The organism is Actinomycetospora succinea, from assembly GCF_004363095.1.
In the GTDB taxonomy this organism is placed as follows: domain Bacteria; phylum Actinomycetota; class Actinomycetes; order Mycobacteriales; family Pseudonocardiaceae; genus Actinomycetospora; species Actinomycetospora succinea.
This window is the reverse complement of the sequence record NZ_SNYO01000010.1, coordinates 169,912-226,520: the sequence shown is the minus strand read 5'-3', so window position 1 is coordinate 226,520 and position 56,609 is coordinate 169,912. Positions and strand designations below refer to the sequence as shown.

The following is a 56,609-nucleotide window of genomic DNA, read 5'->3' as shown; positions in this document are numbered from 1 at the left end:
CGGGGCGCTGCGCTCGTTCGCGGGTGACGAGCTCCCGCGCCTGCGCGCCGTGATGCCGATCAACATGCGCCCGCTCGACCGCCCGATCTCCGACGAGCTCGGCAACGAGGTGGGCCTCGTGCTCCCGCCGCTGCCCACCGACGAGGCCGACCCCGGGCGGCGGGTCGAGCGCGTGCACGCGGCGATGGAGACGATCAAGCGCACGAACCAGGGGCTCGCGACCTTCGCCGGCATCGCCGGGTCGGGCCACGGCCGCCCGGCCTGGACCCGCGCACTCGTGGCCCGCTACGCGACGACGTCCTCGGTGATCATCTCGAACGTGCCGGGGCCCGTCGCGCCGCTGCGGATCGCCGGCACCCGCGTCCGCGACGCCCTGTTCTGGGTGCCCTGCTCGGGCCACCTCGCGCTCGGCGTCTCGATCCTGAGCTACGCCGGGCGCGTGCGCCTCGGGGTGCGCGCGGACACCGGCATCCTCGGCGGCGAGGACGGCGTCGACCGCTTCGTCGCGGCGCTCGACGAGCAGCTCGCCGCCATGTGAGCGAAATTCCCGGCTATAGCCGGGAATTTCGCTCACGTACCTACATCGAGCGGCGGTACTGCCCGCCGACCTCGAAGAACGCGTCGGTGAGCTGGCCGAGGGTGCACACGCGGGCCGCGACCATGAGCTCGTCGAAGACGTTCTCGCCCGACGTCGCCGCGTCCTGCAGCCGGCGCAGGGCCTCGGGCGCCGTGTTGGCGTGGCGCGACTGGAAGTCGGCGACGCGCTCGAGCTGGCCCTTCTTCTCCTCCTCGGTGCCGCGCGCGAGCTCGAGCTCGTGCCCCTCCTGCTCGGCGTCCTCGGGCGGCAGGAAGGTGTTGACGCCGACGAGGGGCAGCGAGCCGTCGTGCTTGCGCGACTCGTAGAGCATCGACTCGTCCTGGATCTTGCCGCGCTGGTAACCGGTCTCCATCGCCCCGAGGACGCCGCCGCGCTCGGCGATCGAGTCGAACTCCTTGAGCACGGCCTCCTCGACGAGGTCGGTGAGCTCGTCGATGACGAAGGAGCCCTGCAGCGGGTTCTCGTTCATCGAGAGGCCCCACTCGCGGTTGATGATCAGCTGGATCGCCAGCGCGCGGCGCACCGACTCCTGCGACGGCGTGGTCACGGCCTCGTCGTAGGCGTTGGTGTGCAGGGAGTTCGCGTTGTCGTAGAGCGCGCAGAGCGCCTGGAGCGTCGTGCGGATGTCGTTGAAGTTCATCTCCTGCGCGTGCAGGGAACGGCCCGACGTCTGCACGTGGTACTTCAGCTTCTGGCTGCGCTCGTTCGCGCCGTAGCGCTCGCGCATCGCGACCGACCAGATCCGGCGGGCCACGCGGCCGATCACGGAGTACTCGGCGTCCATGCCGTTGGAGAAGAAGAACGACAGGTTGGGCGCGAAGTCGTCGATGTCCATCCCGCGCGCGAGGTAGGACTCGACGTAGGTGAACCCGTTGGCCAGCGTGAACGCGAGCTGGCTGATGGGGTTCGCCCCGGCCTCGGCGATGTGGTAGCCGGAGATCGACACCGAGTAGAAGTTGCGGACCTTGTGGCGGATGAACCACTCCTGGATGTCCGCCATCATCCGCAGCGAGAACTCGGTGGAGAAGATGCAGGTGTTCTGGCCCTGGTCCTCCTTGAGGATGTCGGCCTGCACCGTGCCGCGGACGTTCTGGTACGCGTGCTCGGCGAGCTCGGCGCGCTCGGACTCGCTCGGCTCGCGTCCCTTCTCCTCGGTGAACGCGTCCACCTGCTGGTCGACGGCGGTGTTGAGGAAGTAGGCGAGGATCGCCGGCGCCGGGCCGTTGATGGTCATCGACACCGACGTCGTCGGCGAGCTCAGGTCGAAGCCCGAGTACAGGACCTTCATGTCGTCGAGCGACGCGATCGACACCCCGGAGGTGCCGACCTTGCCGTAGACGTCGGGCGGGGTCGCCGGGTCGTGGCCGTAGAGGGTCACCGAGTCGAACGCGGTCGAGAGGCGCTTGGCCGGCGAGTCCTCGGAGAGGTAGTGGAACCGTCGGTTGGTGCGGAACGCGTCGCCCTCGCCGGCGAACATGCGCGCCGGGTCCTCGCCCTCGCGCTTGAACGAGAACACCCCGGCCGTGAACGGGAAGTGCCCGGGCAGGTTCTCCTTGCGCAGGAAGCGCAGGACCTCCTCGTCGGCGGTGAACGGCGGCAGCGAGACCCGGTTGACCTTGTTCCCCGAGAGCGTCTCGCGGGTGAGCTGGGTGCGCAGCTCCTTGTCGCGCACGTGGACGACCATCTCGTCGCCCGCGTAGTCCTCGACGGTCTGCGGCCAGGCGTCGAGCAGCGCCGCGGCCTCGCCGGGCAGGTCGCGCTCGGCCTCGGCGAGCACGGCGGGCAGCTCGCCGGCCTCGCGATCGCCGAGGGCCTCGCTGGCGGTGCGCAGGGCCGCGCGACGGCGGGCCGCAGTCACCATCGAGGACGTCTCGTCGTGGTAGCCGCGCACGGTGCCGGCGATGTCGGCGAGGTAGCGGGCGCGTTCCGGCGGGATCGAGGCGGCGAAGTCGGTGGAGACCTTGGAGTCCGGGATCGTGAGCCGGCCCTCGCCGATCGTCAGCCCGTGCTCGCCGAGCATCGTGCGCAGGTAGCCGTAGAGCGCGGTGACGCCGTCGTCGTGGAACGTCGCGGCGCTGGTGCCGAAGACCGGCATGTCCTCCCACGACGAGGAGAACGCGTCGCGGTTGCGGACGAGCTGGCGGGACACGTCGCGGCGGGCGTCGTCGGCGCCGCGGCGCTCGAACTTGTTGATCGCGACGGCGTCGGCGAAGTCCAGCATGTCGATCTTCTCGAGCTGCGACGCGGCGCCGAACTCGGGCGTCATGACGTAGAGCGAGGAGTCGACGAAGTCGACGATCCCAGCGTCACCCTGGCCGATGCCCGGGGTCTCGACGATCACCAGGTCGGCGCCCGACGCGCGCAGCAGCAGGATCGCGTCGCCGAGGTTCTCGGGCAGCGTGCCCCCGCCGCCGCGCGAGGCCATCGAGCGGAAGTAGACCTGCGCCCCGCCGAGCGAGTTCATGCGGATGCGGTCGCCGAGCAGCGCCCCGCCGCCCTTGCGCCGCGTCGGGTCGACGGCGAGGACCGCGATCCGGAGCTTGTCCTCCTGGTCGAGGCGGAAGCGGCGCACGAGCTCGTCGGTGAGCGACGACTTGCCCGAGCCGCCGGTGCCCGTGATGCCGAGGACCGGCACGTTCTTGCCCTCGACGGTCGTGCGGGCGCGCTCGCGGACCTCGTCGGGCAGCCCGCCCGCCTCGGCGACCGAGAGCGCGCGGGCGAGCGTCGCGGGCTCGCCGGTGAAGACCCCGTCCCAGCTCGACGGCGGCTCGGCGCCGAGGTCGACGTCGCAGGCCCTGATCATCGTGTTGATCATCCCGGGCAGGCCCATGCGCTGGCCGTCGGTCGGGGAGAAGATGTGCGCGACGCCGTGGGCGTGCAGCTGGTCGATCTCGTCCTGGACGATGACGCCGCCACCGCCGCCGTAGACCTTGACGTGCCCGGCACCGCGCTCGCGGAGCAGGTCGACGAGGTACGAGAAGTACTCGACGTGCCCGCCCTGGTAGGAGCTGATCGCGACGCCCTGGGCGTCCTCCTGGATCGCGGCCGTGACCACCTCGTCCACGGACCGGTTGTGGCCCAGGTGGACGACCTCCGCCCCCTGGCGCTGGAGGATCCGCCGCATGATGTTGATCGCCGCGTCGTGCCCGTCGAAGAGGCTCGCCGCGGTGACGAAGCGGATCGGGTGGGTCGGGACGTACAGCTCGTCCGTCATGCTTCCTCGCAGTCCAGGTCGGTGCTCGGCAAATAGTAGGACGTCAAAGCTTTTCGGGCCAGCGACGCACATCACTCACCGAGCGAAGTCGTCATTGAGCTGAACGAGTGAACGGGAGGCGGTTCAGCTCCGCTCTTGATTACTGTGCGTCGAGACCATCGCCGCTCGTCCCCCCGGAGCACCTCATGAGCACCGTCGTCCCGCCGTCCCCTTTCGCTGCCGGTGACGGCGAGCAGTCGTCGCAGCCGACCGCGGTCGTCAGTCAGGTGCCGGCGTCGGCCCAGCCCACCGCGTACGCGCCGACGTTCGATCCGACCGCGTACGGGGGCGCACCACCGGCGTCCGGGCAGCCGGGGTACGGACAGCCCAGCTACGACCAGCCGTGGGGCGCGTACCCCACCCCGCCCGGTCAGCCCCCGACCGGCGCGTACCCGGGCGCCGGCTACGGCCCGCCCCCGCCGGCGCCCCGCAAGCGAGGCTGGATCGGCTGGCTGGTCGGCGGCGTCGCGCTCGTCCTCGTCGCGGGCATCGTCGGGACCGTGCTGCTGCTCTCCGGCGGCAGCACGCTGATCGGGGTGTCGGCGAACAGCGCCGCGATCCCCGACGCCGACCCGGCCGGCGTCACCGACACGATCGCGCTCGACGGCTCCGGGCAGGTGCAGAACGTCCACGTCGAGGCGTCGATCGCCCACCCCTTCACCTGCGACCTGACGGTCACGCTGATCTCGCCGCAGGGCACCCCGGTGACGCTCGCGGACCCGCAGGACTGCAGCCGCGCGAACCCGGGCCTGCAGCTGAACCTCGACAGCACCACCCCGGGCAGCCCGCTCGCCCCGCTCGTCGGGCAACAGGCCGGCGGCGAGTGGCGCCTGCAGGTCGTCGACGGCGTCGGCATCGACCAGGGGCAGCTCACCGGGTGGGGCCTGACGGTCCAGACGGACTAGGCGCGCTGGGCCGGTCGCGCGCCGGCGCGAAGAACGAACGGCGCTTTCGCTGCTTCCGAGGCAGCGAGAGCGCCGTTCGTTCGTCCGGGGGGCTCCGGGCAGAGGCCGCGCGGGCGGGTTCACACCACCGGACCCGGACGATCACCGATCGGGTCGGCGCGTCTCGGCGATTCTCACGAAGGAACGGTTTCGGCGAGGTCGGTGTGCGCCGAATGCGTGAGCAAGGAATGGTCCGAATGCCGGGGTTCTCGCCCGACGGCGCCGGGTATCAGGCTGACCCCGCCCCGAGGGGCCCTTCGTACCCAGGAGTCAGCAAGTGATCATTCTCGGCGTCATTCTCATCATCATCGGTGCCGTCACCGGCATCTCGATCCTCTACACGATCGGCGCCATCCTCGCGGTCGTCGGCCTCATCCTGACGATCCTGGGCGCCGTCGGCCGTGGCGTGGGTGGCCGCAAGACCTACTTCTAGGCCCACCGCGCTCGCAGGAGCACGAGAACGGCCCACGGCCCGTCCCCGGCGAGGGGGACGGGCCGTTCTGTCTTTCCCTGCTCCGTCATCCCGGCTCCGGTGACCCGCGGAACGGGAACTCGCCGGCCGCGTCCCACGGGCCGCCCCGGTAGCGCCAGAGCGCGAGGCCGACCACCGTCGCGGGGTAGGGGGAGTGCGTGGCGACGAGCTCCGCGAGCGTCGCCTTCGCGGTCTCGGGGTCCACCTTGTTCTGCACCGTGACGTGGTGGTGCGGCCGTCGCGCGTCCTGGCGGGTCAGGTCGTCGGCGAAGCGCCGGGCGATCGCCGCGTGCACGGTGTCGAGCCCGGGCGCCTCGATCCGGTAGGCCACGCCCCGTCCGAGCGCGAACGGCGCCCGGACCCGGCCGGGGATCGGCGCGCGCGCCGCGAGCTCGTCCAAGGCGGCGGTGACCTCGTCCGCGCGGTGGCCCGGCAGCGCGTGGAACAACGTCAGGTGCGCCCCGACGACGAGCCGCTTCGACGGGAAGAGCCGGCGGCGCTGTGCGTCGAGCTCCGCCCGGGCCTCCTCGTCGAGCAGCGCGGTGACGATGAGGGGATCGGTGTCGGTCACACCCCAGCCTCCCAGCCGGTCGGGTCGTCCCAGGCCTGCAGCGTGCGCCGGCTGGTGAAGCGCCGCTCCTCGCCGGTGCGCGGGTCGGGGAACGCGAGCTCGCGGGCCAGGAGCTGCAGGGGCGCGCGGAAGTCGTCGAGCGGGACGTCGCGCACCTCGGGGTAGAACGGGTCGCCGAGCAGCGGCAGGCCCAGCGAGCTCATGTGCACGCGCAGCTGGTGGGTGCGTCCGGTGCGCGGGGTGAGCCGGTAGCGGGCTCGGGCGGGAGGGTCGGCGCCGTCGCGCACCTCGACCAGCTCCACCAGCGTCTCCGCGTTCGGCTCGCCGGGCACCTCCTGCGCGGTCACCACGCCGCGCTCCTTGACGATCCGGCTGCGGACCACCCGCGGCAGCGCCAGTGCCGGGTCGTACGGGGCGATCGCCTCGTAGGCCTTCGCGACGCGCCGGTCGCGGAACAGGTTCTGGTAGGTCCCGCGCCGCGCGGGCTCGACGACGAAGAGGACGAGGCCCGCGGTCACCCGGTCCAGCCGGTGCGCCGGGCTCAGCATCGGCAGCCCGAGCTGGTGGCGCAGCCGGACCAGCGCGGTCTCGCGGACGTGGCGCCCGCGGGGGATCGTCGCGAGGAAGTGCGGCTTGTCGACGACGACGATCTCCTCGTCGCGGTGCACGACGTCGAGGTCGAACGGCACCGGCGCCTCGTCGGGCAGGTCGCGGTGGAACCAGATCACCGACCGGGGCACGAACGGCGCGTCCGGCCCGAGCGGCCCGTCGTGGTCGACGATCCGGCCCTCGGCGAGCATCGCGTCCACGCGCGCGGACGGGACGGGCAGCCGGTCGACGAGGTGGTCGCGCAGCGTCGCCCACGGACCGTCGTCGGGCATCCGCACCCGCGCCGGGTCGAGCCCGTCGCGTGGCGGGAGCGGCGGGCTGCGACGGGGCACGGCCCGAGACTACGGGCGGTCGTCAGATGAACAGGCCGGCGAGGGTCCGGGCGCTGCGGTCGAGCTCCGATTCCTTGTCGTCGCGGTAGCCCTCCCGCTCCCGCTGAGGCCAGAGCTCCGCAGCCTCGCGCCAGGCGACGTCGCGCGTCCGCCGGACGAGCATGTCGCCGCCGAGGTTGAAGGCACGGTCCACCCAGCCGCCGTCCTCCAGGATCGTCGGCCAGAGGGTCCAGGGTGCGTCGTGGTCCTCGCAGAGCTGGTCCATGTTGTCGCGGAAGATCTTGTTGATCGCCTGGTAGTCCGCGCGCTGCTCCCGCTCGGCGGACAGCGGGTCGTCGGGGTGCTGCTCCCACACGTCGAGCAGCGCGAAGGCGAGGTCGAAGTTGACGTGGGCGTTGACCCCGGTCGCCGCGAAGCGCCATTCGCCGCGATCCTTCCGGCGGCGCTCGAAGAGGATCTCCCAGCAGCGGGGCGTGGCCCGGCCCAACAGCCAGGAGTCCAGCGCGCGCAGGTAGCGGAGGGCGAACTGCACGTCCAGCTCGACGATGAAGTCCTTGCAGAAGAAGAGCCCGCCGGCCTCGAACTTCTCCAGCACGTCCACCGTGATCGTGTGATAAAGGTCGGTGAAGCAGGCGATGCCGTCCCGGTCGCCGTCGCCCGGCAGCTGGTCGGCGACCTCTCGGATGTCGTGCAGGACCGCGACGACCTCCTCGATCTTCCGTGGCCGCTGCGCCGCAAGTGGCTTCAGCAGTTCCTTGTTCTCCTCCAGCGGATCAGGCACGGGAACCTCGTTCGGGGCCGGTGGGACGGGCACGGACGCGTTGGAGCAGGGCGGCCGCTTGTGTCCGTGAGCGGGTGCCGGTCTTGGCGAGGACCCGCGACACGTGGACGGCGACGGTGCGCTCGCTGATGTAGAGGCGGTGGGCGATCTCGCGGTTCGACAGCCCGTCGGCGAGGACGGCGAGGACCTCGTGCTCGCGGGAGGTCAGCGCGGCGAGCTCGGGGGCCCGGCGGGCGGCGGCGGTGGTCTCGCCGGCGCCCCGGGTCGCGACCTGCGCGTCGCCCGCGTGCGCGACGTCGAGCCGGGCGCGGCGGGCGAGCCCGGCGATCTCGTCGAGGAACGGCCCCGCGCCCATGGCGGTCGCGGTCTCCGCCGCCGAGCGCAGCGCGCGGGCGGCCTCGCCGCGCCGGGTGCCCGTCGCGAGCAGCGCCTCGGCGCGGCGGAGCATCGCGTACGCCGCCGGGTAGGGGTTGAGCTGCGCGCCCCACATCTCGGCGACCCGTGCCCAGGCGTCGGGGTCGGAGGCGCCGGCGGCGCGGCCCGCCTCCGCGCGGCACATCGTCACGTACGCGAGCACCGTGCGCCGCAGCGCCGGCACCGTGTGCGGCACCCGCCGCTCGAGGTGGACGACGTGGCGCGCGAGGCGGTCCAGCGCGGTGCGGTCGGTCGCCATCCCGCGCGCGGCCGCCTCGGCCTCGGCGCGCAGCCCGTGCCAGACCAGCGGGGCGACGAGGAAGACGTCGTCGGGGGTGTGCTCCGCGACGTCGAGACCCCGCGCGACCAGCGTGCGAGCGAGGTCCGGGCGCCCCCGCCACATCTCGACGCCGGAGCGCAGGGTCAGCAGCGGGACCCGGTAGCGCGAGGCGACGGTGCCGCGCCGGGGCGGCGCGGTCGCCTCGTCGTCGGGAGACACGGAGTCCTCGCCCGTCCCGTCGAGCGCGAGGAGGTCCACGGCGCGCAGGTCCTCGTCGGCCTCGACGAACTCGCCGCGCCCGACCTGCAGGCGGCAGCGCGCGAGCCGGACCTCGAGCGCGTCCGCCCCGGTCGGCGACAGCGCCCAGGCCTCGTCGACCGCGTCGGAGGCCTCGGCCCAGCGCCCGAGGCGGAACAGGCCGTTCGCGGTGGTCGCGAGCAGCCGGACCCCGGCGGAGCGGGCCAGCCCGAGGTCGCGCATCCGCGCCACGCCCTGCCGCGCGATCTCGACGCCCTCGTGGAGCTCGCCCAGCGGGCCGGACAGCAGGTCCGCCCACGCCTGGTAGGCGCGCCCGACGGCGGCGGCGTCGCCCGTGCGCTCGGCGATCATCAGGCCGTCGGCCACGGCGGCGAGCCCCGCGTCGGGGTTCTCGAGATAGGCCAGCGCCGAGCCCAGCGTCGCGAGCATCGGCGCCTGCTCCGGGTGCTCGCCCTGCCGGCGCGACACGGCGAGGGCCCGCTCGGCCTCCTCCTTGGCCCCGCGCACGTCGCCGGTGATCAGCAGCGCCTCGGCGTGTGCGGCGTGCACGGCGGCCAGGGCGGGGTCCTGGTCCGAGATGCCGACCCGGTCCGCGGCGCGCCCGGCGTCGTGCAGCACCGCCACCGCATCGCCGGTACGCCCGGCGTCGAGCAGCGAGCGCCCCAGCCGCACCACCGAGGGCAGCTCGGCGCTCCCCGCGGCGGCGGGGTCGGGGACGAGGCGGCGCAGCAGGTCGACGGCGGCGTCGTACTCGCCGGCCAGCTGGGCCATGTCGGCGGCGCGGGCGAGCAGCACGCCCGCCTCGGGGTCGTCGCCGCCCGCCGGGGGCAGGGCCGGCGGGCGGTGGTCGGGCAGGAGCCGCGCGGACGGGGGCGCCGAGCGCGCGGCGGCGAGCGCGAGCGCCGCCATCCACTGCCGGTGCGCGGTGCCGAACTCGTGGATCTGCTCGGCGACGGTCGCGGCGTGCACCACCGCGGGCAGGGCGCGCTCGGGGTCGTCGGCGCGGGCCCAGTGGTGCGCGCGGCGCAACGACGCGGCGGGCGGGAGGTCGGGCACGTCGCCGAGGACGGCGTCGTAGGCCACGGCGTAGCGGCGGTGCAGGCCCCGCCGCTCCCCGGGCATCAGCTCGGCGGCGACGACGTCGCGCATGAGCCCGTGGCGCAGCGCGTAGCCCTCGACCTCCGGGTCGACGACGACCATCGCCGCCTCGGCCGCCTCCCGCAGCGCGGCGAGCAGGTCGTCCTCGTCGGTGTGCACCACCTCGGCGAGCAGGCGGTGGGGTACCGGCTCCTCGCCGAGCGCGAGCGCGGCCACGACGGTCTGGGCGAGCGGGCGCAGCCCGGCGAGCCGGCCGAGGACCAGCCCGCGCAGGCCGGGGGAGAGGCCGTCGGCGGCACCGTCGGCGACGGCGGCGAGGGTCTCGGCGACGATGAACGGGTTGCCGGCCGAGCGCCGCCACACCAGCTCGGTGAGGTCCGGGGCGCCGCCGGCGTCGCGCACGATCTCCTCGACGCGTGCGCGGGGCAGCGGCGCCAGCTCGATGGCGCGCACGGCCCGGTCGCGGGCGAGCTCGGGCAGCATCCGGCGCAGCGGGTGGGTCACGTCGAGCGCCTCGGAGCGGGCGGTGGCGACCAGCAGGATCGGCTCGTCGGTCAGGTGCGCGACGAGGGAGACGACGAGCTCGCGGGTGGTCCGGTCGGCCCAGTGCAGGTCGTCGACGACGAGCAGGACGGGCGCGTCGGCGGCGAGCGCGACGAGCACCCGGCGCACCAGCTCGAGCAGGTGCCCGCCGGACGGGGGCGTCGCGGCGGGCCCGGGGTCGAGCAGCGGGGCGAGCTCGTCGCGCCAGGACGCGAGGGCGGCGCGGGCGGCGAGGACGGGCGGCGCCGCGTCGTCGGGCGCGCGCAGCAGGCGGCGCAGCCCGGTGGCCACCGGCCAGAGCGGGAGCTGCTCGCCGACGTCGACCGCGGCGCCGGTGATCACGACGCCGCCGTCGGCCTCCGCGCGCTCGGCCAGGCCGCGGACCAGACGCGTCTTGCCGGCACCGGCGTCGCCGGTGAGGACGACGGTGAGCGCGCCGCCGGTCTGCACCCGCTCCCAGCACCGCGCCAGGACGGCGGCGTCGGCGGCGCGCCACGGCGGCGGGTCCGCCGCGGTGGCGCCATCCCCCCGGCCGTGGGCTCCGGCGACCCCCTGACCTGGCACGGCGACGACGCTAGGCGCGCGCGAGCGGCGGCGTCCAGCGGCGTACGTGGTCGACCCGTCGGGCTAGTCATTTCTTCTGATGTGCCTGCGCACCGTGATCGGAGAGGCTTCGTCCGAGGGCGGGACGACGGTCGTCGGGGGACCGGAGGGGGTCGCTCGGACGTCCTCGCGCTCGCCCGGGCCACGTGGCCGGGCGCGCGACGGGAGGGGGAGGCGGGGCTCGTGGTCGCCCGGGGGGACGTCCACGCCCTGCCTCCCCTTTCCGCGCTCTACGCCCAGAGGCGCCGGGTCGCGATCTCCGCACCCTGCGACAGCGCCCGGAACTTCTCCCACACCACCGTCGGGTGCACCTCGGGCGCGTAGCTCGCCCGCGAGGAGAAGCCGCAGTCGGCGCTCGCGATGACGTTCTCCCGCCCCACGGCCGAGGCGTACCAGCCGATCATGTCGGCGATCAGCTCCGGGTGCTCCACGTAGTTCTGCGCGTGGCCGAGCAGGCCCGGGATCAGCACCGAGCCCTCGGGCAGCGGGAGGTCCTGCCAGATCTTCCACTCGTGCATGTGGCGCGGGTTGGCGACCTCGAACGAGTAGCCGCCGGCGCGGATGCCGAGCATGTAGGGGGCGACCTCGCCCATGCCGATGTCGTGGATCCGCGGGCCGTGGTTGAGGCCGTAGCAGGTGTGCAGGCGGATCTTCTCGGTCGGGATGTCGCGCAGGCTGTGGTTGACGATCTCGGCGTGCTCGCGCGCGGTGCGGTCGCGCTCGGCGGGCTCGAGGGTCGGGTCCGAGAGGATCTCGATGAGCCACGGGTCGTCGATCTGCAGCAGGAACCCCGCGTCGACGATCGCCAGGTACTCCTCGCGCAGCGCCTCGCCGACGGCCTCGTAGTACTCGCGGTCGCTCGCGTAGAACTCGTTGCGCCCGAAGCCGCGCGGCGACGTCGACGGCATGAACGCCTCGACCACGCCGGAGACGCCGGCCAGCGCCTTGTGCAGGTTGGCGAGGTCGGTCTGCAGCTCCTCCTGGCCGGTGTAGCTCACCGGACCGACGCAGGCGACGCTCTGCATCGGCGCGACCGTCTTCGAGTACTTGCCGAGGTAGCCCTCGTAGTAGTCCGGGAACGCGTCGATCTCGACCTGCCAGGACGGCGGGAGGAGCCGCTCCCCGGAGTCGGGGGAGAAGCCGTCGAGCCGGCGCTGGACGTAGGTCGCGAAGCTGACCTTGCCCATCTCGCCGTCGGTGACGACGTCGATGCCGGTCTCGCGCTGGCGCGCGACGACGTCGGCGACGGCCTCGGTCACCTGGCGGGCGAAGAGGTCGGCGTCGTAGGGACGCCCGTGCTCCTTCTCCCGCATCGTGTCGAGCAGGGCCTCGGGGCGGGCGAGGCTGCCGACGTGGGTCGTCAGGACGCGGTCGGTGCTGCGCTGCATGGCACCGACGCTAGGAGCGCGACGGGGAGGCGGGCATCACAGGTGTTCCGGTGGGGCGAACGGTCGTGCCGATGCCCGCGAGCACCAGGTCGATCCCCTCGAGGAACTGCTCGCGGTCGTCGTGGGAGCGCATCTGGTCGGCGACGGTGCGGGTGAACGCGTACTCGTCGGTGTCGAGCTCCTCCCAGGTCGTCGACACGGCCCCGAGGAACTCGTCGCGATCGACGTCGGGGCCGAGGATCCGCGCGTTGGCGGCGTTCTGGGCGGCGGCACCCAGGATGTACTGGACGAGCACCGAGGTCACCGTGAACCAGCGGTCGTGCGGCACGCCGAGGTCGCGGACCTGCCGGCCGACCTTCTCGAAGATCCGCGGTGACGTCGCCTGCCAGGAGCTCGCGGTGAGCCCGCCCGCGACCCACGGGTGCGCGTCGATGGCGTCGAACAGGCCGAGCGCGAGGGCCCGGACCTTGTCCTGCGGAGTCCCGTCGGGCTCGTCGGCGAGTGTCCCGGCGACGACGGCGTCCGTCGCCGCCGCGAGCAGCTCCTCCTTGTTCGCCACGTGGTGGTAGATCGCCCCGGGCCCGGTCGCCAGCGCCTGCGACAGCGCGCGGAACGTCAGCCCGCCCTCACCCGCGTCGTCGAGCAGGGCGACGGCGGCGTCGACGATGCGCTCGCGGGAGAGCGCCTCGGTGCGGCGACGTGACGGGGAGGACACGGCGGCCATCTTGACACGGGTGGAACGGCGTTCCAAGCTCAGGTCAACGATTGGAACATTGTTCCACGAACCTCGGAGGAGGAACCATGACCACCCACGTCATGATCATCGGTGCCGGGCTCGGCGGCCTCGTGCTCGCCCGCGTCCTGGCCGTCCACGACATCCCGGCCACGGTGTACGAGGCCGAACCCTCACCGACCTCGCGGGCCCAGGGCGGGATGCTCGACATCCACGCCGGGAACGGGCAGCCGGCGCTCGCGGCGGCGCGGCTGACCGAGGAGTTCCGTGCGCTCGTCCTCGAGGGCCGCCAGGCGATGCGCATCCTCGACCGCGACGGCACCGTCCTCTACGAGGAGGGCGACGACGGGCACGGTGGGCGTCCCGAGGTGCAGCGCGCCGACCTGCGCCGTCTCCTGCTCGACTCCCTGCCCGAGGGCACCGTGCGGTGGGGCCACAAGGTCACCGAGGTCCGCGCCCTCGGCGGCGGCCGCCACGAGGTGGCGTTCGCCGACGGCGGCACGGTCACGACGGACCTGCTCGTCGGCGCCGACGGCGCGTGGTCACGGGTCCGCCCGCTGCTCTCCGACGCCACCCCGACGTACTCGGGCACCACGTTCGTCGAGACCTGGCTCTTCGACGGCGACACCCGCCACCCGGCGGCGGCCGCGGCGGTCGGCGGCGGCTCGCTCATGGCGCCCGAGCCGGGCAAGGGCATCCAGGCCCACCGCGAGGCCGGCGAGACCCTGCACGCCTACATCGCGCTGTCGAAGCCCCAGGAGTGGTTCGCGGACACCGATGTCGAGCAGGTGGCGGCCGAGTTCGACGGCTGGGCGCCGGAGCTCACGGCCCTGATCACCGAGTCCGACACCGCCCCGGTCGTCCGGCCCCTCAACACCCTCCCGATCGGTCACCGCTGGGACCGCGTGCCGGGCGTGACGCTCGTCGGCGACGCCGCCCACCTGGCGCCCCCGAACGGCGAGGGCGCCAACATCGCGATGCAGGACGGCGCGGAGCTGGCGCTCGCGCTCGCGCTCGCCCGCGCGAGCGATGTGGAGTCCGCCCTCGACGCGTACGAGCAGGCCCTGTTCCCCCGCGGCGAGGCCGCGGCGACCGACGGCAGCGAGCTCTACGACCTCATGTTCGGCGACGCCGCGCCGCACGGTCTGGTCGCGGCGTTCACATCGTGAGTGGCACCTCGCGAGGGGTCAGCCCCGCGCCCGCTCCAGGTCGGCGGAGATGCGCGCGGCGGCCCGGCGCACGCCCTGGACGACCGCCGGCTTGCGGGGTCCGAGCACGCGGGACGTCGGTCCGACCACCGACAGGGCGGCGACCGGGTGCGGACGCCCACCGCGGGTCAGCGTGATCGGCGCGGCGATCGACGACCAGCCGGGCTCGAACTCCTCGCGGGAGGTCGCGTAGCCCTGGTCGCGGGTGATCGCGAGGATCTGCCGGTAGCGCAGCGGGTCGACCACCGTGAACGGCGTGTACCGCTGCAGCCCGCGCTCGAGGATCGCGGTGATCAGCGCCGGGTCCGCGGCGGCCAGCACCCGGCCCGCGCTCGACGAGTGCGCCGGGTTGCGGCGGTGCTCGCTGCGGAAGCGGACGTTCATGCCGGCGGCCTCGGCGCGCTCGACGTAGAGCACGTCGGTGCCGACGCTGACGCCGAGCTGGATGGTCTCGCGCACGAGCTCGCGCAGTTCGCCCATCGCCGGGAGCGCGACGTCGCGCAGCATGAGGCGGTCGACGGCGAGCTGGCCGTACTCGAAGAGCCGCAGGCCCAGGCGGTAGCGGCCCGAGCCGGTGCGCTCGAGCAGCCCGCCGGTGGCGAGCGCCGCCAGCATCCGGCACGCCGTGCTCTTGGCGATCCCGAGCCGGGCGGCGACACGCGTCGCGCCGAGCTCGGCCTCGTCGGCGAAGCAGTCGAGGACCGACACCGCCGTCGAGACCGACCGGAGCGGGGAGTCGTCCTCGGGGGCGCCGCCGGCGTCGAGGTCCAGCGGAGGGAGCGAGAGGACGGTCATCAGGCCTCCCAGTGCGGGAACTCGTCCGGCGGCGGCACGTTCACCTCGGTGACCCGGTTGCGGTAGGACACGAAGGCGGTCCGGCAGCCCTCGCGCATCTTGATCCGGATCTCCTCGGTGTTCAGCGGCTCGCCGGGGTCGTAGCCGTGGGCCCAGGTGGCGAACGCGCGCATCGGCCCGGAGTGGGTCGCGGCGAGGATGCGGCGGTGGGTCAGCGAGCCGTCGGGCTGCGTCGACTCGGTGATCAGCCGGTGGAACCCGCGCCAGAACCGGCGCACGCACATCGCCGGCGGCTCGAAGTACATCATCGGGATCGTCAGCCACTCCTGGATCGGGTCCGCCCCGCCCAGCTGCGTCCGGTAGAAGCGGTCGATCTCGACGAGCCAGCGCGGGCGGTCGCCGACGGCGAGCCGCTCGAGGGTCTCGTTCGTGGCCTGGTACTGCCGGAACGCCGACGTGACGTCGCGCAGGCCGTCCGGGGTCCAGACCCCGAAGTTGCGCAGCTCCGGGATCGGCTCCTTCTCGGTGATCTCCGCGTCAATGCCCCACATCTGCAGACCGTCGGTGACCCCGTTGTAGAGCTGGTCGGCGGTCTGGCGGGCGCGGTTGGTGTCGGCGCAGACCAGGCGCACCCTGTCGCCGTGGTCGAAACGCCGCGCGAGCTCGTGGCCGCGGCGGTGGGCCTGCCAGCCGCCCATCGGGGTCAGGCCGGCGTCGGTGGAGTAGCCCTGGGTGATGCCGTGCCGGATGATCGAGATCTCGCAGACGATCTTCTCCGACGCGCGGCGCTCTACCGGCGCCGCGACCTCCTTGCCGCGGCTCGCCTCGGCGAGCGCCGGCGTGAACGTCTTCCCCTCGTAGGAGACGGTGCCCGTGTCGCTCGGGGCCGAGGCGCGCTCGCGGAAGCGGCGCAGGTACAGGGGGGTGCTGTCGTCCTCGGGCGTGGCCGGGGCGTCCGTCGTGCCGCCGCGGCGCGAGCGGTAGCGCGACAGGTAGTCCGGGGCCTCGTAGCGGTGGACGGAGCGGGCGTCCGGGCGCTGCTCGGTGCCCGTCACGAGTGCACCGTGAAGAAGCGCTCGTTGACCTGGCGGTGGTAGTAGAAGATGGCGCGCCCCATCTCCTCCTCGGTCCAGGTGATCGGTTCGAAGTCGGGGTCGACCCAGTACCCGCCGGTGAAGAGCTCGTTGCGGTTGCCCGAGGGGTCGAAGAAGTAGGTCGTGTAGCCGCGGGTCACGCCGTGGCGCGTGGGGGCCACGTCGATCGTCACGCCGTGGTAGGCGAGCGCGTCGGCCGCCTCGCGGATGCCGTTCCAGTCGTCCATCCAGAACGCGAAGTGGTGCAGCGCCCCGTTCGGCCCGGTGATGACGGCGATGTCGTGCGGGGTGTGCGAGTGCTCGAGGAACGTCGCGAGCTGGTGGCCGTCGTTGGCGAGGATCTGCTCGGTGAGCCGGAACTCGAGCAGCTCGGTGAAGAACGCCGTGAACGCCTCGACGTCCTCGGCCATGACGAACAGGTGGTCCAGGCGCGGCGGCGCGATCCCGATGAGGTCCTGCGGACGGGGCGGCGGGTTCGTCTTCGGCAGCATGTTGCCGATCCGCTCGGTGCCGTGCGTGAGCTCGACGAGGTGGCCCGACGGGGCCTCGAAGCGGATCGCCTCGCCCCAGCCCGGACCCAGCTCGCGGGCCGCGAAGCGCTTGACCGGCACGCCGGCCGCCTCGAGCTTCGCGGTGAAGTGGTCGAGGTCGGCGGCCTCGTTGAGCTTGAACGACATGTGGTCGAGGCCGTGGGTGGGGGCCTCGCGCAGGATCACCGAGTGGTGCTCGCGCTCGTCCCAGCACTTGAGGAAGACCCGCGGAGCGCCGTCGCGCTCGTCGCGCGCGGTCTCCAGCAGGCCGAGGACCTCGGTGTAGTAGGCGGTGGCGAGCTCCAGGTCGGGGACCCGGACCTCGACGTGCTGCAACCGGATGATCCGGTCGGAGGTGGTGGCCACGATCGTCCGTCCCCTTACGTGTGCATCCGCAGGAACCGCTGGCTGATGACGTTCTCGTAGTAGAAGAGGCCCTTGCCGAAGTTGTCCTCGGTCCAGGTGAGGATCTCGGTGTCGGGGTCGACCCAGTAGCCGCCGGTGAAGACCTCGTTGCGGATGCCGAGCGGGTCGAAGAAGTAGATGGTGTTGCCGCGGGTGACGCCGTGACGCGTCGGGCCCTGGTCGATCTGCACCCCGTTGAAGGCCAGCGTGTCGGCGGCCTTGCGGATGTGGTCCCAGTCGTCGAGCCAGTACGCCCAGTGGTGCAGGGCGCCGTTGGGGCCGTTGACGATCGCGATGTCGTGCGGGGAGCGGGTGTTGCCCGCGAGCCACACGCCGAGCTGGTGGCCGTTGCCGTCGAGGACCTGCTCGGTCATGCGCATCCCGAGCACGTCCATGAAGAACGACGCGGACTCCGCGACCTCCTCCGCGTTGACCAGCATGTGGTCCATGCGCGGGGGCGCGATGCCGGGCAGGTCGGGCGGCGGGACCGGCGAGGGGTTGTGCTTGCCGAGCAGGTTGCCGGTCTTCTCGATGTCCCAGACGAGCTCCATGATCTGGCCCGACGGCACCTCGAACCGGATCGACTCGCCCTGGCCGACGGCGCCGCCGCGGCTCACGCGCGTCGTGGGGCAGCCGTAGGCCTCGACCTTCTTCTCGAACTCGTGGAGGTCGTCCTCCTCCTCGACGCGGAAGGTGAACGAGTCCATCCCGGTGCGCGGGTTGTAGCGCATCCGCAGGGAGTGGTGGTCCTCCTCGTCCCAGCACTTGAGGTAGACGCAGTCGTCGGTGCGCGCCACCTGCTGGAGGCCCATCACCTCGGTGTAGTACGCCGTCGAGAGATCGAGGTCGGGCGTGCGGACGTCGACGTGGGCCAGCCGGAGGATTCCCATGCGAGATGCCCTTTCCCGGGCGGGGAGGCTTCCTTGACGCCGCGACGCTAACCGCCCTAGCGTTCCGGAAGGAAGGCAAGCCGTTCCGACTTCCGGAACGACGATTCCCTTCCGGGGTTGACGGGAGGAGCGTCGTGGCGGATCCGATGGCCATGCGCCGCGCGGTCGCCGGCTACGTCGAGGGCATCCACCGCGCCTATCTGAAGCAGGCCGAGACGTTCCCGCCGGCGGTGCAGGGGCGGCTGCCGTTGATCGCGGCGGGCCGCGTCACCGTGGCCGCGGTCGGCGCGCGCAACCTGCACATCCTCGCCACCACCGAGGGCCTCGGGCCGCCGCGCGGCCAGGAGGTGGAGCTGCCCGGGACGGCCGACGGCCTCGAGTGGGTCGTGCGCTTCTACGACCCGGTGGTCGTGCCCGCCCTCGGGCTCATCGACGAGTCGGACGGGCCGGCGTCGGACAAGGTGCGCGGCGCGCTGGGCATCTCGACCGTCGTGTACCACGTGGTCACCCAGCCCGGCTCCGGTCTCTCGCCCCACCATGCGGGCCACGTCGGCTCCGGACTGGCGAGCGCCCACTCCGCCGCGGCGCGCGACTTCGAGCGCCTGCGCGACCGGGCCCGCGGCCGCGAGGCGCTGGTCGACGAGATGGAGGGCGCCGCCGTCGCGGGCCTCGCCCGCGCCCAGATCCTGCTGGCGCGCGCGATCCGCCCGCACGACGCGGCGGTCGGCGAGGCCGTCGACGCCTCGTTGAGGCCCGGTGCGACGCCCGATCCGGACGCGGTGCGCAAGGTCCTGCTGAACGCGTTCACCGGGAGACGGAGCGAAGCGGAGCTCGACCCATTAGGCCAGGAACCGGCGTGACCGACGCGCCGCTGCAGACGGTCACCAACGCCGCACGGCTGCTCAAGGCGTTCCTCACGCGCGAGGAGTCGCTCGGTGTCTCGGAGCTGTCCCGCCGCCTCGACCTGGGCAAGAGCGCCGTGCACCGGCTGCTCACCACGCTCGCCGCGGAAGGGCTCGTCGAGCAGGACCCGCGCACCGGCGGCTACCGCCTCGGTCTCGTGGTCTTCGAGCTGGGCGAGGCCGTGCGCGTGCACATGGACCTGCACGCCGCCGCCGGCTCGGTCCTCGCGCACCTGCGCGAGGAGACCGGCGAGTCCGCGCAGGTCGGGATGCTCGACGGCCACGACGTCGTCTACGTCGACCGGCTCGAGTCCAGCCACGCGCTGCGGCTGTTCACCGAGACCGGGCGCCGCGTGCCGGTGCACTGCACGAGCTCCGGCAAGGTGCTCCTGGCCTTCGCGCCGGAGCCGGTGCGCGAGCGCTACCTCGCCACCGCGGCGCTGACCCGCCACACGCCCCACACGCTGACCGACCCCGACGAGCTGCGCCGGGCCCTGGCCACCGTGCGCGCCCGCGGGTGGGCCGACGCCGTCGACGAGCGCGAGGTCGGCGTCGCGTCCCTGGCCGCCCCGATCCGTGACGCGCGCGGCGCCGTCGTCGCCGCGATCGGCATCGGCGCGCCCGTCAGCCGGTTCCGCGCCATGCCCCGCAAGCGCCTGGCCCGCACCATCGTGGAGGCCGGCGAGGCCGTGTCCCGCCGGCTGGGCTGGTCCGAAGAGGCTGTTCCCGACGGCGCCGGCTCCGCGGCGCTCCGCGTCGCACCGCTACTGGAGAAGGAGAGCTGAGTGGCCGTCACCGACCCCGCCGCGAAGGCACGGGCGCTGTACGAGGCGCGGCGCACCCGCGTCCCGATCCCGCCCTTCACCGACGCCGAGCCCGACCTCGACATGGCCGACGGCTACGCGATCCAGCAGGAGCTCGTGCCGCTGCTGCTCGCCGACGGCGACACGGTCGTCGGGCACAAGGTCGGCGTCACGTCCGCGGCGATGCAGAAGATGATCGGGATCGACACCCCGGACTACGGCCCGGTGCTCTCGTCGACGGTCTACCGCGACGGCGACGCGATCCCGCTCGACCGCTTCATCGCGCCCAAGGTCGAGGCCGAGATCGTGTTCGTCCTGGGCTCGCGCCTGCAGGGCCCGGGCATCGGGCCGACCGACGTCGCGCCCGCCGTCGCCGGGGTCGCCGCGGCGATGGAGATCGTCGACTCCCGCATCGCCGACTGGCGGATCAAGCTCGCCGACACCGTCGCCGACCTCGCCTCCAACGGCGCGGTGGCCGTGTCCTCGCGGCTCGTGCCGCTCCAGGGGCTCGACACCCGGCTGATCGGCATGACGTTCACCCGCAACGGCGAGCTCGTCGACACCGGCGCCGGCGCGGCCGCTCTCGGCGACCCGCTGGCCGTCGTGGCGTGGCTGGCGAACGTCCTCGGCGAGGCCGGCGTCGCGCTCGAGCCGGGCCACATGATCATGACCGGGGCCCTGCACGCCGCCGTGCCGCTGGCCGCGGGCGACGTGTTCCGCGCCGAGTTCGACCGGCTCGGGCCGGTGACGATCCGGGTGAAGGAGTCCTAGATGCGGGAGACGAAGCGGAGCGGAGCTCGACCATGAACACCGTCGACGTGCACGACCTGGCCGACCGGCTGACCAAGGCCGTCACCGAGCGCACCGCGATCGACCCGCTCACCGACGACGTCACCGACCTCGACCTCGAGACCGGCTACGCCGTGCAGCGCGTGCTGCGCGACCAGGCCGGCCCGCGGGTGGGCTGGAAGCTCGGGGTGACCTCGCGGGCGAAGCAGGCGCAGGTCGGCGTGTCCGACCCGGTCTGCGGCTTCCTGCCCGGCGCCGGCGCGCTGGACCTCGGGGAGCCGCTGCGCACCGGCGAGCTGATCCAGCCCCGCGCCGAGCCGGAGATCGTGTTCATCCTCGGCCGGGACCTCGCGGGCGCCCACGTCACCGCCGCCGACGTGCTGTCCGCGACGTCGGGGCTGGCCGTCGGCATCGAGATCCTCGACTCCCGGTTCCGCGACTACCGCTTCACCATGGCCGACGTCGTCGCCGACAACACGTCGGCGGCCCGCTTCGTCGTCGGCACCCCGGTGCCCCCTGCCGGCATCGACGTCCGGCTGGTCGGCGTGCTGCTCGAGAAGAACGGGGAGCTCGTCGCCACCGCCTCGGGCGCCGCGTCGCTCGGGCACCCCGCCGCGGCCGTGGCGTGGCTCGTGCGCCGGCTCGCGGCGTCGGGGGAGGGCCTCGCGGCCGGCGAGGTGGTCCTCTCCGGCGGTCTCACCGCCGCCACGCCCGTCGTCGCGGGCGATGTCGTCGCCGTGACCATCGACCGCCTCGGCACGGTCGAGCTCGCCTGCTCTTCCTGACCCGCGGAACCGACTCGGAGGCCCGCCATGCCGCTCGTGCAGATCACCCTCGCCCGGGGCCGGACCCCCGAGCAGCTCGCCGCGCTGGGGGAGGAGGTCACGGCCGCGGTGACGCGCGCGGTCGGCGCGCCCGCCGGGAACGTGCGCGTCGTCGTCACCGAGTGCGAGCCGGAGCACTGGTTCGTGGGCGGCGAGTCGCTCGCGTCGTTGCGGGCGTCCGGACGGCGGTGACCCTCGTCCGCGTCGAGGCGCCGGGCGTCGTCACCAGCGACGACGGCCGGCGCTTCGTCGTGCTCGCGGTGCCCGACGGCCTGCGCGTCGTCGACGCCGTGTGCCCGCACAACCGGGGCCCGCTCGAGCAGGGGTGGGTGCGGGACGGTGGGGTGCTCGTCTGCCCCTGGCACTGGTACCGCTTCGACCTCGACACCGGGGAGTGCGCGACCTCGCCGCAGCACGTGCTCGGCGTCCACCCGGTGCGCGAGATCGATGGCGTGACCTACGCCGACGTCGGCGACCCGCCCCGGGAACTGTCGTGGTCGGAGCGCCTGCGGGCCCACGCACGGGAGTGAGGCGCCCGGTTCGTCCCGGTCCTTCTGAGGGCTCCCTGGCGATGTCGTGAGGGGGAACCGGACGACGCCGTGCGGGAGGTATGTTGCCGCCCGTGTCCTCCCCTTTCGGCGGTGGCTCCGGCTCCGGTGACCCCAACCGCCCGGAGTCGTTCGGCTCCCAGCCCACGCAGTATGGGCCCACCGCGGACCCGTCGTACGGGCAGCAGCCGGGGTCCGGGCCCCAGCCGTACTACGGGGGCGATCCGTCGCAGCAGGGGTACGGGCAGCAGGGGTACGGCCAGCAGCCGTACGGGCAGCCGGGCTACGGCCAGAACCCCTATGGGCAGCAGCCGTACGGGCAGCCGGGGTACGGGCAGAACCCCTACGGCCAGCAGCCGTACGGGCAGCAGCCCTACGGGCAGCCGGGCTACGGGCAGCCGGGGTACGGCCCCTACGGTTACGGGCAGCAGCCGCCCAAGAAGAAGAACAAGGCGCTGCCGTGGATCCTCGGCGGCGGCGCCGTCGTCCTCGTCGCGATCATCGCGGTCGTCGTCCTGGTCCTGACCCTCGGCGGCAGCGCGCTGGAGGGCCAGTCGCAGCGGTCGGTGCCGATCCCCGACGCCGACCCCGCCGGCGTCACCGACACGATCACGCTCGACGGTTCGGGCACCGTGTCGGCGATCCAGGTGAACGCCACCATCAGCCATCCGTACATCTGCGACCTCGTGGTCACCCTGCGCTCGCCGCAGGGTCAGACGGCGGTGCTGTCGGACACCGACCAGTGCGACCGCAACCGCCCGGGCCTGGCGCTGGCGCTCGACAGCAACCAGGGCGGCCCGCTCGCCCCGCTCGTGGGCCAGCAGGTCGGCGGCGCGTGGACGTTGCAGATCGCCGACCGCGTCGCGATCGACCGCGGCACCCTCGACGGCTGGAGCATCACGGTCGAGCGCTGACTTCCGGCGGAGGATCCGGGACGCGTGGTCGTCCGCCGGGTCGGGGTTGTCGTTCGGGGTCGATGATCCAGGGTGGGGTGAACCAGGGCAGCCCGTCGATCATTTGGATGGTCCAGTGCCCGTGGTGGATCACCTGGTGGTGATATCGGCAGAGCAGGCACATGTTGTCGATCGCCGTGGGCCCGTGGTCGATCCATTCCTGCACGTGGTGGGCTTGGCAGCGCCGGGGTGGGCGGGTGCAGCCGGGGAACGCGCAGCCCCCGTCGCGCAGGTTGAGCGCGCGGCGGATGGCGTCCGGGGCGGTGCGCTGCAGGCGCCCGACGTCGAGGGGTTCGGACTTCGACCCGAGGACCACCGGGACGATCTCGGCGTCGCAGGCCCAGCGGCGCACCGTGCCCGGATGCACGCGGAGCCCGGACTCCAGCACCCCGTAGCCGCCCCTCTCGGTGAGCGCCCCACGCAGCCAGCGGTGATCGATGGTGATCGTCAGCAACGCCCGCCCCGGCCGCTCGACCCGCCGGCCCGTCGCGGTGGGCTCGGACTGACGCGGAGCAGGGATCAGCGCCTCCGACCCGTCCGCCTCGTCGGACTCGTCCGCCGCGCCGTGCTCGTCGGCGGATCGGTCGGTGTCGGCGGCGACGCCGCCGGGGCGACGTGCCGCACCGACGAGGTCCTTGAGGCCCTCGATGCGGCGCAGGGCCAGCTCACGGGTGTCCTCGGGCCCACACGGGGCGGCGAGATCGTCGACGACACTGCCGAACGCCTCGGCGTCCACCGGATCCGACATCCGCCCCCGGAAGTGCAGCACCCCGTTCTTACGGCGGGTGAACAACAACTCGTCATCCCGGCCCGCGTTCTCCTCGGCCGGCTCCTCACCATCCGGATCGAGATACGCCAGCAACCGGTCCGCGACCGCCTGCAACCCCTTGGGGCCCAGCCGGGTCGCGTCATCGGCCAGGCGGCGCTCCGCCTCGACCCACTCCTCGAGCGGCAAACCCTCGACCCGGTCGAGACGGCGCATCGTCGTGCGGATGATCGCGACGTGCGCCGGACCGACCAGCCCGCCCTTCGCCGCCGCGGCGGTGGCCGGCAACCGCGCCGGCAACGCCTCCCCGATCAGCGAGGAGCGCGGGCACAGGTCGGCGGCCTCGGCGACCAACCTTTTCGCCTCGACCGCACCGATGCGCCACAGCTCCTCGAGCAACCGCCCGGTCGAGCGGTCGCCGGTCATCTCCGCGACCCGCAGCTCCTCCAGCGCGGCGACCTGCTCGAGACGCGCGTAGTCCTCGCGGCGGCGGGTGATCTCGCCGGTGCGGGCGCGCTCGATCGCGTCCCGCTCCACCGACCCGAACACCCGTTCGCTCATGTGTTCGATTCTAGAGGGCACCCCCGACAACGCCGGGCCGTTTCAGCGAGAGCGCCTCGACGAACTCCGCGACCGGCACGGTCCGCAGCCCGAGCTCCCCGAGAATCATGCGCGGCGTGCCGCTCGCGCATCGCGACGTTCCGGCGGCGGGCACCCCTCGCCGGTCCATCCGAGCCAAGGTGCCCTTCCCTCGCGCCGCGGGGGTGCCAGCTCGGGCGACGCGCCGCGGCCGGCCTGCCGTGGAGATCAGGAGTGCGTCGTGCACCCGCGTGTCGCCCGTACGTCCGATGACCTGCCGGTGATTGCCGTCAGCACGACCGGGCGAGGTCGGGCTCGCTCGACGTTCCGGCGGTGGGCGCCTCTCGCCCGTCTATCCGCGCGAAGGTGCCCTTCGCTCGAAACCTGGCGACGGCGCGCGTCTCAGTGCTCCGGTTCGTGACCGATCGCCGTGTCGCCGGTGGTCGTGACCTCGCCCGTCCAGTCGCAGGAGGCGCACCAGCAGTAGAACCGCCGCGCGTCGCCCTCCCAGAACTCGTTCGCGAGGCCCAGGTCGCGGGCGCACGACGGGCAGAACCGGGGCGCGTCGCGGCGGTGCGCCTCGACGTCCGCGGCGAACCGGCGGTCGATCTTCGCGCCCGGGGAGCCGTCGGGGACCGTCACAGCGGACAGTCTCACCGCGGGATCGTCCCCGAGTCCACCTGGGCGGAGGTGTCGGGCGCCAGGGTCGCGGTGCCGATCCCGCCGGCGGGCGTGAACGACGGTCGCCCGGCCGCCTTGTCCGCCTCGACGCGCGCGGCGGCGTCCAGGTGCACCTGCTTGATCGGCTCGAGGTCGGGGGAGTAGCGGGTCGACCCCATGTTGCAGAAGTCGATCGCGAACTCCGCGCCGCCGGCGTGGAACTTGTCCTTCTCGCAGGGCAGGTCGATGCGCTCGTGGGGCTCGCGGATGGTGCCGAGCGGGTCCTCGCCCTTCGCGACCGCCTGCATCGCCTGGCGGAACATCTTGCGCAGCAGCGAGACGCCGATGTCCGAGCGCCCGAGGTGCTCGGTGGTGCGGTCGGTGATCGGGCCCTGCGTCACCCAGGCCATGATGTCCTGGCCCTCGACGTAGTTGACGACGTGGTTGCCGCGGTCGTCGAACACCGGGATCTCGTAGTCGGCCACGCGCTCCTGCTCGACGGGCTCGTAGCCCTCCGGCGCGTGGACCGTGTAGAGCATGAACCGCGTCGTCGTGCGATTGATCGGCACGCGGATCTGCATCTGGTGGATGCCGCCGCCGCCGACGCGCATGTTGTAGGGGAAGACGAGCGGGTGGCCGACCTTCCAGTCGTCGTTGTCCTCGCTCGCCCCGGAGAGCACGCGGCGCTTGATGATGCCCCACTCGAAGGCGTCGAAGCCGATCCGCTGGTGCTTCTTGCCGAACGACGCCGGGGCCTCGAAGCCCTCGTGGCGGCCGATGAACTCGAAGTAGCGGCCGTGCAGGTGCTCGACGTGGTGCGGGTCGACCGCGTTCTCCATGACCTGCACGTAGTTGCAGGGGATGTCCGCCCAGCCGATGTCGCGGTAGCCGTCCATCACGTAGACGTCGAAGCGCGGCAGCAGCGGCGCCGGGTCGGGACCGACGTAGGCCCAGACGAGCCCGCCCATCTCCTCGACCTTCCCGGCGGTCGCCCGCACGCGCTCGGCGAAGTTGGTGTTCGCCTTCTCCGCCGGCTGGTCGGTGCACGCGCCGTCGGTGTCGAACTTCCAGCCGTGGTACGGGCAGCGCAGCCCGTCGCCCTCGACGACGCCGTAGGCCATCGACGCCTTCCGGTGCGGGCAGGGCTCCGGGATGATCCCGTACTTCCCGGACGGCGAGCGCCACAGCGCGAAGAACTCGCCGAGCAGTTCGACGCGCTTGACGGGGAACTCGACGAGCTCGCGGGTGAAGGCGACGGGGTACCAGTAGCGGCGCAGCACCTCGCCCATCGGCGTGCCGGCCTCGACGGCGGTGAGTTCCTCGTTCTGCTCGGCGGTCAGCACCGGTGTCCTCCCGAGTGGTGGCGGTGCCGACGACGCTAGGGAGCCGCCGCGCCGGGGAGAAGAGCCGCGTCCCTCTCCGCGGGACGGCGGTGCTCAGGCGCCCCGACGCCGGAAACGCCGCCGGTAGGCGAGCGGCGAGAGCCCCACCTCGTCGGCGAGGTGCGCCCGCAAAGACGCCGCCGTCCCCAGCCCCGCATCCGCGGCGACCCGGTCGACGGGCAGGTCGCTGCCCTCGAGCAGGCGCCGCGCGCGGGCGACCCGCTGCGCGACCAGCCAGGCGTGCGGGGAGGTCCCGGTCTCGGCGCGGAAGCGGCGGGTGAAGGTGCGGACGCTCATCGACGCGCGCGCCGCCAGCCCGGCGACGTCGATGTCCTGGTCGAGGTGCTCCGCCGCCCACGCCCGGACCGCGCCCGTCGCGCCTGCGCCCGCCGCCGGCAGCGGGTGGTCGATGAACTGCGCCTGCCCGCCGTCGCGCCACGGGGCGACGACCAGGTGGCGGGCGACGGCGTTGGCGACCTCCGCGCCGTGGTCGCCGCGCAGGACGTGCAGGCAGAGGTCGAGGCCGGCGGCGAGGCCCGCCGAGGTCGCCACGTCGCCGTCGTCGACGAAGAGCACCGACTCGTCGACCTCGAGGTGGGGGTGCAGGCGGCGGAGCTCGGCGGCCCGGGCCCAGTGGGTGGCGACGCGGCGCCCGTCGAGGCGGCCCGCGGCGGCGAGGACGAACGCGCCGGTGCAGATCGAGAGCCACCGGGCGTGGGCGGGCACGGTGTCGAGCGCCGCGAGCAGGTCGTCGGGCAGGACGCCGTCGCGGCGCGCCGGCACGTAGTGCGTGCCGGGCACGATCACCGTGTCGGCCGCCGCGAGCGCCTCGGGCCCGTGCTCGAGCAGCAGCGAGAACCCCGCCGTCGACGGGACGCGTTCGGTGAGGCCGCAGACCCGCACGTCGTAGAGAGGGCCGCCGGCGTCCTCCGCGGTGCCGAACACCTGGGGCGGGATCTGCAGGTCGAAGCCGACGACCTCGGGCAGGGCGAGGACGGCGACGACGTGACGCTCGCGGTCCGGAAGCATGGCCGGATTCTTGCACGAGTTGGCGTTCCGGCCACTGGATCGTGGCGATCGCGTCCCGCACGCTGTTCCCTCGTGACCGAGACGCGGCCCGACGCCACGCCCGCCCCGACCCCGGGAGCCCGGGCCTCGGCTCGCCGGAACGCCTGGCCCTGGGCCGTCGCCGCGACCGCGTTCGTCACGCTGCTCGGCGCCTCGGGGTTCCGCTCCGCGCCCGGGGTGTTCGTCGAGCCGCTGCACGCCGAGTTCGGCTGGTCGACGGCGACGATCTCGTCGGCGGTGTCGCTGAACCTGCTCCTCTACGGCATCGTCTCGCCGTTCGCCGCCGCGCTGATGGAGCGCTTCGGCATGCGCCGGGTCGTGTCGGTCGCGCTGCTGCTCGTCGCGGCCGGCAGCGGGCTGACGGTGTTCATGACGACAGCCTGGCAGCTCGTCCTGCTCTGGGGCGTGCTGGTCGGGGTCGGCACCGGGTCGATGGCGCTGGCGTTCGTCGCGGTGGTGACCGGGCGCTGGTTCGTCGCCCGGCGCGGGCTGGTCTCCGGGGTGCTGACCGCCGCCCAGGCCGCCGGCGGCCTGGTGTTCCTGCCGCTCATGGCCTCGCTCGCGGGGTCGGTGGGGTGGCGGTTCGCGTCGTTGGTGGTCGCGGCGGGCGCGCTGGTCGTCGTCCCGCTGGTGCTGCTCTTCCTGCGCAACAGACCGTCGGACGTCGGCACGGTCGCCCACGGCGCCACGCCCGGCGAGGACGAGCCCGAGGAGGTCGTCACGGGCGGCGCGGCCCGGCGCACCGTCACCGTCCTGCGCGACGCCGCGCGCACCGGCACGTTCTGGCTGCTCGCGGGCGGGTTCGCGATCTGCGGCGCGACCACCGTCGGGCTGCTCAACACCCACTTCGTGCCCGCCGCCCACGACCACGGCATGCCCGCCACCACCGCCGCGGGCCTGCTCGCGGTGGTCGGCGTGTTCGACGTGCTCGGGACGATCGCCTCGGGCTGGTTCACCGATCGCGTCGACCCGCGCAAGCTCCTCGCCGTCTACTACGTGCTGCGCGGCGCGTCGCTGCTGGTCCTGCCGTTCCTGCTCGCGCCGACCGCCGCCCCGCCGCTCTGGGCGTTCATCATCTTCTACGGCCTGGACTGGGTCGCGACGGTGCCGCCGACCGTCGCCCTGTGCCGTGAGCGCTTCGGGTCCCGCGCGCCGATCGTCTTCGGCTGGGTCTTCGCGGCGCACCAGCTGGGCTCGGCGATCGCCGCGATCGGCGCCGGCCTCATCCGAGACCTCACCGGCGCCTACGACGGTGCCTGGTGGAGCGCGGGCGCGCTCTGCGTGGTCGCGGCCGGGCTCTCGCTGGCGGTGCCGCGGGTCATGGCGACCCGTGCTGCCGCCGCGCCCGCCCGGGGCTAGCGTCCGCCGGGTGACGATCTCCGTGCACCCCGGCGCCGACGACCGCGACTGGGGCGGGCGCCTCCCGCGCAACGAGTCGCTCGACCTCGACGACGACCAGCGCGCCGCCCGCGACGAGATCGTCGGGCGCTCCGGGCGCTGGGCCGAGCGCTCCGGCTTCGCGCCGACCGACGACGCGGGCGGCCTGATCGGGCCCTTCAACGCCTTCGCCCTGCGCCCGGCACCGGGGCGGGCCTTCAACCAGTGGGTCCAGACCGACCAGCGCGGCTCGTCGCTGTCGAAGACCGTCCGCGAGGTCGTCATCCTCACCGTCGGCGTCGCCTGGCAGGCCGACTACGAGATCTACGCGCACGTCGCCGTGGCCCGGACCGTCGGCCTGTCCGAGACGGTGATCGCCGGCCTGCGCAACGGGTCCACCGACGGCTTCTCGCCCGACGAGCTCGCCGCGCACCGGTTCGCCGACGAGCTCGTGCGCACCCACCGCGTCACGCCGGAGACCTACGCGGCGGCCGAGGAGGCGTTCGGCCGCGACGGCGTGCTCGACATGACCCACCTCGTCGGCATGTACCTCGCGACCTCGGCGCTGCTCAACGCCTTCGAGATCCCCGCGCCCGAGATCCCGGACTAGGTTCACCTCCCGTGGCGGACCGGCCGAGCTGGGAGCTGAACTCGGTGCGCAACGCCGCGCGGCTGCTCAAGGAGTTCTCGGTCGTCGACCGCGAGCTAGGGGTCGCCGAGCTCGCCCGCCGCCTCGGGCTGGGGACGAGCACGGTGCACCGGCTGCTCGCGACGCTCGCCGACGAGCGCCTGCTCGAGCGCGGGCCCGGCGGGACCTACCGGCTCGGCCTGGCCGTGCACGAGCTCGGGGCCAGCGTCGCCCCGCACGTCGGGCTGCACGAGGCGGCGATGCCGGCGATGGCCGGGCTGCGTCACGCGACGGGGGAGACCGTGCAGCTCGCGGTGCTCGACGGGATGGACTCGGTGTACGTCGAGCGCCTGGAGAGCCCGCACACGGTCCGCATCTTCGCCCGCGTCGGCACGCGGCTGCCGGCCACGACGACGAGCACCGGCAAGGTCCTGCTCGCGGCCCTGGCGCCCGACGAGCTCGACGCCCGGCTCGCCGCGTGGACCCCGGAGCGCCCCACGCCCCACTCGATCACCGACCCGGTGACGCTGCGCCGGCGCCTGCGCGAGATCGCCGACCGCGGGTGGGCCGACAACCGCGAGGAGAGCCGGCTCGGCGTCGTGTCGGTGGGGGCGCTGATCCGCGACGGCGAGCGGGAGCCGGTCGCGGCCGTCAGCGTCGCCGTCCCCGTGACCCGGGCGGGCGCGGCCACGATGCGCCGCTACACCGCGCTCGTCACCGACACCGCCGACGTCATCAGCCGCCGGCTGATGCTGCGCACGTGAGTGATCCGGGTCGCCAGGGCGACCCGGATCACTCACGTGGCGAAGCCATCAGGCTGACGAAGGCGACGATGCCCAGCACCGCGACGGCGCCGGCGAACACCATGCCGGAGGTCACCAGCCCGAACGCCGCCGACGCGACGCCCTCGCCGATCACCGGCAGCGAGATGCCGACGTAGAGGACGAGGAAGAAGCTCGACGCGACCTCGCTGCGCTTCGCCGGCGGGCTGCCCGCGCTCACCGCGGCGAGCCCCGCCCGGAAGCTCATGCCCTGCCCGAGGCCGGCGATCACCGCGCCCGTGACGAGGACGGCGAGCGAGGCGAGTCCGATGGCGGCGCCGACGAGCACCACCCCGACCACGAGGGCCGCGCAGCCGACGAGCAGCGCGGACCGCTCGGTGAACCGGGCGGACGCCAGCTGGCCGACCGTCGAGGCCCCGAAGAGCGTGAAGACGACGAGCCCGCCGACGAAGTGGTCTCCGATGTGGAGGACCTGCGTCAGGAAGGCCGGCGAGACGCCGGTGAACAGGCCGAGCACCGCGAACCCCGCGAACCCGGCGACGGCGGCCCGGACGAACACGCCGCGGACCTCGGGTGGGACCGCGATCCGCTGTGGGCGCCAGCGGACCGGTCCCTCGGGGACGGCGATCGGCTCGGCGACGGCGTACAGGGCGACGCCGACGACGAGGACCAGCACGATGTGCACGACGTAGGACAGGGACAGCGGCGCCGGCGCGAACTCGGCGAGCGCGCCCGCGAGGACGGGGCCCAGACCGAGGCCCAACATGTTCACCGCCGCGGCGAGCAGGCTGTAGCGCTGGTGGCGGCCCTCCGGCGCCAGGTCCACGATCGCGGCCGTGGCGGTGCCGGTGAAGATCCCGGCCGAGAGCCCGGAGAGCACCCGGCCGACGAAGAGCGCCGTGATGCTGTCCGGGACGAGGAAGACCGCGCTCGACACCGCCGCGAGCGCGAGGCCCGGCAGCAGCACCGCGCGTCGCCCGACCTGGTCGGACAGCCGCCCGAACAGCACGAGCGCCAGCGTCACGCCGACGGCGTACGCCGCGAAGATCACGGTGACCATGACACCGCCGAAGCCGATCTGCCGTTCGTAGATCGGGTAGAGCGGCGTCGGCATCGTCGCGCCGAGCATCGTCACGAGGAACGCGAGGGCGATGACGCCGGCGGCGGTGGGGCCCCGCAGGCCGCGGCGCGCAGCGGTGGGGGTGGTCCCGGTCGACGAGCTGATGGTGGTCCTCCGTCCGGTCGCCGACGGCGTGTTCCCCCGGCGACGGTGCCCGTACCCGCCGGCAGGGGGCCGGTGGCACAGCTCACACGGCGTCGAGATCCGCGACTACGCTGCGGTGGGAGCCCGCGCCGCCCCGCAGGAGGCCCCCGTGACGAACGACCGGCCCGACCCGGCCTCGCCCGAGTTCTACCTCGACCAGGCGCTCGCGGCGTTCGAGCGGGCGCGCGACCTCACCGACCCCGACGAGCAGCCGGCGACCTACGGCGTCGTGCTCCACGACATCGCCCAGGTCTACGAGTCCACCGGGCGGATCAGCGAGGCCGCCGACCTCTACCGGCGCTCGGCGCGCTCGAAGCGGATCGGGTCCGCGCCCGACGACCTGCAGATCACCCTGTCCGCGCTGGCCACGTGCCTGATCGACGCCGGCGGGATCGACGAGGCCCACGAGGTGGCCGACGAGGCCGCCGAACTGCTCGGCCGTCCCGCCCGGGATCGACCTCGACCGGGTCGCCCGTGCCGACCGGGCGCACCGTCTGGGGATGCTCTACGAACGCCTCGGGGACCACGGGGCGGTCGGCGCCTACCGGCAGGCCCAGGAGGCGTTCGAGTGGGCGCTCTCGCTGGTCGACGCCACCGCCCACCCCGGCCAGTGCGGGCGCCTGCTGCGAGCGGCGGGGCGGATGCAGGTCCTGCTGGGACGCACGGCGGAGGCGGCGACGAGCCTCACCGAGGCCGTCGGGTACCTCGAGCGCGACGACGACGAACGGGCCCTCGCCGCCGGCCTGATCGACCTGGGGCGGGTCTACCAGCGGCTCGCGGACGAGGCCCTCGTCGCGCCCGTCGTCCCCGCGCCGCGGGAGCCGGAGGGCGGTGCCGACGACACCGACGAGACGTCCGGGCACGACGGCGACGACGAGGGGGCCGAGGACGTGACGCGCGACGGCCCCGCCTGGATCGCCGGCTCCGACGGCATCGTCCGCGCCGGCGCGTGAGCGGTCCGGGTCGCCGCGGCGACCCGGACCCCCACGAGACCGCGGGCCCTACCGTCCCGGGATCGGCTTGCCGGAGAACAGGTACTTCTGGGCCAGGGCCACCGGGTCGTAGGCGGCCGGCGCGGCCTCCTCCGGCGACGCGGTCACCGTCACGGGGCGGGTCTGCACGATGCAGACCGGGTCGCCCGCGCGCCGGTGGCGGCTGATGACCCACTCGACGTCCACCGGGTGGCCGTAGTGCTCCTCGATGGCGCGCACCGCCGACGCGATCGCGCCGACCTGCTCGTCGTCGAGCACCTTCCGGTCGGCGAGCTTGGCCGGCATGTCGATCTCGGTGACGGCGCCGACCGCGAAGTCGAACGCCGAGACGACCCGCTTGTGCGCGACGTCGTACTTGAGCACGCGGCCGTCGGCCTTGCCGATCTCGACGTGGTCGGGGTCGACGAGGCCCTGGACGATCGCCTCGCCCCAGCCCCAGCTGGTCTCGACGACGATCCGGTCGGCCTTGCCGGTGACCGGGTGGACCGAGAACGCCACCCCCGACGCGCGGGCGTGGATCAGCTCGATGACGCCGACGGCGATCGGCATCGCGTGGTGGCTGATGCCCTTGCGCAGGCGGTAGGCCAGCGCGCGGGCGGTGAACAGCGAGCCCCAGCAGTTGCGGACGGCGTCGAGGACCCGCTCGATCCCCGACACCCCGAGGTAGGTGTCGAAGATGCCCGCGAACGACGCGTCGGCGGCGTCCTCCCCGGTGGCCGACGAGCGCACCGCGACGGGGACGTTGACGTCGACGGCGCGCAGGCACAGCTCCTCGTAGGCCTCGGTGAGCCGGGCGGTGAGGTGCTCGCCGACGGGCGTCGCCGTGAACATCGCCCGGATCTCGGCGGACGCCGCCTCGACCTCGGCCTCGCTCGGCGAGGAGCCCAGCCGCCCGATCACCGCGTCGATGCGCTCGTCGAGGCCCGACTCGCGGCAGTGCCGGGCGTAGGCGTCGACGGTGACCGCGAAGCCCTGCGGGACCTCCACGCCGGAGGCCAGCAGCTCGGCGAGCCGCCCCATCTTGGAGCCGCCGGCCGCGATGGCCCGCTGCGGGTCGACCTCGTCGATCCAGACGACGGCGTCGCAGCTGTGGCCGGTGGTGGGTGTGGTGGTGGGGGCCGGGTCCATGACTACCTCCGGGGCGGCGGTCACCCGGCGACACCCGCAGGGGTCTCGGCGGCGGTGTCCGCGGTGGTGGTGGCCTTCGTGAGGATCGTGACGGTGCCGGTGGTGCCGTCGACCTCGATCTCGTCGCCGTCGGAGATCGACAGCGTCGCGACGCCGACCGCGGTGACCGTCGGGACGCCGTACTCGCGACCGACGATCGCCGCGTGGGACAGCATGCCGCCCCCGTCGCAGACGGCGCCAGCGATCTTGCCGAAGGCGGGCGTCCAGTTCGGCGAGGTCGACTCGCAGACGAGGATCGAGCCGGGCTCGAGGCGGTGCAGCTCGTCGGACGACTGGAGCACGCGGGCGATGCCGCGCGCGGTGCCCTTGGCGGCCGCGACGCCGGACATCACCGTCTGCTTCGCGGCGTCCGGGTTCTGCACGGCCTTGATCGCCGACGGGTTGAGCCCGAAGATCTCGATGAGCACCGGGTCCTCGACGGCCTCGGGGATCGTCCCGAGCACCTTGGGCATCTCGCCCCGCTTGGCGAACCAGTGGTCGAAGTACTGGCGGCGCTCGGCGACGAGGCTCTTGAGCTCGCCCGCGTACGGGCGGCGCCCGCTCGCGACGTCCTGGAGCTCCGGCCAGAACAGGTAGAGCATGTCGTCCTTGTTGTCCGCGTTCTCGCGCCGCGCCAGCTCCTGGCACCCCCAGCGCAGCGGGAGCATGACCTTGAGGTCGATGTAGTAGTTGTGGTCGTCCTGCCACCAGGGGAAGTTCGCCGCCTGGTTGGAGGCGAGGCCGGCGTCGAAGACCGCCTGCTCCTCCCTGGTCAGGCCCGACCGCGCGTTGTCGATCGCCTCGTCGCGCTCGGCGAGCGCGTTGCGCGCGGCGGCCTCGAAGTCGTGGGCGTCGTCGCGCTTGAGGAACGTCTTGACCAGGCCGAGCGGGATCGTGTTGTCCTCGATCCAGCTGGGGACGCCGACGTCGCAGGTCGCCTCGGCGCGCCAGCCATAGACCTGCAGGAAGTCGTCGAACTCGGTCAGCCACACCGACGCCGCGCCGCCGTGGCGGCCGAGGGCCTCGCGCAGCGCGAGGGGCTCGTTCTCCTCGAAGACCGGCTCGAGGCCGACCTGGCGGGCCTTGAGGGCGAGCCGGTAGAGCTCGCGGTCGGTCTCCATGATCTTGGTGTCCTCGCCCTGGAGGAACTTGCCGATCTCGGCCGGGTTGATCCCCATGTCGGCGCAGGCGCCGTAGAAGCCGAGGAAGTTGGCGAGCATCGGGTACATGACGCCGAAGTGGATCTCCATCGAGCGCTTGTGGTAGCGCCGGCCCTGCGTCAGCAGCTCGGTGAGGTCCGGGGTGCCCGTGAAGTCCACGCCGCGGAAGTACTGCCAGGTGGCCTCGAGCTCGTCGCGGCCGGCCTCCCAGATGGAGCGGTAGTTCGCCAGGAAGTGCGGGAGGTTGGTGCCGATCCGGTTGGCGCGGGCGCCGATCTCGCGGGGGTCGGTCTCGGGCAGGGCGCAGCCGTAGAGGTGGGTCCCGGCGAAGCGCGCGGTGATGCCGCGCCCGGGCGGGAGCGGCAGCGCCTCGGCGGCGTGCTGGGTGCCCCAGCAGTAGCCGTCGGAGCTCCACAGGGTCGCCGCCAGGGGCGTGAGCCCGCGCGACCAGTGGAAGTCCAGGAACCAGAAGCCCTGCTCGTCGCCGGGCTTGAACGGGCTGGCGGCGTCGACGATGTACGGCGACTCGAAGTGCTCCGGCTTGAACCCCGGGTACCACTCGCCCGTGGCGAACTCGTCCACCGGCACCACGTTGGCCATCTGATCCTCCTCGTCGATGAGCGCTGGATCACCGTTCATCCCCGCGGGTCTGTGATGCAAGCAACACGTTCCGCCCCCGCGAACGTTGCCCGCCGCCGAACGGGGGCGTGGGTACGCCTCCCGGATCTCCCTAGGGTCACGGAGCATGACCGAGCCACCCTCGACGGTCGACCTCCGCTCCGCTCCGTCTCCCCTGGCCGTCGTCGTCGGCGCCACCGGGGCCCTCGGCGGGGCGATCGTGCACCGGCTGCGCTTGCGCGGGCTGCCGGTGCTCGCCGTCGCGCGCTCGACCGAGGCGCTCGCGGCGCTGTCGGCCGACGACGAGGGCGTCGGGGCGTGCGCGGCGGACATCGGCGACGACGGCGCGGGCGAGGTGATCGCCGAGGCGCTGCGGGCCCGCGCCACGCCGGTCCGCATGGTCGTGCAGGCCGCCGGGCTGCCCGCCCTCGGCGGCCTCGACGTCGTCGAGCCCGCGGCGCTCGGGGCGGCGGTCGCGCTGAAGGTGGGGGGCCTGCTGCGCCTCGTGCGGGCCGCCGACCCGTGGCTGGCCGACGGATCGCGGATCGTCGCACTCGGCGGGCACTACGGCGCCGAGCCGTCGCCGCACGTGCCGGGCGCGGGCGTCACCAATGCCGCCCTGGCCAACCTCGTGCGCCAGCTCGCCGACGCCTACGGGTCCCGGGGGATCACCGCGCACCTCGTCGCCCCGGGCCCCGCCGACACCGACCGCCTGCGCCGGCTGTCGTCCGCGCAGGCGGAGAAGCGGGGGATCGAGGTCGCCGACGTGCTCGCCGAGCGCCGGGCCGAGTCGCCGCTGGGCGCGATGGTCACGCCGCACCAGGTCGGCTGGGCCGTCGCGACCCTGCTCGACCCCGAGGCGTCGGCGCTGACCGGGTCGACCCTCGCCCTGGACATGGGCGCGCGGCGGGGGATCTAGAGCCGGTCGGCCAAGGCCACCACCGCACCGACCACCGCCGGGCCGTGCGCGAGGACGGCGTCGTTGTGGTCGGCGCCGGGGACCGCCACGACCTCGCCGCCGGCGGCTGCGGCCACCGCCCGGCTCTGCGCCGGCGGGATCGTGCGGTCGCCCTCGCCGAGCACGACGGTGGTCGGGACCCGGGCCTTCGCGACCAGCTCGGTGACCGGAAAGCGGTCGGCCAGCAGGGCGCGGACCGGCAGGAACGGGTAGACGCGCTCGCCGATCGAGGGCAGGTCGACGAACGGCGAGCGCAGCACCATGCCCGCCACCGGCGCCCCGGAGGTCTCCGCCGCGAGCCGGGCGACGACGGCCGACCCCATGCTCTCGCCGAGGTAGAGCAGGCGCGCCGGTGCGACCCCGCGGTCCCGCACGAGGTGCTCGTGGGCTGCGCGGGCGTCGAGCGCGAGACCCTCCTCGCTCGGGCTCCCGGGGTTGCCGCCGAACCCGCGGTAGTCGAACAGCAGCACGTCGAGACCCCGGCCGCTCAGCGCCGCGGCCAGCGATGAGCGATCGGTGCGGTCGCCGGCGTTGCCGTTCGCGTCCAGCACCGTCACGTCCCGCCGCTGGCCGCGCGCGGGGACGAACCACGCGCCGAGCGCCAGCCCGTCGGCGGTGGTGAGCGTGACGTCCTGCGCCTCGGCGAGCACCGACGCCGCCGGCGGCACCGGCCCGCGCGAGGGCACGTAGACGAGCTCGCGCTGCACGAGCCACAGACCGCCGACGAGCACGAGGGCGGCGACGAGCACCGCGGCGACGGTGACGGCGATCCGCCGGCCCATGGTCATGCCACCTCGTGTCCGTTAGGTCCGAAATGATAGGGATTGTCCGTGGACATCGCGCTCGTCGCCGAGGAGGCGGCCGGGGTGCGCACCCTGCAGCGCCTCGCCCGGAGCCACCACCGTGTGCGCCGGGTCCTGACCGCGAGCCCCGAGGGTGCGGGCGTCGCCGCGTCGGCCGCCGAGCTCGGGGTGCCGATCACCCCCGCCGACCGCGTGCGCGACCCCGGGCTCGCCGACGAGCTCCGCGGTGCCGGCATCGACGTGCTGCTCAACGTCCACTCGCTGCACCTCGTCCGTCCCGAGGTCCTCGCCGCCCCGCGCGTCGGCGCCTTCAACCTCCACCCCGGACCCCTGCCCGAGTGTGCGGGACTCAACGCCCCCAGCTGGGCGGTCGCGCGGGGCCACGCCGAGCACGGTGTCACGCTGCACCGGATGGAGGCCGGGATCGACACCGGCGACGTCGTCGAGCAGATCCGCTTCCCGATCACGGCGGACGACACCGCGCTGACGGTCTCCGTGCGCTGCGTCGCCCGGGGTCAGGAGCTCGTCGACCGCCTGCTCGCGCACCTCGACGCGGGCGTCGTGCCGCGGCACCCGCAGGACCTGTCCGCGCGCCGCTACTTCGGGCGCGGGGTGCCCTACGAGGGCCGGGTGCCCTGGGCGAAGCCCGCCCGCGAGGTCCTCGCCTTCGTGCGGGCCTGCGACTACGGGCCCTACCCGTCGCCGTGGGGCATCCCGGCGGCGCGGCGCGGCGACAGCGAGATCGCCGTCGTGCGCCTCGCGGGGACCGGACGCCCGTGCCCGGGGCGCGCCCCCGGCGAGGTGGCCGTCGACGACGAGGGGCCGGTCGTCGCGACCGCCGACGAGTGGGTCCGCCCGCGCCGCCTCGTGGCGTCCGGCCGGGGCTGCGAGCCCGGCGCGGTGCTGCGTGCCGGCGACCGCCTGTCCTAGACGACCTGCAGGCCCAGGGCGCGGCACACGTCGGCGGCCTGGGCGGTGGAGACGATCGCCCCGCGCAGCACGGCCGGCGTCTCGGGGGTGATCTCGCCGAGGTCGGCGCCGCGCAGGTCCGCGCCCCCGAGGCGGGCGTGGCTGAGGTCGGTGCCGCGCAGCGCGCAGTCGGTGAGGACGGCGTCGCGCAGGTCGGCGCCCGAGAGGTCGGCGTCGGAGAGGTCGACCCGCTCGAGGCGCCAGCCGCGCAGGGCGGCGTCGGCCAGGCGGGCGAGGGCGAGCGAGCACCCGTCCACCGAGAACGTGACCGCGAGGCTGCGCATCCCGGTGAGGTCGGCACCGATCATGCGGCAGTCGCGGAACACGGTGTCCGTGAGCCGGGCACCGACGAGGCGGGCGCGCGAGAGGTCCACGCCGGTGAAGATCGTGTCGGTCAGGTCGGCGTCGCTGAGATCGGCCTCGGCGAGCGAGCCGCCCTCGACGGTCGCGCCGTCGAGGACCGCCCCGCGCAGCCGGACCCGCGTCAGCGTGCAGCGCTCGAGCGTCGCCGTGCCGAGGTCGACGCCGGAGAGGTCGAGCTCGGTGAGGTCGCAGCGCCGCAGCACCCACTGCCCGCCGCCGGTCAGCGCCTCGCGGACCGCCTCGGGGTCGGCGTGCGTGAAGTCGACGTCGGTGACCTCGGGCCCGTGCTCGAGGGCGGAGAGAGCGCTCACGGGCGCCGAGTGTGCCCTCAGCCGGGGATGGCGGCGCCCGAGGGGACGCCGGCGGCGACGTAGGCCTCGTAGAGCTCCTCCCAGGCGGGGGTGCGGCCGCCCGGCGCCCCGCCGGGCGTGCCGGCGAGGGCCGCGTCGAGGGCGTCGAGGCAGAGGTCCCAGCCGGCGGCGTTGCGGGAGGCGCCGTCGCGCTCGTCCATGAGGTGGGTGAACGTCAGCCGGGTCCGGCCGTCGCGCAGCGTCTCGACCTCGAACCAGAGCTGCTCGCCGTCCCACGAGAACCCGACCCGGTGCGGCGGCTCGTGGGCCAGGACCTCACCCGTCCCGCCGTCGCCGTCCGCCTCGAAGGAGTAGACGATCGCGGCGCCCGGGGTCCACGCCTCCGGCGCGACCGTCGCCGGGAACCAGTGCCGGAGCTCGCCGGGGTCGGTGAGCAGCGTGAACACGCGGTCGGCGGGGTGGTCGTACTCGCGGACGAAGCGCAGCGCGGGGCGTCCGTCGATCTCCAGGTAGCTGCCGGTGGGGCTCACGGGGTGTCCTCCTGTGCGGTCTGCTCGAGACGCCGGCCGAGGGCGTCGAGGCTGTCGGACCACAGCTGCCGGTAGGGCGCGAGCCACGCGTCGAGGGCGACGAGCGGTGCGGGGTCGACCTCGTACACCCGCCGCTGCGCCTCGGGTCGCGCCCGCACCAGCCCCGCCTCGCGCAGCACCCGCAGGTGCTTCGAGGTGCTGGGCTGGCTGAGCTCGAGGAGGTCGACGAGCTCGCCGACCGCCCGCGGCCGCTCGCGCAGGAGGCCGAGCATGTCCCGGCGGTGCGGGTCGGCGAGCGCCGCCCACGTCCCGGTGTCCGGTGCGGTGGTCACGGTGGAGAGCATGCCGTACGAGGAATATGCCGCGCAAGGCATGGAGGGGCTGTGCGCTCACCACGTCACGTCGAGGGTCTCCAGGCCGCGGAAGAAGTAGCTCGCGATGTAGGTCGGGGCGTAGTCGTCGGCGAGGCGCATCGCGGGCAGGCGGCGGACCAGCGTCTCGAGCGCCACGCGGATCTCGGCGCGCGCCATCGGGGCACCGGGGCAGACGTGCAGGCCGCGGCCGAAGGCGAGGTGGTCGCGGACGTTGGCGCGGTCGATGTCGACGACGTCGGGCTCGGGGAACTTCGTCTCGTCGCGGTTCCCCGAGCCGAAGAGCACCAGCACCATCGTGCCGGCGGGCAGGTCGGTGCCGCCGAGGCTCGTGTCCTTCGTCGTGATGCGGAACAGGCCGCGGTGCGGGGCGTCGCGGCGCAGGACCTCCTCGGTGACCTTCGGGATCGCCTTGGCCGGGTCGGCCAGCACGCGCTCGTGGACGTCCGGGTGCTGCAGGATCGCGAGCATCGTCGCGGTGATCGCGTCGCGGGTCGTGTCGAAGCCGGCCACGCGGGCCGCGCCGCGCACGACGTTGATGACGTAGTCGTCGTCGAGCCCGGGGAAGCCGTTCGCGCCGTGCACGAGATCGGAGATCAGATCCTCGCGGCGGTGGGCGCGCCGGTCGTCGATCAAGGCCTGGAGGTAGCGGGTGTAGTCGGCCATCCGGTGGGCCGAGGCGATGCGGTCCTCCAGCGGGGCCAGCAGGTTCCAGAGCATGTTGACGTCGTCGGTCCACTGCTGGATCCGCGCGCCGTCCTCCGGCGGGAACCCGATGATCGCGTTGATCACCGACTGGACGAACGGGATCGCGTAGTCGGCCACCAGGTCGGCCCGCCGGCCCAGAAAGCCGTCGATCAACGACTCGGCGGTCGCCCGCATCGTCGGCAGCATCGCGCGGACCCGCGCCCCGGTGAAGCCGGCGTCGAACACGCGCCGGATCGGGCGGTGGGCGGGCTCGTCCTCATTGACCACGGCGTTGGTCTCGGGGACGTTCCCGGCGGTGAGCACCTCGGTGACCTCGGGCGGGTTCCAGTAGATCTTCGGGACCGCGACGGCCGACGAGTAGGTGTCCGGGTCGTCGATGACCGTGGTCAGGTCGTCGTACCGGGTCACCATGTAGGCGCCGAGCACGGGGTTGATCATCGGCGAGTGGGCGCGGGCCTCGCGGTAGAACAGGTGCGGGTCCTCCCGGTGCGGGCTGACCATGGGGTTGAAGTCGAGGGTCACCGCACCGACGCTAGGTGTGGTCCAGGTCACCGGTCGAGCCCGCGCGCGGTAGGCCGAGCGCCGGTTCCGGCAGTGCGCGACGGGGGCTCGCCGAAGGCCTCGCGGTAGGACCGGGCGAAGCGGCCCAGGTGGGTGAAGCCCCAGCGCATGGCCACCTCGGCCACCGCGCCGCGACCCGCCGCGAGGTCGTCGCGGGCGCGGCGCAGGCGGACGTCGCGCACGAGCGCCATGGGGGAGACGCCGTGGTGGCGGGCCATGCCGTCGCGCAGGCCGCGGGCGCTGACGCCGGCGACCTCGGCGAGCGAGGAGACCGTCCAGGGGTGCTCGGGCCGCTCGACGACCGCGGCCACGGCGCGGCGCACCGACCGCGGCCCCACCGCCGCGGCGGGCGCGGCGAGGGCGTCGCGGTAGGGGTGGTCCACGGTGTGCAGCAGGCCCGCGACGACGGCCTCGACCAGCGGGCGCATCACCCGCGGGTCGGCGGCGAGCCCGCGCGGGTCGGCGGCGAGGTCGGCGAGCGTCCGCACCAGCGACCACCACCGCCGGCCGTCGTCGGACTCGAGGTCGATCGTCGGCGCCAGCGCCACGGCACCGCGCACCGGCCGGTCGAGCAGGGACGTGAGCTGGTCCTCCAGCGCGCCGCGCTCGATCTTCAGCCCGAACAGCCGCCCGCCCTCGGCCCACCCGTGCAGGCGGGCGGTGCCGTCGGGCCGGTAGACGGCCGCGGTCGCCGCGGTGGAGCACACGTCCGCGCGCCCGCTGCGGGTGCGCAGGACGCCGTCCAGCGCGATGTTCACCTCGTAGCCGGTGGCCAGCTCCCCGGTCTCGATCACCACCTCGCCGGCGTACGACAGCACTCCCGCCGCGACCGGCCCGAGGTCGACGGCCGAGAGCGACATCGAGAACTCGGCGGGGTCGTGCAGCATCGTCAGCCGGTGCGGGAAGTAGATCTCCGCGCACTCCGCCCGGGCCCGGTCCGGGTCCGAGGTGCTGACGCGCACGGCGGCCTACCGGGCGGTGCCCGCGCGCGCCGCGATCTCGTCGCGCCGGGCGGCCGCGGCCGGGACGCCGCCGATGGCCCAGTCGTCCGGCGGCACCTGGATGATCCGCCCGCGCACCCGCGACCGCTCGACGCCGAGGATCTCGACGAGCAGGTCCGTCACTTCGGCGAGCAGCCGGTGGCGCTGCTCGACCGGCCGGCCCTCGAGGACGATCGCGGTGAAGTACGGCGCCGGGTCGGCGTGTGTCGATCCGCCCACCGCCCAGTGCTCCCGCGCGTGCAGGGTCAGGTAGGCCCGGACGCGCTCCACCGGCGACTCGAGCACCGCGGCGTAGACCGCGCTGAGGCGCTGGAGCAGCGCGGCGTGCTCGGCGGGGGAGTGGTCGCCGTCGACGAGGTGGAGCTCGAGGATCGGCACGGCGTCAGCCCTGCTCGCGCTCGCGCGCCAGCTCCAGCGCGATGTCGATGATCATGTCCTCCTGCCCGCCGACGAGCCCCAGCTCGCCGCAGCGGCGCAGGATGTCGGGCACCGGGACCTTGTAGCGCTCGCCCGCGTGCTCGGCGTGCAGCAGGAAGCTGGAGTAGACCCCCGCCCAGCCCTGGGTGATGGCGTTGCGGTCCATCTTCGGCCAGCGGTGCAGGTACGGGCGGACGACGTCCTCGGCGGCGTCGAGCAGCGCGGTGACGTCGACGCCGGTCTCGATGCCCATGCGGTCGAACACGGCGGCGAGCACCTCGGTCGGCGAGTTGCCCGACCCCGCGCCGAGGGCGCACAGCGAGCCGTCGATCTCCTTGACGCCCAGCTCCGCGGCGATCACCGAGTTCGCGACGCCCATCGAGAGGTTCTGGTGGCCGTGGTAGCCGACCCACGCCTCGTCGCCGACCTCGGCGAGCAGCGCCTCGAACCGGGCCCGCGCCTCGTGCATGAGCAGCGCGCCCGCGGAGTCGGTGACGTACGGGCACTGGCAGCCGGCGTCGACCATGATCCGGGCCTGCTTCGCGAGGTCCTCCGGCGGCGTGCGGTGGGCCATCATGAGGAACCCGACCGTCTCCATGCCCAGCTCGCGGGCCACCCCGAAGTGCTGGGGCGACACGTCGGCCTCGGTGCAGTGGGTCGCGACGCGCACGACGTCGGCGCCGGCGTCGCGGGCGCGGCGCAGGTCCTCGACGGTCCCGATGCCGGGCACCAGGAGCACCGCGATCTTCGCCTGCTTGGCCTCCTCGCGGGCGGCGGCGATCAGCGTCAGCTCGTCGGTGTGCGAGAAGCCGTAGTTGAAGCTCGAGCCGCCGAGGCCGTCGCCGTGGGTCACCTCGATGACCTCGACACCCGCGCGGTCGAGCGCGCGCACGGTGTCCCGGACCTGCTCCTCGGTGAACTGGTGCGCCTGGGCGTGGCTGCCGTCGCGCAGGGTGGTGTCGGTGAGGCGGACGTCGTGGCGGATCTCGGGCCTGCTCATGCCGGGACCTCCGCATCGATGGTCGAGCTCCGCTTCGCGGCGTCTCCGAGGTCCGCGGCGACCAGCTCGCCGACCTCCGCGGCGGCGGCGGTCATGATGTCGAGGTTGCCGGCGTACTCGGGCAGGTAGTCGCCGTTGCCCTTGACCTCGAGGAACACGGCCACGCGACCTCGTCCGCCCCACTTCTCGGTCGGCGGGTCGAACTGCGGCTCGGCGCGCAGCGTGTAGCCCGGCACGTACTGCTGGACGCGGGTGACCATGTCGTGGATCGACGCGGCGACGGCGTCGTGGTCGGCGTCCTCGGGCAGCGAGCAGAACACCGTGTCCCGCATGATCATCGGCGGCTCGACGGGGTTCAGGATGATGATCGCCTTGCCGCGCTCGGCGCCGCCGACCTCCTCGACCGCCCGTGCCGTCGTCTGCGTGAACTCGTCGATGTTGGCGCGCGTGCCCGGCCCGGCCGAGCGCGACGCCGTCGAGGCGACGATCTCCGCGTAGGCCACCGGGGCGACCCGCGAGACCGCGGCGACGATCGGGATGGTCGCCTGCCCGCCGCACGTGATCATGTTGATGTTCGGGGCGTCGAGGTGGTCGGGCATGTTCACCGCCGGGCACACCATCGGCCCGAGGTGCGCGGGCGTCAGGTCGATCGCCCGGATCCCCGCGTCGGAGTAGCGCGGCGCGTTCGCGAGGTGCGCCTTCGCCGACGTCGCCTCGAAGACGATCCTCGGGAGCGGGTCCTGGCGCAGCAGCCAGTCGACGCCCTCCGCCGACGCCGCGACGCCCGCCGCGCGCGCCCGCTCCAGCCCGTCCGACTCGACCACGCCGACCATCGCCGTGACCTCGACCCGCGCGCTGCGCGCGAGCTTGGCCAGCAGGTCGGTGCCGATGTTGCCCGGACCGACGATGGCGGCCGGGACCTTTGCAGGCGCACTCATGCCCGCAGAGTGACACCGCTCACCGACACCGGGGAACCGCAGCGTTCCACCAGCCGGGACGCGTGCGCCCGTCAGCAGACCAGTTGCCGCCCCGCCCGGGCCGCGGCCTCGACGACGTCCTGCGCGCAGCGGGCCAGCACGGCGCGGGTGAACAGCGACGACGGGCCGGCGACCGAGAGCCCGCCGACCGGCCGCCCGTCGGCGTCGACCACGGGCGCCGCCACCGACGTCCGCCCGGCCTGGAAGGTCGACGACACCACGTACCCGGCGCGGCGCGCGGCCCCGAGCTCCTCGTGCAGGGCGGCGCGGTCGGGCGGGGTGAGGCCCTCGTCGCGGCACAGGCGCTCGACGCGGTCTTCGACCTCCTCGCGGGCCAGCCGCGACAGCGCCGCCTTGCCGCAGCCCCCGCGCCAGGCGGGCGCCCGGAGCCCGACGCGGTTGTCCATCGGCGCGCGGACCGGGCCGGCCTCGCGGTGCAGGTAGACGGTCCAGCCGCCGACGAGCTGGGCGACGTGGACCTCCTGCCCGGCGGCGCGCCGCAGCCCGCCGAGCCCGCCCTCCACGGCGGCGACGAGCCCGGTGCGCTCGATGATCTGGCCGGCCAGGCCGACGAGCAGCGGGCCGAGCCGCCAGCCGCGTCCGGGCACGGTCTCGAGGAGGCCCTCGGCGGCCAGGGTGCCGGCGAGCACATGGACGGTGCTGCGCGGGATGCCGGTGCGCGCGGCCAGGGCGCGGGTGGACAGCACGTCCGTGGTGGGGCCGAAGGCGCGCAGCAGGACGGCGGACTTGCTCACCGCCGCCACCGTCACCCGTTCGAGTCTGGGCGGTCCCGAACGGCGGTGTCCAGCACCGTTGGACGGCGACCTGGGTGACGGGTCGGCGTCTCCCTAGCGTCGCCGCCATGGCCCGTGTGTTCCACGCCACCGCCGGGAGCGGCCGGTCGGCGTCGCGGCGCGCGGCCCGCACCGAGCCCGCGCCGGCCGCCGCGCCGAGCACGACGTCGGGGTCCGGGGGCCGCGGCGGCATCGTCGCCGGCTACCTCGCGCCGCACCCGCCCCACCTCGTCTACGCCGAGAACCCGCCGCAGAACGAGCCGCGCTCGACCGGCGGCTGGGAGGTGCTGCGCTGGGGCTACGAGGAGCTGCGCCGGCGGCTGCGCGCCCACGCGCCCGACGTGCTCGTGGTGCACGCGCCGCACTGGATCACGATGGTGGGCCACCACGTGAACTGCGTGCCGAACCCGCGCGGCGTCTCCGTCGAGCCGATCTTCCCGCACCTGTTCCGGTACCACTACGACTTCCGCACCGACGTCGACCTCGCCGAGGCGATCGTCGAGGAGGGCGCCCGCGCGGGCCTGGTCACGAGCGCGATGCGCGAGGACGGCGTGCGCGTGGACTACGCGACGATCGGGGCGCTGCACCTGGCCAACCCCGACTGGGACCTGCCCGTCGTGTCGCTGTCGGCCAACAACAACCCCTACTTCTACTCCGACGCCTCGCTCGCCGAGATGGAGACGCTGGGCGAGGCGACGCGGAAGGCGATCGAGAAGACGGGTCGCCGTGCGGTGCTGCTCGCGTCGAATTCGCTGTCCCACCTGCACTGGGACGCCGAGCCCGACCTGCCCGAGGACATGGGCGTCGAGCGCCCCTTCACCCACGCCCAGTACGCGGGCGACATGGAGCTGCTGCGGACGATCCGCGAGGGCCCGACGTCGCGGCTGAAGGAGGCCGTGCCCGCGCACATCGAGGCGACGTCGTCGGAGACCAAGGCCGGCAGCCTGACCTGGCTGATGGCGGCGATGGGCTGGCCCGCGATCGCCGGTGACGTCCTCGCCTACGGCACGGTGATCGCCACGGGGAACGCGGTCGTCGAGTGGGTCCCGACGTGATCCCCGCGGCGCTCGTCCCGGCCATGCCCCACCTCCTCGCCGGCGACCCCGCCGACAGCTGGGCCGAGCTGGCCGCCGCGACGCGCACCGTCGGCGACCGCCTGCGCGCCGCGGGCGTCGACACCGTCCTGCTGCTCTCGACGCAGTGGTTCACGGTGCTCGGCCACCAGGTGCAGTGCGACGACCGGCTGCGCGGCCGGCGCACCGACGAGAACTGGTACGCCTACGACTACGGCCACCTCGACCACGACCTGGCCGTCGACACCGAGCTCGCCCACGCCTGGGCCGACGCCATCGACGCCGCGGGGATGCAGGCCCGCCGCACGCGGTACGACGGCTTCCCGGTGGACACGGGCACGGTCGTGGCGTCGAAGCTCCTCGATCCCCACGATGAAGGTCGCTGGGCGATGGTGTCGTGCAACCTCTACGCCGACCCCGCGGCGATGGCGGCCGTGGCCGCGGCGGGGGTCCGGGCGGCCGATCAGCTCGGTCGCCGGCTCGGCGTCGTCGCCGTCAGCGGGCTGTCGTCCGGGCTGACGGCGCGCTGGATCCGCCCGTCCGAGGACCGCGTCGAACCCGAGCACGACCGCTGGAACCGCAAGGTCCTCGACGCGGTCCGCGCCGGCGACCGCTCCGCGGTGCTGGCGATGCGCGAGGAGTTCGCGGTGGCGGCGCAGGCCGACAGCCAGTTCCGGGCGTTCGCGTTCCTGGACGGGAGCGGCGCGGTGGACCGGCCGGGCGAGGTCCTGGCGTACGGGCCGGTGTGGGGCACGGGAGCAGCGGTCGTCTGGTGGGGCGAGCACACCAACACGAGGGAGACCTGATGGCACGGGCAGTGGGGTTCATCGAGGCCGAGGGGTTCGTGCCGGTGTTCGACGCGGTCGACGCCATGGTCAAGGCGACCGAGGTGGAGGTCCGCGGGGCGGTGCGCCTCGGCGGCGGGCTCGTCGCGGTGGCCGTGACCGGCGACCTCGCGACGGTCGAGGAGGCCGTGGAGGTCGGCGAGGAGGTCGCGCGGGCGGTGTCCGGGCGCGCCGTGAAGTCGATCGTGTTCGCGAGCCCGTGCGTGCCGGTCCAGGCGCTGGCGGGCGACATGGCGATGGTGGGGAGCTGATCATGGCCGAGCGGGGTGCGGGAGCGATCGGCATCCTCGAGACGCGCGGCGTCGTGGCGCTCGCAGCGGGCATCGAGGCGATGATGAAGACCGCCGACGTCGAGACCGTGACGGTCGACCGGGTCTCGAGCGGCTACCTGGCCGCGGCCGTGCGCGGGTCGCTCGCGGCGGTCCGCCAGGCGATCAACGCGGGGTCGGCGGCCGTCGAGCAGTACGGCGAGCTGCGGGCCGCGCAGGTGTACCCGAAGCCGCACGGGGTGTCGGTCGGGCTGCTGGAGAACGGGAGCGCGGACCGGCTGACCAGGGCGATCGAGTCGGGGACGTCGCAGTGATCCTGGGTGAGGTCGTCGGGCGCGTGTGGTCCGAGCGCGAGGTCGAGGGGCTCGGCGGGACGCGCATGGTGATGGTGCGCGACCAGGACTCCGGGGCGCAGCGGGTGGCCGTCGACCTGCTCGACGCCGGGACCGGCACGACCGTGCTCGTCGCCACCGACGAGGCCGCGGCGGCGGTGACCGGGCGCGCCTGCGTCGACGCGGCCGTCGTGGCCCTCGTCGCGGGGTGGGATGCGCCGTGAGCGGACCCTGGATCCTCGGCCTCGCCGACCCCGCGGCGGGAGACGTCGACGCCGTCGGCGGCAAGGGCGCCGGGCTGCACCGGCTCGTGGCCCTGGGCGCGCGGGTGCCGGCGGGGTTCGTCGTCACCACCGACGCGTTCCGGGCCGCGCTCACCGACACGGGCGACGTCGAGGCGCCCCTGCGCGCACTCTCGCCGGACGCCCCGATCGACCAGGTCGAGCGCGCGGCGTCCGAGGCCCGGGCGCGGCTGCTGCGCGCGGCCACCGCGGGCCCGGTGCTCGACGCCGTCCGCGCCGCCTACGACGGGCTCGCCGGCGGGATCGCGCGGGTGGCGGTGCGTTCGTCGGCGGTGGGCGAGGACGCCGCGGGCGCCTCGTTCGCCGGCGAGCACGACACGTTCCTCGAGCTGCGGGGCCGCGACGCGGTCGCCGACGCCGTGTGCCGGTGCTGGGCGAGCCTCTACACGGCGCGCGCGGTGTCGTACCGGGAGCACGCCGGGAGACGGAGCGATCAGGGGAGCACGCCGATAGGGGAGCTCGACCATGGAGCCGGCGCCGGGTCGGCCGGCGCGATGGCGGTGGTCGTGCAGGAGATGGTGCCGGCGCGCGCCGCCGGGGTGTTCATGACCCTGAACCCCGCGAACGGCGACCGCTCGACCGTGGTCTGCGAGGCGGTCTGGGGCCTGGGGGAGCCGCTGGTCTCCGGCACCGTGACCCCGGACCGGTTCGTCATCGACAAGATCAGCGGCGAGGTCGTGCGCCGCGAGGTGGCGCGGAAGGAGCGCTGCCTCGTCCGCGACCCCGAGCACCCCGGCACCCACGAGACCGACGTCCCGGCCGAGCGCCGCGAGCAGCCGTGCCTCGACGATGCCGAGCTCGCCGAGATCCTCGAGCTGGCGCGGCGCGTCGAGCGTGACGCCGGGGTGCCGCAGGACGGGGAGTTCGCGGTCGCCGAGCCCGGCGGCCCCGTCCGCGTCCACCTCCTCCAGACCCGCCCGGAGACGGTCTGGAGCACCCGCGCCCCGCGGGCGGCGACCAGCGGCGCCCAGTCGGCGCTGTCGGCGGTGCTCGCGACGCTCACCCGCGGCGCGGCCGCGACCAGCCCGACGCCCGAAGGGACGCCCGACCATGCCGGCTGACCGTTTCCCGAGCCCGTTCGAGATCGAGACCCCGCCCGGCGCCGAGGGCTGGGAGTCGATGTACGACTGGTACCACCTGTTCGGGCCCGAGCGCCGCGAGCTGGACGAGGGCCGGTTCTGGTTCGCCGACCGCCTGCACCACCCCGACGTGCTCCACCCGTACGACGAGATCCAGTGCGAGTGCTGGTGGCAGGCGCTCGGCGCGTTCAACACGCGGATCTTCGCGATGCCGCCCGCGTTCGGCGTCGACCAGCGCATCGTCAACGGGCGGCTCTACGTGACCCCCGTGGCCGCTCCGGCCGAGCACATCGGGGCCCGCGCCGAGGAGTTCGGGCGCCGCGCCGGGCACTACTACGAGCGCTGGGACGCGATCTACGCGGAGTGGAAGGACAAGGTCACCGCGAAGCTCGACGAGATCCGGTCGCTGCGCTTCGAGCCGCTGCCCGACCTGGAGCCCGAGAGCACGGTGTTCGACCACGTCGGGCACTCGGCGGGGTTCCGGATGATCCGGGACTTCGACCGGCTCGTGCTCACGATGTACGAGACCTACCAGTACCACTTCGAGCTGCTCAACATCGGCTACGCGGCCTACCTGACGTTCTTCGGGCTCTGCCGCCAGGCGTTCCCCGACATCTCCGACCAGTCGATCTCGCGGATGGTCGGCGGGCTGCGCGTCGAGCTCTACCGGCCCGACGACGAGCTCAAGCGCCTCGCCAAGGAGGCCCAGCGGCTCGGGCTGGTCGAGCGGCTCTCGGGCACCGAGGACGCGGCGACGCTCTTCGCGGGCCTGCGCGCCGACGCGGCGGGCGCCGAGTGGGTCGCCGACTGGGAGCGCACCGCCGACCCGTGGTTCCTCATCAACACCGACCCCGGGCACCCCGGCGGGTACCACACCTACCCGACCTGGGCCGACCAGCCGGACATCCCGCTGACCTCGGTGCGCGAGTACCTGCGCCGGCTCGAGGACGGCGAGTCGATCGACCGGCCGACCGACGAGGTGCTCGCCGAGCGCGACCGGATCACCGCCGGCTACCGCGAGCTGCTCTCCGACGCCGACCGCGCCACGTTCGACGAGACCGTCGCGCTGGCCCGCCAGGTGTTCGCGTTCATCGAGGAGCACGTGCTCTACATCGAGCACTGGATGTGGGCGACGTTCTGGGCGAAGTCGCACGAGCTCTCCCGCGCGCTGGCCGCGATGGGCGAGATCGACGAGCCGGAGGACATGTTCTTCCTGCGCCGCTACGAGGTCGCCGAGGCGATCTACGACTGCGTCGCGGCGTGGTCGGTCGGCTCGCGCCCGCGCGGCGCCGAGCACCTCCGCCCGACGATCGCCCGCCGCCGCGAGATCTACACGGCGCTGCGGGCGTGGGAGCCGCCGCCGGCGCTCGGGCCGCCGCCGACGCAGATCGACGAGCCGTTCACGGTGATGCTGTGGGGGATCACGACGTCGACGGTCTCCGAGTGGCTGCGCGCCGACGGCGACGAGGGCGTCCTGCGCGGCACGGCGGGCTCGCCGGGCATCGTCGAGGGCCCGGTCCGGGTGGTCACGCACCCCAACGAGCTCACCGAGGTCCAGCCCGGCGACGTGCTCGTCTGCCCGGCGACCTCGCCGTCGTGGGCGCCGGTGTTCGCGCGGATCGCCGCCACGGTCTCCGACGTCGGCGGGATCATGAGCCACACCGCGATCGTGTGCCGGGAGTACGGCATGCCGGCGGTCGTCGGTACCGGCAACGCCGTGTCCACCCTGCGCACCGGCCAGCAGGTGCGGGTCGACGGGAACACGGGTGTGGTGACGGTCCTGTGACCTCCTGTGCCCCGCGTCCCCCGGGGCCGCCGGAGCCGACGCCGCCGGACGCCGTGCGCGCCGGGCGGCGGCGGGCGCTGCGCCGGACCCGGACCGCGGGCGGCACGCTGCTGCTCGACATGGGCGGCGTCGTGATCCCGACGCTGTTCGAGTCGACCGACGTCCCCGGCTTCCCGGCCGGCCCGACGGGCGTCGACGAGGACTACCGGTCGGTCGAGGCGGGCCGGTCCCAGGAGCGGGACTACTGGGCGCGCCTGGTCGAGCGCCGTCCCGATCTCGACATCGGCGCGCTGTGGCGGGACTGCTCCTACGTGCGCGGGGAGGTGCTCGGGCTGATCGCGCGGCTCGCGGGCCGGGTGCGGGTCGTGGCGTTCACCAACGACATGGCGCACTGGTTCGGCGACGAGTGGCCGGCCCGGTTCCCCGCGGTGGCCCGGTTCGACGGCGTGCTCGAGGCGGCGAAGCTCGGCGTCCTCAAGCCCGACCCGCGGGCCTTCCGGGTGGCGGCGGACGCGCTCGGCGAGGACCCCCGGCGCTGCCTGTTCGTCGACGACCTCGCCGCGAACCTCGACGGCGCCCGCAGCGCGGGGATGGCCGCCGAGCTGTTCGACGTCACCGACCCGGCCGGCTCGGTCGCGCGCGTGTCCCGGGCGCTCGGGCTGCCGGCGGAGGAGCCGCGGCGCCGGCGGGTGTGGGCGCCGTGAGCACTCCTGAACAACGGCTCGACGAGCTGGGCCTGGAGCTCCCGCCGCTCCGGCGACCCGCCGGGCACTACCGTGGCTGGACGATGGCCGGGGACGTGCTCCACCTGGCCGGGCAGGGCGCCGACGGGCACACCGGGCGGCTCGGCGCGGACCTGTCCGTTGCCGATGGCTACGCCGCGGCCCGGGCCTGCGCGCTCAACCTGCTCGCGCAGACCCGCGACGCGCTGGGCTCGCTGGACCGCGTCGCCCAGGTCCTCGTGCTGCGCGGCTTCGTCGCGTGCACCGACGACTTCGTCGACCAGCCCGGCGTCGTCGACGGGGCGTCGGACCTGCTGGCGGCGGTGTTCGGCGAGCGCGGGGAGCACGCGCGGACCGCGATCGGGGTGCGCGCGCTGCCCAAGGGGTTCGCCGTCGAGCTGGACGCGATGCTGCGTGTGCGCTGAGCGGATCTCCTACGGCCCCGGCGAGCACCAGTTCGTCGACGTCTACCCGGGAGCCGGGCCACCCGTCGTCCTGCTCCACGGCGGCTTCTGGCGGTCCCGGGTGGCGCTCGACCACATCGCCCCGGTGGCCACGGACCTGCACGCGCGCGGGCACGCGGTGGTCAACGTCGAGTACCGCCGCGTGGGCCAGGGGGACTGGCCGGCGACGCTCGAGGACGTCGAGGCGGCCCTGCGCACGGTGGACGCCCCGGCGGTGGTCGTGGGCCACTCGGCGGGCGGGCACCTCGCGGCGTGGGTGGCGTCGCGCGTCCCGGTGCGCGGCGTGGTGTCGCTCGCCGGGGTGCTGACCCTCGCCGACGCGGCGCGCGAGGGCATCGGCGACGGCGCCGCGCGGGCTTTCGTCGGGGCCGGACCCGACGAGGCGCCCGAGCGCTACGCCCTCGCCGACCCCGCGGCCCTGCTGCCGCTGGGCGTGCCCGTGCGGGCGGTGCACGCGCCCGACGACGACCGGGTGCCGTTCGCGATCAGCCGCGCCTACGCCGAGACCGCGCGGGCCGCCGGCGACGACGCGGTGCTCGTCGAGGTCCCCGGCGACCACTTCACGCTCGTCGATCCCGCGCACGCCACGTGGCCGACCGTGTACGGACAGATCACGGATCTGATCGGCTAGTGCGGAGGTGCTCTGACCTGCGACGATCGTCGGGGTGAGCACCGCCCTGCTCGAGCGTGCCGGCGAGCTCGAGGCCCTCGACGCCGCGCTCGCGGCCGCCTCCGGCGGGCACGGCGGCGTGGTGCTGCTCGCGGGCGAGGCGGGGATCGGCAAGACGAGCCTGATCCGCTCGTTCCTCGACCGCGTCCCGGCCGGCACGCGGGTCCTCGTCGGGGCGTGCGACGACCTGGTCACGCCCCGCACGCTCGGTGCGGTCCGCGACGCCTTCGCGGGGCACTCCGGGCGCCTCGACGGCCTCCTCGCCGAGGGCAGCCGCGACGACGTGCTCGTCGGGGTGCTCGCCGAGCTCGTCGACGGGGACCGCCCGACCGTGCTCGTCGTCGAGGACGTCCACTGGGCCGACGACGCGACCCTCGACGTGCTGCGCTACGTGTCCCGGCGGATCGAGCGGACGTCGGCGGTGCTGGTGGTCTCGTACCGCGACGACGAGGTCGGTCGTGACCATCCCGCGCAGCGGCTGCTGGGCGGGCTGGCCGGGACGTCGGTGCGCCGCGTGGTGGTGCCGCGGCTCTCGCACGCGGCGGTGGCGGCGCTCGCCGGGGCGCGGTCGGTCCAGCTGTTCGCGCTCACCGGCGGCAACCCGTTCTACGTCACGGAGGTCCTCGCCGCGGGGGACGACGCGGGGGACGACACCGTGCCGCTCACCGTCGCCGACGCCGTGATGGCCCGGGTCCACGGGCTCCCGCCGGCGACCCGGACCGCGCTCGAGCAGCTGGCCGTCGTGCCCTCGCAGGTCGAGCTGCCGCTGGCCCGCGCGCTGGTCGGCGACCTCACCGTGCTCGCGGAGGCCGAGCGTCGCGGGGTCCTGGAGGTGCGCCCCGACGCGGTCGCGTTCCGGCACGAGCTGGCGCGCCGGGCGGTGGAGGACGCGCTGCCCGCGAGCGAGCGGATGCGGTCGCACACCGCGGTCCTGGAGGCCCTCCTCGCGCGGGACGGGGTCGACCTTCCCCGCGTGCTGCACCACGCCGTCGAGGCCGCCGACGACGAGCGGGTCGTCGAGATCGCCCCGCGGGCGGCGGCGCAGGCGGCCCGCGACGGCAGCTACGGCCAGGTCGTCGGCTGTCTTCGCCTGCTGCTCGCGCGCGAGCACCTCGTGCCCGCCGCGGACGTCGCGGCGGCCCGCCACCAGCTGGCCGACGCGCTCTGGGCGATGGACGAGCCGACCGAGGCGCTCGAGCACGGCCTGGCCGCGGTGCGGATCCTCGAGGAGCTCGGCGACGTCGTCGGGCTGGGCGAGGCCCTGATCGTGCTCGGGCCCGCGCAGTGGTCACTGGCGCTGACCGCCGACGCGAAGGCGAGCCTGGCGCGGGCGGTCGCGCTGCTCGAGTCGGTGCCGGAGACGCCGGCCCGGACCTACGCGCTGCTGTGGCGCTCGGTGCTCCTGGCCATGGTCGGGGGCGACGACGTCCTCGCCTCCGCCGAGGCGGCCGCGGCCTCGGCGGAGCGCACCGGCACCCCCGAGCACCTCGGGATGAGCCTGACCTGCCTCGGCCGGGCGCGACTGATCGGGGGCGAGCACGACGCGGGCCTCGAGCTCATGCGCGACGGCCTGGCCGCCACCCGGGCGGCCGGGGCCCACACGTTCACCCTCATCGCCTACGGGTTGCTCGTCCTCGACCTGTTCGCCCTCGCGCGCTACGACGAGTGCCGGCGCCACCTCGACGAGGCGATCGCCTACGCCGAGGAGCTCGAGACGTGGTTCCTCGCGACGTCGTGGCAGGCCGTCGGGTACCGCCTGCGGGCGGTGCACGGCGACTGGGAGGGCGCGATCGCCGGGCTGCGCGGGATCGCCGGCGTCCGGGGTGAGCCGGAGCGCGGTTCCCTGCGCTACGCGCTCCCGCCGCTGGCCCGCCTGCTCGCGCGCCGCGGTGACGACGACGCCGCGGCGCACCGGGCGTGGGCGTGCGACCTCGCCGCCCGCGCCGAGTGCTACGACATCTGGTGGGCGTCCGGGCTCGTGGAGATCGAGACGGCGTGGCTGGCCGGGCGCCCGTCCGACGCCGACGAGGCGCTGGCGCGGCTGGACGAGCTGACCGCCCGCCCGGGCCGCGAGCACGACCGCGGCGAGCTGGCGCGGTGGCGTCGCCGTCTCGGGTCGGCGGTGGACGTGCCCGACGGCGCGCGCCCCGTCCACGCCGCCGGCATCCGCGGCGACTGGGCCGCCGCGGCCGCGATCTGGGAGGCCGAGGGCGCGCCGTACCACCAGGCGCTCGAGCTGCTCGACTCCGGCGCGCCGGACCCGACCCTGCGCGCGCTGCGGATCCTCGACGGGCTCGGCGCTCGTCCCGCCGCGCGCCTGGCGCGGCAGCGGCTGCGCGCGCTCGGCGTGTCGCACATCCCGCGCGGCCCGTACGCGGCCACCCGCGCCAACCCCGCCGGCCTCTCCGACCGGCAGGTGGAGGTGGTGCGCCTGCTGGCCGAGAACCTCACCAACGCCGAGATCGCCGCCCGCCTCGTCATCTCCGAGAAGACCGCCGACCACCACGTCTCGGCGATCCTCGCGAAGCTCGAGGTGCGGACCCGCCGCGAGGCCGCGGCCCGGGCGCGCGAGCTCGGTGTCGTCCCCGAACGGCGCCGCACCCCTCGTCAGGGGTACGGGTAGCCGCGCTCCGCGTACTCGAAGCCGCCGAGCTCGAGGCGCTCATAGCCCGAGGCCTGGGGCGAGGCGTAGTAGGCGCGGATCTCGGTGATGAGGCCGTCGTCGTCGAACTCGTACCACTCCGCGCCACGCAGGATCACCCCGAGCGACCCCTTGTGGTGGGTCCATTCGCAGACGGCCTGGCGGCGCGGCTCGTCGACGACGATGGCGTCGACGGTCCACGACGACCCGCGCTCGCGGACCGCCGTGGCCCAGCGCTGGGCGATCACGCGCGCGCCGACCCAGGGCCCGTCGTACATGTCCGGCGGGAAGAAGTGCCGGGCGTTGCCGGCGAGGTGGGCGGCGACCGCGTCGGCGTCGCCGGACGTGCAGGCGTCCATGTAGCCCCGGACCGTGGCCTCGAGCTCCGCCGACGTCGTCCCGCTCAACGTGTCTCCCTCGGGTCGCAGGTGTGCCGCGCGAGGATGCGGATTTCCTGACGTCGAACGCAAGCGTGGCCCCCAGGCTGGAACAGGCAGGGCACGCGAGGATGGGTCCCGTGAGCCAGAGCGGGCGGGTGCGACAGGACGAGGTGTACCGGGCGGGGATCACCGGGCGCCGCCCGGCGGTGCCGACGGCGTTCCCGGCGCTGGAGCGCCGGGCGCGGTGGGTGATGTCGCGGCGGGCGCACGCCTACGTCGCCGGCGGCGCGGGCAGCGAGGAGACCGTGCGCGCCAACCGGGCGGCGTTCGAGCGGTGGCGGATCGTGCCGCGGATGCTGCGCGGGGTCGGCGAGCGGGACACGTCGGTGGAGCTGTTCGGCCGCCGCCACGAGCACCCGCTGCTGCTCGCGCCGATCGGCGCCACCGACCTCGTGCACCGCCGCGCCGACCTCGCCGTCGCCGAGGGCGCCGCGCACGCCGGCGTCTCGATGATCGTGTCGAACCAGGCGGGCTTCCCGATGGAGGAGATCGCGCCACGGGCGACGGCCGGCTGGTGGTCGCAGCTCTACTGGTCGACCTCCGACGACCTCGTCGACAGCTTCCTCCAGCGCGCCGAGGCCGCCGGTGCCGGCGCGGTCGTCGTCACCCTCGACACGACGACGCTCGGCTGGCGCCCGCGCGACCTCGACCTCGGGCACCTGCCCTTCGCCCGCGGCCTCGGCATCGCGCAGTACACGTCGGACCCGGTGTTCGCGCGGCTGGCGCAGGAGACCGCGGATGGTCCGCGCCGGGCGAGTCCGCGGCCCACACCCGCGGCGGTGCGGACGCTGCTCGAGATCAGCCGCCACCACCCGGGCCGGTTCGCCGACAACCTTCGCTCGCCGCTGCCCCGCGCCGCCGTCGAGACCTTCCTGCGCGTCTACTCCCGCCCCACGCTCTCCTGGGACGACATCGCCACCCTGCGCTCGCGCACCCGCCTGCCGGTGGTGCTCAAGGGCGTCCTGCACCCCGACGACGCCCGGCGCGCGCTGGACCACGGGGTGGACGGGGTGCTGGTCAGCAACCACGGCGGGCGCCAGGTCGACGGGTCGGTGCCGACGCTCGACGCGCTGCCCGGCGTCGTCGAGGCGGTCGACGGGCGCGCGCCCGTGCTGCTCGACTCGGGGGTGCGCAGCGGCGCCGACGCCGCCCGCGCGCTGGC

57 protein-coding genes and 1 pseudogene (2 of these 58 only partly in view) are annotated in these 56,609 nt (G+C 74.3%); 29 read left to right on the top strand and 29 right to left on the bottom strand.

Features of this window, described 5'->3' with window-relative positions:
- On the top strand, positions 1–538 hold the 3' portion of the coding sequence (locus EV188_RS26365; RefSeq protein WP_133829290.1) for a wax ester/triacylglycerol synthase domain-containing protein. Its footprint begins 812 nt before the window's first position; only the last 538 of its 1,350 coding nucleotides appear in the window; its start codon lies beyond the left edge, outside the window; its stop codon occupies positions 536–538.
- A gap of 40 nt (positions 539–578) precedes the next feature.
- Here EV188_RS26365 and icmF read toward each other — a convergent pair whose 3' ends face one another.
- Complete coding sequence (gene icmF, locus EV188_RS26360; protein WP_133829289.1) at positions 579–3,812, bottom strand: fused isobutyryl-CoA mutase/GTPase IcmF; 3,234 nt, start codon at positions 3,810–3,812, stop codon at positions 579–581.
- Between the two features lie 185 nt (positions 3,813–3,997).
- Between icmF and EV188_RS26355 the strand changes: the two genes are divergently transcribed.
- Entirely contained in the window at positions 3,998–4,756 is a 759-nt protein-coding gene (locus tag EV188_RS26355; RefSeq protein WP_133829288.1) for a proprotein convertase P-domain-containing protein, read from the top strand.
- 316 nt (positions 4,757–5,072) lie between these two features.
- A complete protein-coding gene (locus EV188_RS31970; protein WP_166660086.1) occupies positions 5,073–5,228 on the top strand; it encodes a hypothetical protein in 156 nt (51 codons plus the stop codon).
- 85 nt (positions 5,229–5,313) lie between these two features.
- On the opposite strand, the gene EV188_RS26350 is transcribed toward EV188_RS31970, so the two are convergent.
- The 6 genes from EV188_RS26350 to EV188_RS26325 form a co-directional block, all read right to left on the bottom strand.
- Complete coding sequence (locus tag EV188_RS26350; protein ID WP_133829287.1) at positions 5,314–5,838, bottom strand: 2'-5' RNA ligase family protein; 525 nt, start codon at positions 5,836–5,838, stop codon at positions 5,314–5,316.
- Positions 5,835–6,719: an RluA family pseudouridine synthase gene (locus tag EV188_RS26345; RefSeq protein ID WP_133829319.1), complete on the bottom strand. Its 885-nt coding sequence runs from the start codon at positions 6,717–6,719 to the stop codon at positions 5,835–5,837. Before EV188_RS26345 ends, EV188_RS26350 begins: the two co-directional genes overlap by 4 nt.
- An 82-nt stretch (positions 6,720–6,801) precedes the next feature.
- Complete coding sequence (locus EV188_RS26340) at positions 6,802–7,560, bottom strand: DUF5995 family protein (protein ID WP_133829286.1); 759 nt, start codon at positions 7,558–7,560, stop codon at positions 6,802–6,804.
- Positions 7,553–10,717, bottom strand: coding sequence for a helix-turn-helix transcriptional regulator (locus EV188_RS33050; protein ID WP_133829285.1), 3,165 nt, complete (start codon positions 10,715–10,717; stop codon positions 7,553–7,555). Before EV188_RS33050 ends, EV188_RS26340 begins: the two co-directional genes overlap by 8 nt.
- Positions 10,718–10,986: 269 nt before the next feature.
- On the bottom strand, positions 10,987–12,144 hold the full coding sequence (locus EV188_RS26330) for a cobalamin-independent methionine synthase II family protein (protein ID WP_133829284.1): 1,158 nt from the start codon (positions 12,142–12,144) through the stop codon (positions 10,987–10,989).
- 10 nt (positions 12,145–12,154) lie between these two features.
- Positions 12,155–12,868, bottom strand: coding sequence for a TetR/AcrR family transcriptional regulator (locus EV188_RS26325; RefSeq protein ID WP_133829283.1), 714 nt, complete (start codon positions 12,866–12,868; stop codon positions 12,155–12,157).
- Positions 12,869–12,945: 77 nt separating this feature from the next.
- Here EV188_RS26325 and EV188_RS26320 point away from each other — a divergent pair, with 77 nt between their 5' ends.
- Positions 12,946–14,046, top strand: coding sequence for an FAD-dependent oxidoreductase (locus tag EV188_RS26320; RefSeq protein WP_133829282.1), 1,101 nt, complete (start codon positions 12,946–12,948; stop codon positions 14,044–14,046).
- An 18-nt stretch (positions 14,047–14,064) separates the two neighbouring features.
- Here EV188_RS26320 and EV188_RS26315 read toward each other — a convergent pair whose 3' ends face one another.
- The 4 genes from EV188_RS26315 to EV188_RS26300 are packed head-to-tail and all read right to left on the bottom strand — an operon-like array spanning position 14,065 to position 17,799.
- On the bottom strand, positions 14,065–14,880 hold the full coding sequence (locus tag EV188_RS26315; protein WP_133829281.1) for an IclR family transcriptional regulator: 816 nt from the start codon (positions 14,878–14,880) through the stop codon (positions 14,065–14,067).
- The gene (locus EV188_RS26310; RefSeq protein WP_133829280.1) at positions 14,880–15,935 is read right to left on the bottom strand and encodes a histidine phosphatase family protein; all 1,056 of its coding nucleotides are present in this window, start codon (positions 15,933–15,935) and stop codon (positions 14,880–14,882) included. The genes EV188_RS26315 and EV188_RS26310 overlap by 1 nt, the downstream gene beginning before the upstream one ends.
- Positions 15,932–16,870 carry a catechol 2,3-dioxygenase gene (locus tag EV188_RS26305; protein WP_133829279.1) on the bottom strand — a complete coding sequence of 313 codons (939 nt, stop codon included), beginning with the start codon at positions 16,868–16,870 and terminating at the stop codon, positions 15,932–15,934. The genes EV188_RS26310 and EV188_RS26305 overlap by 4 nt, the downstream gene beginning before the upstream one ends.
- Before the next feature lie 14 nt (positions 16,871–16,884).
- Positions 16,885–17,799, bottom strand: a complete 915-nt coding sequence (locus tag EV188_RS26300) for a catechol 2,3-dioxygenase (protein WP_133829278.1) — start codon at positions 17,797–17,799, stop codon at positions 16,885–16,887.
- 134 nt (positions 17,800–17,933) lie between these two features.
- Between EV188_RS26300 and EV188_RS26295 the strand changes: the two genes are divergently transcribed.
- The 7 genes and pseudogenes from EV188_RS26295 to EV188_RS26265 all read left to right on the top strand — a co-directional run bounded on the left by EV188_RS26295 (position 17,934) and on the right by EV188_RS26265 (position 22,579).
- Positions 17,934–18,659: a hypothetical protein gene (locus EV188_RS26295; RefSeq protein ID WP_243742015.1), complete on the top strand. Its 726-nt coding sequence runs from the start codon at positions 17,934–17,936 to the stop codon at positions 18,657–18,659.
- Positions 18,656–19,486, top strand: coding sequence for an IclR family transcriptional regulator (locus EV188_RS26290; RefSeq protein ID WP_133829277.1), 831 nt, complete (start codon positions 18,656–18,658; stop codon positions 19,484–19,486). Before EV188_RS26295 ends, EV188_RS26290 begins: the two co-directional genes overlap by 4 nt.
- Positions 19,487–20,275, top strand: a complete 789-nt coding sequence (locus EV188_RS26285) for a 2-keto-4-pentenoate hydratase (protein ID WP_133829276.1) — start codon at positions 19,487–19,489, stop codon at positions 20,273–20,275.
- A gap of 32 nt (positions 20,276–20,307) precedes the next feature.
- Positions 20,308–21,078 carry a 2-keto-4-pentenoate hydratase gene (locus EV188_RS26280; RefSeq protein ID WP_133829275.1) on the top strand — a complete coding sequence of 257 codons (771 nt, stop codon included), beginning with the start codon at positions 20,308–20,310 and terminating at the stop codon, positions 21,076–21,078.
- A gap of 24 nt (positions 21,079–21,102) precedes the next feature.
- Positions 21,103–21,309 (top strand): annotated as a pseudogene (locus EV188_RS26275) (2-hydroxymuconate tautomerase); the annotation flags it as partial.
- The gene (locus EV188_RS26270) at positions 21,306–21,647 is read left to right on the top strand and encodes a Rieske (2Fe-2S) protein (RefSeq protein ID WP_133829273.1); all 342 of its coding nucleotides are present in this window, start codon (positions 21,306–21,308) and stop codon (positions 21,645–21,647) included. The pseudogene EV188_RS26275 and the gene EV188_RS26270, both read left to right, overlap by 4 nt.
- A 92-nt stretch (positions 21,648–21,739) precedes the next feature.
- Complete coding sequence (locus EV188_RS26265) at positions 21,740–22,579, top strand: proprotein convertase P-domain-containing protein (protein WP_133829272.1); 840 nt, start codon at positions 21,740–21,742, stop codon at positions 22,577–22,579.
- On the opposite strand, the gene EV188_RS26260 is transcribed toward EV188_RS26265, so the two are convergent.
- The 4 genes from EV188_RS26260 to EV188_RS26245 form a co-directional block, all read right to left on the bottom strand.
- The gene (locus EV188_RS26260) at positions 22,563–23,945 is read right to left on the bottom strand and encodes an HNH endonuclease signature motif containing protein (protein WP_133829271.1); all 1,383 of its coding nucleotides are present in this window, start codon (positions 23,943–23,945) and stop codon (positions 22,563–22,565) included. The genes EV188_RS26265 and EV188_RS26260 overlap by 17 nt on opposite strands.
- A 420-nt stretch (positions 23,946–24,365) precedes the next feature.
- Complete coding sequence (locus EV188_RS26255; protein ID WP_243742014.1) at positions 24,366–24,620, bottom strand: hypothetical protein; 255 nt, start codon at positions 24,618–24,620, stop codon at positions 24,366–24,368.
- A complete protein-coding gene (locus EV188_RS26250; RefSeq protein ID WP_133829270.1) occupies positions 24,617–25,966 on the bottom strand; it encodes a Rieske 2Fe-2S domain-containing protein in 1,350 nt (449 codons plus the stop codon). The genes EV188_RS26255 and EV188_RS26250 overlap by 4 nt, the downstream gene beginning before the upstream one ends.
- A 93-nt stretch (positions 25,967–26,059) precedes the next feature.
- Positions 26,060–27,034, bottom strand: a complete 975-nt coding sequence (locus tag EV188_RS26245) for a GlxA family transcriptional regulator (RefSeq protein ID WP_133829269.1) — start codon at positions 27,032–27,034, stop codon at positions 26,060–26,062.
- Between the two features lie 72 nt (positions 27,035–27,106).
- Here EV188_RS26245 and EV188_RS26240 point away from each other — a divergent pair, with 72 nt between their 5' ends.
- Genes EV188_RS26240 through EV188_RS26230 form a run of 3 tightly spaced genes read left to right on the top strand, consistent with a single transcriptional unit; the run spans position 27,107 to position 29,842 of the window.
- Positions 27,107–28,432 carry an MFS transporter gene (locus tag EV188_RS26240; RefSeq protein ID WP_133829268.1) on the top strand — a complete coding sequence of 442 codons (1,326 nt, stop codon included), beginning with the start codon at positions 27,107–27,109 and terminating at the stop codon, positions 28,430–28,432.
- Positions 28,433–28,442: 10 nt separating this feature from the next.
- A complete protein-coding gene (locus EV188_RS26235; protein WP_133829267.1) occupies positions 28,443–29,060 on the top strand; it encodes a carboxymuconolactone decarboxylase family protein in 618 nt (205 codons plus the stop codon).
- 11 nt (positions 29,061–29,071) lie between these two features.
- The gene (locus EV188_RS26230) at positions 29,072–29,842 is read left to right on the top strand and encodes an IclR family transcriptional regulator (protein ID WP_243742013.1); all 771 of its coding nucleotides are present in this window, start codon (positions 29,072–29,074) and stop codon (positions 29,840–29,842) included.
- Positions 29,843–29,870: 28 nt separating this feature from the next.
- On the opposite strand, the gene EV188_RS26225 is transcribed toward EV188_RS26230, so the two are convergent.
- The gene (locus EV188_RS26225) at positions 29,871–31,013 is read right to left on the bottom strand and encodes an MFS transporter (RefSeq protein WP_424922958.1); all 1,143 of its coding nucleotides are present in this window, start codon (positions 31,011–31,013) and stop codon (positions 29,871–29,873) included.
- A 611-nt stretch (positions 31,014–31,624) separates the two neighbouring features.
- Here EV188_RS26225 and EV188_RS26220 point away from each other — a divergent pair.
- Positions 31,625–32,077 carry a hypothetical protein gene (locus EV188_RS26220; protein WP_133829265.1) on the top strand — a complete coding sequence of 151 codons (453 nt, stop codon included), beginning with the start codon at positions 31,625–31,627 and terminating at the stop codon, positions 32,075–32,077.
- A 48-nt stretch (positions 32,078–32,125) separates the two neighbouring features.
- Here the strand turns inward: EV188_RS26220 and EV188_RS26215 are convergent, their stop codons facing one another.
- Positions 32,126–33,244, bottom strand: coding sequence for a PEP/pyruvate-binding domain-containing protein (locus tag EV188_RS26215; protein ID WP_133829264.1), 1,119 nt, complete (start codon positions 33,242–33,244; stop codon positions 32,126–32,128).
- A gap of 20 nt (positions 33,245–33,264) precedes the next feature.
- Positions 33,265–35,043: a PEP-utilizing enzyme gene (locus EV188_RS26210; protein ID WP_133829263.1), complete on the bottom strand. Its 1,779-nt coding sequence runs from the start codon at positions 35,041–35,043 to the stop codon at positions 33,265–33,267.
- 145 nt (positions 35,044–35,188) lie between these two features.
- Here EV188_RS26210 and EV188_RS26205 point away from each other — a divergent pair, with 145 nt between their 5' ends.
- On the top strand, positions 35,189–35,980 hold the full coding sequence (locus EV188_RS26205) for an SDR family oxidoreductase (protein WP_133829262.1): 792 nt from the start codon (positions 35,189–35,191) through the stop codon (positions 35,978–35,980).
- Here EV188_RS26205 and EV188_RS26200 read toward each other — a convergent pair.
- The gene (locus EV188_RS26200) at positions 35,977–36,807 is read right to left on the bottom strand and encodes an alpha/beta hydrolase (RefSeq protein WP_133829261.1); all 831 of its coding nucleotides are present in this window, start codon (positions 36,805–36,807) and stop codon (positions 35,977–35,979) included. The two genes, EV188_RS26205 and EV188_RS26200, sit on opposite strands and share 4 nt — an antisense overlap.
- Positions 36,808–36,849: 42 nt before the next feature.
- Here EV188_RS26200 and EV188_RS26195 point away from each other — a divergent pair, with 42 nt between their 5' ends.
- The gene (locus EV188_RS26195; RefSeq protein ID WP_166660085.1) at positions 36,850–37,752 is read left to right on the top strand and encodes a methionyl-tRNA formyltransferase; all 903 of its coding nucleotides are present in this window, start codon (positions 36,850–36,852) and stop codon (positions 37,750–37,752) included.
- On the opposite strand, the gene EV188_RS26190 is transcribed toward EV188_RS26195, so the two are convergent.
- The 9 genes from EV188_RS26190 to EV188_RS26150 form a co-directional block, all read right to left on the bottom strand.
- Positions 37,749–38,465 (bottom strand): pentapeptide repeat-containing protein, encoded by a 717-nt coding sequence (locus tag EV188_RS26190; protein ID WP_133829259.1) that lies wholly within the window; start codon positions 38,463–38,465, stop codon positions 37,749–37,751. The genes EV188_RS26195 and EV188_RS26190 overlap by 4 nt on opposite strands.
- Positions 38,466–38,482: 17 nt before the next feature.
- A complete protein-coding gene (locus EV188_RS26185) occupies positions 38,483–38,995 on the bottom strand; it encodes an SRPBCC domain-containing protein (protein WP_133829258.1) in 513 nt (170 codons plus the stop codon).
- Positions 38,992–39,327 (bottom strand): ArsR/SmtB family transcription factor, encoded by a 336-nt coding sequence (locus tag EV188_RS26180; RefSeq protein ID WP_279536770.1) that lies wholly within the window; start codon positions 39,325–39,327, stop codon positions 38,992–38,994. Before EV188_RS26180 ends, EV188_RS26185 begins: the two co-directional genes overlap by 4 nt.
- 57 nt (positions 39,328–39,384) lie before the next feature.
- Positions 39,385–40,596, bottom strand: coding sequence for a cytochrome P450 (locus EV188_RS26175; RefSeq protein ID WP_243742011.1), 1,212 nt, complete (start codon positions 40,594–40,596; stop codon positions 39,385–39,387).
- Positions 40,597–40,622: 26 nt separating this feature from the next.
- Positions 40,623–41,597, bottom strand: coding sequence for an AraC family transcriptional regulator (locus EV188_RS26170; RefSeq protein WP_133829256.1), 975 nt, complete (start codon positions 41,595–41,597; stop codon positions 40,623–40,625).
- Positions 41,598–41,603: 6 nt separating this feature from the next.
- Positions 41,604–42,014: a tautomerase family protein gene (locus EV188_RS26165; RefSeq protein ID WP_133829255.1), complete on the bottom strand. Its 411-nt coding sequence runs from the start codon at positions 42,012–42,014 to the stop codon at positions 41,604–41,606.
- 4 nt (positions 42,015–42,018) lie between these two features.
- Positions 42,019–43,053: a 4-hydroxy-2-oxovalerate aldolase gene (gene dmpG / locus EV188_RS26160; protein ID WP_133829254.1), complete on the bottom strand. Its 1,035-nt coding sequence runs from the start codon at positions 43,051–43,053 to the stop codon at positions 42,019–42,021.
- A complete protein-coding gene (locus EV188_RS26155; RefSeq protein ID WP_133829253.1) occupies positions 43,050–43,991 on the bottom strand; it encodes an acetaldehyde dehydrogenase (acetylating) in 942 nt (313 codons plus the stop codon). Before EV188_RS26155 ends, dmpG begins: the two co-directional genes overlap by 4 nt.
- Positions 43,992–44,062: 71 nt before the next feature.
- Positions 44,063–44,785, bottom strand: a complete 723-nt coding sequence (locus EV188_RS26150) for an IclR family transcriptional regulator (RefSeq protein ID WP_166660084.1) — start codon at positions 44,783–44,785, stop codon at positions 44,063–44,065.
- A 107-nt stretch (positions 44,786–44,892) separates the two neighbouring features.
- Between EV188_RS26150 and EV188_RS26145 the strand changes: the two genes are divergently transcribed.
- Genes EV188_RS26145 through EV188_RS26105 form a run of 11 tightly spaced genes read left to right on the top strand, consistent with a single transcriptional unit; the run spans position 44,893 to position 54,989 of the window.
- Positions 44,893–45,879: a DODA-type extradiol aromatic ring-opening family dioxygenase gene (locus tag EV188_RS26145; RefSeq protein ID WP_133829251.1), complete on the top strand. Its 987-nt coding sequence runs from the start codon at positions 44,893–44,895 to the stop codon at positions 45,877–45,879.
- Positions 45,864–46,703: a class III extradiol ring-cleavage dioxygenase family protein gene (locus tag EV188_RS26140; protein ID WP_208114380.1), complete on the top strand. Its 840-nt coding sequence runs from the start codon at positions 45,864–45,866 to the stop codon at positions 46,701–46,703. Before EV188_RS26145 ends, EV188_RS26140 begins: the two co-directional genes overlap by 16 nt.
- Entirely contained in the window at positions 46,703–46,993 is a 291-nt protein-coding gene (locus tag EV188_RS26135) for a BMC domain-containing protein (protein ID WP_208114379.1), read from the top strand. Before EV188_RS26140 ends, EV188_RS26135 begins: the two co-directional genes overlap by 1 nt.
- Positions 46,994–46,995: 2 nt before the next feature.
- A complete protein-coding gene (locus tag EV188_RS26130) occupies positions 46,996–47,325 on the top strand; it encodes a BMC domain-containing protein (protein WP_133829250.1) in 330 nt (109 codons plus the stop codon).
- On the top strand, positions 47,322–47,567 hold the full coding sequence (locus EV188_RS31965) for a EutN/CcmL family microcompartment protein (RefSeq protein WP_166660083.1): 246 nt from the start codon (positions 47,322–47,324) through the stop codon (positions 47,565–47,567). Before EV188_RS26130 ends, EV188_RS31965 begins: the two co-directional genes overlap by 4 nt.
- The gene (locus EV188_RS26125; RefSeq protein WP_166660082.1) at positions 47,564–48,706 is read left to right on the top strand and encodes a PEP/pyruvate-binding domain-containing protein; all 1,143 of its coding nucleotides are present in this window, start codon (positions 47,564–47,566) and stop codon (positions 48,704–48,706) included. Before EV188_RS31965 ends, EV188_RS26125 begins: the two co-directional genes overlap by 4 nt.
- Positions 48,696–50,510: a PEP-utilizing enzyme gene (locus EV188_RS26120; RefSeq protein ID WP_133829248.1), complete on the top strand. Its 1,815-nt coding sequence runs from the start codon at positions 48,696–48,698 to the stop codon at positions 50,508–50,510. Before EV188_RS26125 ends, EV188_RS26120 begins: the two co-directional genes overlap by 11 nt.
- Entirely contained in the window at positions 50,507–51,214 is a 708-nt protein-coding gene (locus EV188_RS26115; RefSeq protein WP_133829247.1) for an HAD-IA family hydrolase, read from the top strand. Before EV188_RS26120 ends, EV188_RS26115 begins: the two co-directional genes overlap by 4 nt.
- Positions 51,211–51,657, top strand: a complete 447-nt coding sequence (locus EV188_RS32805; protein WP_243742010.1) for a RidA family protein — start codon at positions 51,211–51,213, stop codon at positions 51,655–51,657. The genes EV188_RS26115 and EV188_RS32805 overlap by 4 nt, the downstream gene beginning before the upstream one ends.
- Positions 51,647–52,327: an alpha/beta hydrolase family protein gene (locus EV188_RS26110; protein ID WP_243742009.1), complete on the top strand. Its 681-nt coding sequence runs from the start codon at positions 51,647–51,649 to the stop codon at positions 52,325–52,327. The genes EV188_RS32805 and EV188_RS26110 overlap by 11 nt, the downstream gene beginning before the upstream one ends.
- A 34-nt stretch (positions 52,328–52,361) precedes the next feature.
- A complete protein-coding gene (locus EV188_RS26105; protein ID WP_133829245.1) occupies positions 52,362–54,989 on the top strand; it encodes an ATP-binding protein in 2,628 nt (875 codons plus the stop codon).
- Here the strand turns inward: EV188_RS26105 and EV188_RS26100 are convergent.
- On the bottom strand, positions 54,974–55,414 hold the full coding sequence (locus EV188_RS26100; RefSeq protein WP_208114378.1) for a nuclear transport factor 2 family protein: 441 nt from the start codon (positions 55,412–55,414) through the stop codon (positions 54,974–54,976). The genes EV188_RS26105 and EV188_RS26100 overlap by 16 nt on opposite strands.
- A 110-nt stretch (positions 55,415–55,524) precedes the next feature.
- Between EV188_RS26100 and EV188_RS26095 the strand changes: the two genes are divergently transcribed.
- Positions 55,525–56,609: the 5' portion of an alpha-hydroxy-acid oxidizing protein gene (locus EV188_RS26095; protein WP_243742008.1), read on the top strand. Its footprint extends 214 nt past the window's final position; 1,085 of the gene's 1,299 nt are visible here — the first part of the coding sequence; its start codon is at positions 55,525–55,527; its stop codon lies off the right edge, out of view.

Excerpts from the sequence above, each read along its gene's own strand:
- icmF (WP_133829289.1), bottom strand. The coding sequence starts at position 3,812 with ATGACGGACGAGCTGTACGTCCCGACCCACCCGATCCGCTTCGTCACC.
- EV188_RS26355 (WP_133829288.1), top strand. The coding sequence starts at position 3,998 with ATGAGCACCGTCGTCCCGCCGTCCCCTTTCGCTGCCGGTGACGGCGAG.
- EV188_RS26345 (WP_133829319.1), bottom strand. The coding sequence starts at position 6,719 with ATGCCCGACGACGGTCCGTGGGCGACGCTGCGCGACCACCTCGTCGAC.
- EV188_RS26330 (WP_133829284.1), bottom strand. The coding sequence starts at position 12,144 with ATGCAGCGCAGCACCGACCGCGTCCTGACGACCCACGTCGGCAGCCTC.
- EV188_RS26325 (WP_133829283.1), bottom strand. The coding sequence starts at position 12,868 with ATGGCCGCCGTGTCCTCCCCGTCACGTCGCCGCACCGAGGCGCTCTCC.
- EV188_RS26320 (WP_133829282.1), top strand. The coding sequence starts at position 12,946 with ATGACCACCCACGTCATGATCATCGGTGCCGGGCTCGGCGGCCTCGTG.
- EV188_RS26315 (WP_133829281.1), bottom strand. The coding sequence starts at position 14,880 with ATGACCGTCCTCTCGCTCCCTCCGCTGGACCTCGACGCCGGCGGCGCC.
- EV188_RS26300 (WP_133829278.1), bottom strand. The coding sequence starts at position 17,799 with ATGGGAATCCTCCGGCTGGCCCACGTCGACGTCCGCACGCCCGACCTC.
- EV188_RS26280 (WP_133829275.1), top strand. The coding sequence starts at position 20,308 with ATGAACACCGTCGACGTGCACGACCTGGCCGACCGGCTGACCAAGGCC.
- EV188_RS26260 (WP_133829271.1), bottom strand. The coding sequence starts at position 23,945 with ATGAGCGAACGGGTGTTCGGGTCGGTGGAGCGGGACGCGATCGAGCGC.
- EV188_RS26245 (WP_133829269.1), bottom strand. The coding sequence starts at position 27,034 with ATGCTTCCGGACCGCGAGCGTCACGTCGTCGCCGTCCTCGCCCTGCCC.
- EV188_RS26220 (WP_133829265.1), top strand. The coding sequence starts at position 31,625 with ATGCTCTACGAACGCCTCGGGGACCACGGGGCGGTCGGCGCCTACCGG.
- EV188_RS26215 (WP_133829264.1), bottom strand. The coding sequence starts at position 33,244 with ATGGACCCGGCCCCCACCACCACACCCACCACCGGCCACAGCTGCGAC.
- EV188_RS26210 (WP_133829263.1), bottom strand. The coding sequence starts at position 35,043 with ATGGCCAACGTGGTGCCGGTGGACGAGTTCGCCACGGGCGAGTGGTAC.
- EV188_RS26205 (WP_133829262.1), top strand. The coding sequence starts at position 35,189 with ATGACCGAGCCACCCTCGACGGTCGACCTCCGCTCCGCTCCGTCTCCC.
- EV188_RS26200 (WP_133829261.1), bottom strand. The coding sequence starts at position 36,807 with ATGACCATGGGCCGGCGGATCGCCGTCACCGTCGCCGCGGTGCTCGTC.
- dmpG (WP_133829254.1), bottom strand. The coding sequence starts at position 43,053 with ATGAGCAGGCCCGAGATCCGCCACGACGTCCGCCTCACCGACACCACC.
- EV188_RS26155 (WP_133829253.1), bottom strand. The coding sequence starts at position 43,991 with ATGAGTGCGCCTGCAAAGGTCCCGGCCGCCATCGTCGGTCCGGGCAAC.
- EV188_RS26145 (WP_133829251.1), top strand. The coding sequence starts at position 44,893 with ATGGCCCGTGTGTTCCACGCCACCGCCGGGAGCGGCCGGTCGGCGTCG.
- EV188_RS26135 (WP_208114379.1), top strand. The coding sequence starts at position 46,703 with ATGGCACGGGCAGTGGGGTTCATCGAGGCCGAGGGGTTCGTGCCGGTG.
- EV188_RS26130 (WP_133829250.1), top strand. The coding sequence starts at position 46,996 with ATGGCCGAGCGGGGTGCGGGAGCGATCGGCATCCTCGAGACGCGCGGC.
- EV188_RS26120 (WP_133829248.1), top strand. The coding sequence starts at position 48,696 with ATGCCGGCTGACCGTTTCCCGAGCCCGTTCGAGATCGAGACCCCGCCC.